This is a genomic window from Rathayibacter sp. AY1F2, assembly GCF_002930885.1.
Lineage (GTDB): Bacteria > Actinomycetota > Actinomycetes > Actinomycetales > Microbacteriaceae > Rathayibacter.
The window spans coordinates 1-56,788 of the sequence record NZ_PSVG01000008.1; the positions used below are offsets into that span (position 1 = coordinate 1).

The following is a 56,788-nucleotide window of genomic DNA, read 5'->3' on the forward strand; positions in this document are numbered from 1 at the left end:
GTACAGGGGGAACGCGACCACCCGCACCACCCCGCCGACGACGGCGTTGACGACGCCGAAGATCACCGCCACCAGCAGGTACGAGGAGGGCCCCGCAGCCGACGGCGGAGCCCCTGCCGCAGCCCGAGCCCACCGCGGTGCTCCCTCCGCGGACCTGCGCCGACGACCCCCGCCTCTGCACTCCTGCGCCCGAGCCGACCATCGGCGGGCCCCTCACCTGAGCCCCGGCTCGCGGCCCGCCCCGCCTGCGGGGATAGTGGAGGCATGAGCAGACTCCTCCTCGGCCTCCTGACCAACGCCGTCGCGATCTGGCTCACGACCCTGGTCGTGGCGGGCGTGCGCGTGGACCCGTACGAGGAGGGCCCCGCAGCGGCGGTCCTCACGTACCTGCTGGTGGCGGTGATCTTCGGCGTCGTCAACGCCGTCGTCGGCGGGGTGGTGCGGGTGGTCGCGTTCCCCCTGTACGTGCTGACGCTCGGCCTGGTCTCGTTCCTCGTCAACGGCCTCCTGCTGCTGCTGACCGCCTGGATCAGCGGCCTCTTCGGCTTCGGCCTCGTCGTGGACGGCTTCTGGTGGGGCGTGCTCGGCGCCCTCGTGCTCGCCCTGGTGAACTGGTTCATCGGCCTCCTCCTGCGCCCCTTCCTCCGCCGCCGTCAGGGCTGACACCGCGGGCTCGGCAGTCAGCATCGGCCACGCCGCCGCCGCCCGGGAGGCGTCGCGCGCCATCGGTGGACGACGGCCGCGATCGGCCTGCTGTGGAGGAGCCGCGGTGCGCCATGATGGGCGGGTGACCCCCGACTCCCCTGCGCCCTCGGCCTTCGCCGTGTGCTTCGTCTGCACCGGCAACATCTGCCGGTCGCCGATGGCCGAGGTGGTGCTGCGCTCCCTGGCGGAGCAGGCGGGGCTCGGCTCCGCGATCGAGATCAGCTCGGCCGGCACCGGCGAGTGGCACCTCGGCGAGCACGCCGACAGCCGCGCCCTCGCGACGCTGGAACGGCACGGCTTCGACGGGGGCCGCCACCGCGCCCAGCTCTTCGACCCGTCCCGCTTCTCCGAGTTCGACCTGGTCGTCGCGCTCGACCACGGGCACGAGCGCGCGCTGCGCTCCTGGGCGCGCACCGAGGTCGACCGGCAGAAGATCCGCCGCCTGCTCGACTTCGAGCCCGGCCTCTCCCCGCAGGGCGACGTCCCCGACCCCTACTATTCCGATGCGGCGGCGTTCGACTCGGTGCTCGCGCTCATCGAGCGCGCCTGCCGGGCCCTCTTCGCCCAGATCGAACCAGGACTGCGCGGCAACCGCTCGGTCCGCCCCGACTCCACCGACGCGCGCGCCGCCCTCGCGCAGGACACCTGAGAACCGGAAGGCACCACCGCATGACCTCGCTCCCCACCCAGCCGCTGAGCCCCCTCGACGGTCGCTACAGCGGTGCCGTCTCGTCGCTCGGCGAGTACCTCTCGGAGGCGGGGCTGAACCGCGCGCGGGTGCACGTCGAGGTCGAGTGGCTGCTGGCGCTGACCGACCGCCGCCTCTTCGGCTCCGAGCCCGTCGACGCGGCGACCGCCGAGGAGCTGCGCCGCCGCGCCCGCGACTTCGGCCAGCCCGAGATCGACGAGCTGGCGACCCTCGAGGCCCGCACCCGCCACGACGTGAAGGCCGTGGAGTACCTCGTCCGCCAGTGGCTCGAGGAGCTGGGACTGCAGCGCATCGCCGAGCTCACCCACTTCGCCGCCACCAGCGAGGACATCAACAACCTCTCCTACGCGATCGTGGTCCGCCAGGCCGTCGGCGAGATCTGGCTGCCGAAGCTGCGCTCGGTCGTCGCGTCGCTCCGGGAGCTGGCCGTCCGCTACCGCGACGAGTCGATGCTCAGCCGCACCCACGGCCAGCCCGCGACCCCGACCACGATGGGCAAGGAGTTCGCGGTCTACGCGTACCGGCTCGAGCGGGTCGTCGCGCAGATCGAGGCGACGGAGTACCTGGGCAAGTTCAGCGGAGCGACGGGCACGTTCGCCGCGCACCTCGCCGCCGACCCCGGCACCGACTGGCCCGCCCTCGCGGAGGAGTTCGTCACCTCCCTCGGCCTCGTCTTCAACCCGCTGACCACCCAGATCGAGTCGCACGACTGGCAGGCCGAGCTCTACGGCAGGGCCGCGCACGCGAACCGCATCCTGCACAACATCTGCACCGACGTCTGGACCTACATCTCGCTCGGCTACTTCCGGCAGATCCCCCAGGCCGGGGCGACCGGCTCGTCCACGATGCCGCACAAGATCAACCCGATCCGCTTCGAGAACGCCGAGGCGAACCTCGAGCTCTCCAGCGCCCTGCTCGACTCGCTCGCGCAGACCCTGGTCACCTCGCGCCTCCAGCGCGACCTCACCGACTCGACCACGCAGCGCAACATCGGCGTCGCGTTCGGCCACTCCCTCCTCGCCCTCGACAACATCGCCCGCGGCCTGCTCGAGATCGACCTCGACCCGACCGCCCTCGCCGCCGACCTCGACGGCAACTGGGAGGTGCTGGCCGAGGCGATCCAGACGGTGATCCGCGCGGAGGTGGCGGCCGGCCGCTCCTCGATCACCGACCCGTACGCGCTGCTGAAGGACCTGACCCGCGGCAAGCGCCTCGGTGCCGACGACCTCGCCGTCTTCGTGCAGGGTCTCGACATCGGCGACGCGGCGAAGGAGCGCCTGCTGGCGCTGACGCCGGGCGGCTACACGGGCCTCGCCTCGTCGCTGGTCGACCGCCTGAGCTGATCCGCCGGGCAGCGAGCGCGCGGGTGCCGCCGTCCTCGAGAGCGAGCACTCCGACTCCTGCGTGCTCGCGGCGGCGCGGTCGACGGCGGCGCGATGTCGGGGGTCGCACCTAGCGTCGGCGGCATGTCAGCGTGCGCGATCGGAGGGTGCGCCTCCTCGGCCGAGACGGGCGCCCCCCTCGCGCTCTGCGCGGCGCACCTCGGGCTCGCGCACGACTGGGTCGCCCGCGAGGACGGCGTGATCGACGTCCTGCCCTCGCCGTGCGCGGCGTGCGGGTCCCGCCTGGGCGTCCGGCTCCCCTCCGCCTGGCTCTGCGCCGCCTGCGAGTGGCGGCTCGGCGACGCTCCCGACGGCGAGCTGCCGCCGCCCCGGGTCGACGTCGTCTACTACATCCGCTTCGGCGAGCGGATCAAGATCGGCACCAGCGGCAATCCCCGGCAGCGCCTCCACCGGCTCCGGCACGAGGAGCTCCTCGCGTTCGAGCGCGGCGGGCGAGCACTCGAGCAGCATCGGCACGCCCAGTTCGCCGACGAGCGCCTGGAGCGCACCGAGTGGTTCGCGCGCAGCCCCGTGCTCGACGCCCACATCGAGACCGTGCGCGCCGGGGAGCCCGACCCCTGGGCCCTGCACCGCCGCTGGCGCAGCGAGGCGCTGGCCCTGCGGCTCTGACGCGTCGGCTGCGAGCCGGCGGCGACGACTCGACCGCTCCGACTCGCCGGTTCCCACGCGACGGTTCCCGCTCGCCGGCACTGCGTCCGCGGGTCCCGTTCCGCGGAGCCGGACACCTGCACGGAGCGACGGGGAGGGAGCGACGGGGGCGGGTCCCGGAGGACCGTCCCGCAGCCGCCGCGCGACGCGCTCAGCGCCCCCAGGCGTCGACGAGCAGCGGACCGCGGATATCGCGGAGCCGGTCGACCAGACGGTCCGCTAGCGCGGCCGTGACTCCCGTGGCGACCAGGTCGTGTGGGCCGAGCGGCAGCAGCTTCCCCGTGCGGATGCGCACCACCTCCCATCCGGCGGAGCGGAGCGCGCGGTCCTTCCGCCGGTCGGCCTCCTCGCGGTGCCCGACGTGCTCGAGTCCGTGACGGCCGGTGGAGTCGTACTCGATCGCGACGCGCAGCTCGCCGAGCGGCTCGTCTTCGATCCGGCGCACACGGCGGTGCGTCTCGCGCGGCCGGAGCGGCGGCAGCTGGAGGGGTGGATCGAGCGGACGGAGGAGTCGACGACGCGGCGGGCGCGGATCCGCTCGGGTCGGCGGGTGACGCGGACCCGCGGCCGGTGGGCGACGCGGGCGTCGGGAGCCCCCGCGCGATCACGGCGGGCGGCGCCAGGAGGACGAAGGAGCCGTCGCCGGGGGCGGACGTCGGCGCGAGCACCTCGGCGAGCCGACCGCCGATCATCGGCGCGGCCCGGGGCAGGCGCGGCGAGGCGAGCTCGGCGCAGTCGGGGCACCAGGAGGAGCGGCGCCGCTCCCGGCCGGGACGGTGGCGCTGCTCCTCGGGGGTGGCGACGAAGACATGCCCGGCGTCGCAGAGCCAGCACAGGTACACGTCGGCCGCGGGCGGGATCTGGCTGAGCACGATGCCCTCGTTGTACTCGGGCCGGTACTGCCGCACCAGGACGGGGTAGGACGCCCAGGCCTCCCGGTAGGTGCCGACCGCGTAGGGGACGTCGGCGCCGCGCGAGAACCGCCGCCTCTGCCACCACCGCCCGATCGCCTCCGCCACCCTCCGCACGCTACGCGCGACCACCGACGCGGAAGCGGCGCCCGCGTGCGCAGGCGGGATCTCGAGACGCCCTCCGGGCTGCTCCATCAGCATGCGCGGCGGAAGGGACTATCCGCCCGCGCGGCGTGCTCCCGGTCGACTGGGAGCGGCGGAGCCGTCCCTCGCCTAGTGTGCGGAGTCCTGCTCGTCGATGTCCGCGATCTCGGCCTCGTCGGGCTTGAAGGTCAGCGAGAACATGGCGATCGCGACGAGCACGACGATGAAGGCGACGCCGAACGAGATGAGCGCGACGACCGGCTCGCGGGTCGAGAGCATGACGACCAGGCCGACGAAGGCCGCCATCACCGCGGAGAAGCCGATGAGCTCGAGCGGGCGCAGGCGGTCCTTGCGGGTCGGCTGGAATGTGCGGGGCGTGAACTCGCCGGGGTCGCGCGCCGGGGCGGAGTCGGCCGCCGAGGCGCGGTCGGCGGGAGAGGCGGGGTCGGGCTGCTGGCCTTCGGCGGTCATCGGTCTCCTCCGGAGGTCGGTGTCGTGGGGGCGACGGGATCGTGTCCGGTGGCTGCGTCGGCGCCGGCGGCCCATTTGAGCGAGAACGCCGCGATGGCGAGGAAGACGGCGACCATCACGGCGTAGGCGCCGAGGAGGCCGACGGTGACGACGGGGTGGGGCGGGAGGAGTCCGAAGGCGGCGCCGAGGAGCATCGTGCCGACGCCGACGATCACGGAGTCGCGGGCGGCGAGGCCCTGACCGCGGCGGCCGCTCGAGAACTCGAGGAAGCCGGAGAGCAGCGCCCAGCCGGCGACGAGGGCGACGAAGGAGAGCAGGTTGGCGACCGGCAGTGCGACGAGCGCCGCGACTCCGGCGACCAGGGTGAGCACCGCGGAGCCGACGGCGAGCGGGCGGGCCCGGCCGCTCCAGCTGCGGAGCCCGAGGGCGAGCGAGACGGCGCCGGTCGCGATCGCGAAGCCGCCGAAGACGGCGAGGCCGAAGGCGGGCCCGTGGTCGGGCGAGAAGGTGACGACGCAGCCGGCGACCGCCGCGATCACGGCGCGCGCGAGGGGCAGGGTCCACAGGCGGCGGTCGGAGTCGGCGGCGATGGCCACGGTCGAGCCTCTCTGGGATGGAGGGAGAAGGCGTCCGGGAGCGGACGGCTGGGCGCGCGACGGCACGGCGACGCGGACTCCAGCGATTTTACGCTCCCGCGGCTCCGCCCAGGCCCGGAGCGGGGCCGGGGGCGCGATCCGGGGCGAAGTCGCAGGCGGCTCAGCCGAGCCAGACCTCCTCCACCCGCGGGAAAACGGCGTCGGCGGAGAAGCGCTCACGGAAGCGCGCCCCGGCCTTCTCGACGACCTCGGCCCGGGCGTCCTCGTCGGTGATGAGCTCGGTCAGCGCGGCGGCGAGGCCCTCCACGTCTCCGGGCGCGACCACGCGGCCGCAGCCGTCGCCGAGGACCTCGGGGATGCCGCCGACCGCGGTCGAGACGACGGCCGCGTCGCGGGCGAGCGCCTCGAGGATGAAGATCGGCATCGCCTCGTCGCGCGAGGGCAGGACGGCGATGGACGCCTCGTCGAGCAGGGCGAGCAGGCGGGCGTTCTCGAGCGAGCCGAGGAACTCGATCCCCGGGACGCCGCGGTCGACGACCTCCGGCTCGCGGATCGGACCGGCGACCAGCAGGCGCCAGCCCTCCTTGCCCTCGACCTGCGCCCACGCCTTCTGCAGCACGTCGACGCCCTTGCGGTGGCTGACGACGCCGCCGAAGACGACGGTGCGGGTCTTCTCGCGCGGGGTGCCCTGCTCGAGCGCGTTGGGTACGAGGTGCACGCGCTCGGCGGGGACGTAGCGGCGGCAGATCGCCGAGGTCTCCTCCGAGAGCGAGATGATCTCGTCCGCGCTGCGCAGCACGTCCTTCACCAGGCGCGGGTGCGCGGCGGTGAAGGCGGCGAACTCGCTGCCGTGCAGGTGGGCGACCGTGCGCAGGCCCAGGCGGTGCGCGAGGCGGAGGAGGGACCCCTCGCGGAGGAACGAGCCGCGCTCCGAGAGGTGGACGACGATCACGGCGCCGGGCTCCCGGCGCGCGATCGCGACGATGCGGGCGGCGGCGCCGGCGGCCAGGCGGGCCGCGGCGACGTGCTCGCCCGGAGCGGTGCGGGAGGAGATCACCCGGACGTCCGAGCGCTCGAACGGCCAGCGCAGGTACCCGTTGACGACCTGCGTCATGCCTCCGGGGACCTCTCCGCTGCGGCCGACGTGGTACACCCGCGTCTTCGGGCCGGCAGGGGCTGCCGCGGCGGCCGGGCGGCTGCGGGGCGGCACGGCGAGCAGCGCCTGGATGTCGTCGCGGACGCCGCGGAGGCGTCCGCGGGCGACGAGCAGCTTCTCGAGCAGCTCGCTCCGGCGGGCGACCACGGCGGAGAAGGTCTCGACGCCGGCGGCCGGGGTCGTCCGGGACATGTCGACCGTGACGTCGTGGATCCCGATGGTCTCGAAGTGGCGCGAGGCCTTCGTCGATCCGTCCATCTGCAGGCTCACCGGGGCCGCGCCCTCGGTGAACGCCATGATGATCACGTGCAGGCGGTCGCTCATCGCGACGCGGGCCGTGCGGTAGAGCTCGCGCAGCAGGATCTCGTGCTCGTCGTGGGTGTGCGCCGGATCCCAGCCGAGGATGTCCGCGTCGAGGTCGGCGGCGAGACGGCGGGAGCGCTCGGCGTCGACGGCGACCTGCGTGACCACGACGATGTCGAGGTCCTCGCGCTCGGCGAAGCCCTTGATCGCGGCCAGCCACTCCTGCTCGGGATAGGGGCGGGCGTCCACCTCGTGGTCCTCGCGGAGGGAGAGGACCAGCACACGCCGCTCCTCGTCGGGCTGCGCGGCGAACGCGGTCAGCTCCGCGTCGCTCGAGCCCTCGCCGTAGCCGAGGTCGGGCATGGCGGCGCCGACGCGCATGTAGCCGGCGGTCTTGTCGTCGCGCCAGCGGGTGTAGCTCGAGAGCGCCATCGAGGGCCACATGATCGCGCGGGGCAGCGGGGCGAAGTTGCGGGTGCCCACGCCGGCGCGGATCACGCGGCCGCCGCCGAGGCGCACCAGGGCGATGCCCGGGAGCATCACGAGGTGCTCCTTCATCCCGATCAGGGTCAGCTGGATCTCTCCCGGCTTGAACACCGAGTTCGCCCGGCCGGCGAGGGCCTCGCGAGCGAGCGCCGCGTACCAGCGCAGGAGCGAGCGGTACACCGTGTCGTCCGGGCCCAGGCGCAGGCCGTCGTCGTAGCCCCACGGCGAGTGGCCCACGTAGACGTGGAGCGGACCCGACTCGCGGAGCCAGTCGAGGAGCTGGCGACGCAGGATGATGTCGCCGATGTTCTCGTACTGGCCGCGGCCGACGGCGAAGATCGATCGGGCAGGTGTCACGGGCGGGCCTTTCGGAGGGGTTCGCGTGGGGGTGACCGGTGCGGAGCGGGGAGCGTCGCGGGTCTCCCCGGTCGATCCTCCTGCCGCGCTGCCGTCGTGGGCCGGGCCGGCCGGGCTCCGCAGGAGCGGGCCCGGGGCCGATGGCGCCCCGGGCAGACTAGCGCAGGCGGGCTCGGCGGCTCGAGGAGGAGTGCTCGCGTCAACAGCCGTTGGTGACCAGGAAGGCCTTGAGGAACGCGCCGGTCTGGTAGACGTACTGGTTCACCAGGTAGTCCAGGCCCATCGGCTCGCCCGAGGGCACCATCGAGAGCTCGCCGGAGTAGCAGCGCTCGATGATCATCTCGGCGCGCACGAGGTGGGAGGCGTTGGTGATCACGATGACGTGGTCCCAGCCGTACTGCTCGGCCATGTCGCGCAGCTGCCGGGCCTCTCCCTGGGTCGTGAGCGGGTCGGCGGAGTAGCAGAGGACGTCGCCGCCGGGCTCGTTGCACTTCTTGTACTTCTTGGCCTCGTAGGGAGCGTTCATCTCGCCGGGGCCGACCGAGAGCACCATCGTGTCCGTCGCCCCGGAGGTGATGATCCGGCGGGCGAACTCGACTCGTGCCCTCGTGGAGGGGCCCAGCACGAAGACCGCGTCCGCCTGCTCAGGGATCGGGTCGATCGGGGGCGTGACGTAGAGCGGGATCCCGGCGCCGAAGAGGGCGAGCACCACGAGGGGGACGAGCAGGAGCCGTCCGATCACGGTGCGAGCGCGGACCCGGGGGCATCTCGGGCGCTCCCGGGACGGCGGGGTGGACGGGCGGTCGCCGGTCGCGGTCGTGGCCGTGTCCATCGCGTCCTCCCTCTCGTCGGGACCGCCGCTCGCCCGCGGCGGGTGATCCGCGACGCGGGTGCGACGGCGATCACCAGTGGAGAGCCCATCATCGCAGTGTTTCGGCGAGGGGTCGGCCCGGTGAACGCCCGGTCAATTCTCTCGCCCAGCGGCCCGGCCCGGGGCCGTGTCCAGAGTCGCCGGGTAGGGTCGCCGTTCCTCGACCGAGCAGCACTCCCCCTCGTCCATTCCGCGGACGGGCATTCCCGGAGTCCCCTCCCGATCCGACATCCGCCCTCCGATCCGTCGTCGACAGCGCGTGTGACCGTTCCGTATACACGCATGCGCGGCGGTCCGCCAGTCCTTCAGCGGAATCGCTGATACAAGCCCGACCACCACGCCCGAATGGGGTACTACAACCTGAATCCGTCTCATCCAGCCATCAGTCGCAAGGCCCGTCTATAGCGTCGGGAGGACCAGCACCACCCCCTTGAGCAGCCCCATCGAACCGCCCCCGACGCCCCCTCGAAGACCCGGAGCCGATCGTGAATCCTCAGACGACGCCAGACCCGACCCGCCCTCGCCGACGACGCGCACGCCTCTCCCTCACCACCGCTCTGATCGCCGCTCTCGGCATCCTGGTCGCCCCCCTCACGGCGCCCGCCGCCTCCGCGGCCACTCTCGACCCGGGCGCCGGGCAGAGCACGCGGATCCAGGAGACGAACTCCTCGCTGACCTACAGCGGCTCGTGGCGCACGATGACGGGCGGCGACAGCGGCGGCGGGATCAAGTTCCTCAACAGCACCGGCTCCGTCTCGTTCAGCTTCCGCGGCACCGGCTTCAGCTGGGTCAGCCGCACCACCGCCTCCGCCGGCATCGCCACCGTCACGGTCGACGGCGCGAGCACCTCGGTCGACCGGTACACGAAGACCACGGCGTACCAGGTCCCGGTGTTCACGAAGAAGGACCTCGCCGACACCGTCCACACGGTCAAGATCGCCTGGAGCGGCACGGCCAACAGCTCCGCGAGCGACAAGAACCTGGTCATCGACGCGTTCGACATCACCCGCGCGACTCCCGCCACCGAGGAGCCGACCGACGAGACCGGCGGCGGCGAGGACGACGGCCCCGTGCTCGACCCCTCCGGAGCGACCAGCCTCCTCGTGCAGGAGACCGACCCCGCGCTGCAGTACACCGGCTCGTGGAGATCGATGGCCGGCGGCGACAGCGGCGGCGGGATGAAGTACCTGACCTCCGCCGGCTCGGTGAAGTTCACGTTCGTCGGCACGTCGTGGCGCTGGATCAGCCGGAAGACCTCCTCCTCCGGCATCGCCGCGGTCTCGGTCGACGGCGGACCCGTCACCAAGGTCGACCGCTACAGCTCGACCGCGCAGTACCAGGTGCCGGTCTACGAGACGACCGACCTCGCCGAGGGCACGCACACCGTGACCATCTCCTACACGGGGACGAAGAACTCCAAGTCGACCGACAAGAACCTGATCATCGACGCGTTCGTCCTCGCCGAGGACGGCCTCGCGACCGACGCCGTGGAGCTCTCCCCCCTGACCGACGGCTACACCGTCGCCTGGGACGCGCCCTTCAGCTCGCGGGTCGTCTCGTACGACGTGCACCGCTCGAACGAGGACGGCTCCGGCGACACGGTCGTCGGCACCGTCGCCGACCCGGTGCGCCAGTACCGCGACGAGACCGCCGAGGCGGGACGCGCCTACACGTACACCGTCACGGCGACCGACGACGCCGGCCGCGACTCGCGGCTGAAGGAGTCGGCCACCACCTCGGCCGACATCCTCGCCTCCCGCGCCTCGCTGCTCGCGGCCTTCGACTGCCCCGCCGCCACCAAGACGGTGTCGACCTCGGCGCAGCTCGTCACGGCCCTGACCAACCCCTCCTCCGGCGACGTCATCCGCCTGGCCGACGGCGTCTACACCGGCAAGTTCGCCCTCCGCGGCACCGCCGCCCAGCCCGGGTCGATCTGGATCTGCGGCTCGCCCAACGCGGTCCTCACCTCCGGATCCACCTCGAGCGGCACCGCGCTCATCCTGAACACGGTGAGCGACGTGCACCTCGTGGGCTTCTCGGTCCGCAGCTCCTTCCAGGGCATCCAGGTGCTCGCCAGCAAGGGCGTCCAGATGGCCGGCCTGACGGTGAGCGAGATCGGCTACGAGGCGGTCCACTTCCGCAGCCAGACCACCGACTCCCTGATCGTCGGCAGCACCATCCGCCGCACCGGCCTCGTCTCCGCCAAGTACGGCGAGGGCGTCTACGTCGGCACCTCCGACCGCAACTGGTGCGAGTACAACAGCTGCAACCCTGACCGCACGGCCCGCATCGCGGTCGTGGACAACGCGATCAGCGACACCGGCGCCGAGCCGATCGAGGCCAAGGAGGGCACCCTCGACGGCGACATCATCGGGAACACGGTCCTCGGCGGATCGCGGCTCGCCTCGGACGTCGTCTCGCTGATCCTGGTCTCGGGCAACAGCTGGCTGGCCGCGGGCAACTCCGCCGCGGGCACCACCACCTACGGCTACCAGGTGATCACCCGCGCCGACGGCTCGGGCAACGACAACACCATCAGCGGCAACCTCGCGCTGAAGACCAGCAACGCGGTGGTCTACCTCCACCAGCCGTCCAACTGGTCCACCAGCGGCAACACGCTGAGCTGCTCCAACTCCGGGAAGGACCTGATCGGGAACGTGGCCTGCACGCCGTGACCTGACCCGCTCCCCGCGCGCAGAACCGCCGCCGTCGTCCCCTCGACGGCGGCGGTTCTGCGTGTGCCCGCCTCCCGCCGACCAGGCGCGGACGGCCGGGGTCGCGCCCGACTACCGCGGACTCGCGAGGGCGCGGGCGGGCGCTCGTGCGCCCGTGGGCCGCGGGAGGGGGCCGAGAGGACGGGGACGGGATCAGAGCCCGGCTGACGCGCCCGCGCCTCTCCAGCACGCAGAAGTGGGCGGAGTCGCGCGCGAGTACCGCGACTTCTGCGGGCTCGCGGGGTCAGCTGGCTCCCGGAGCCGGTGAGGCATTCGGTCCGGCCACGGCGGGCACTGGAGAGGCCGGAGGTCCGGAGGGGCCGGCCGGGCCCCGGAGAGCCCGCACGGGCCCGCCCCGGAGAGTCCGCGGCCCCAGCACGAGGACGCCGCCTCCTCTCGAGTCCGCGGAAGTCGGCGTGCTCGCGTGCAACTGCCGCGACTCGTGCGGACTCGCGGGGTGAGCGCGCTCGCGGGGGACGGAGAAGGGCCTGGTCCGGCCGCGGTGGGCGCCGGAGAGACTGGGAGGGCGGACGGACCGGCCAGGCCTCGCAGAGCCCGCACGGGCCCGCCCCGGACAAGCGGCGCAGTCCCCGGACGCGGAAGAGCGCACCGCGGCCGGGGCCGGGGTGCGCTCTTCCGCAGCGTGCGAGGACGCGATCAGACGATCGCGGGGGCCTTCTGCAGCTTGTGGCGGGCCAGGACGACCGCGCCGACCACGGGGGTGCCGGCGGTCTCGATCCAGTGCACGTCGGCGGCGGCCTGGGGCGAGTCGACCTTGCCCTCGATCAGGACGAGGACGGCTCCGTCGGCAACGCCGCGGAAGGTCGGCGACTGCTCGGTCGCGCCGAGGGTGCCGGTGACGATCAGGACGATGTCGTAGACCTTCTCGAGCTCCTCGACCAGCGCGCGGAGGGCGTCGGTCGGCATCGGCGTGCCGGCCTGGGCGCCGCCCGCGGGGAGCAGGTCGACGCGGTCGGTCGAGCGCTTGATGATCGCGTCGTCGAGCGAGGCGGCTCCGGCGAGCACCTCGCGCAGGCCCGGGCGTCCGCCCGAGGCGGAAGCGAGAGCCGAGCCCTCGGCGGTGCCGTCCACGATCACGACGGACGAGCCGAGCACGGCCAGCGCCTTGGCGAGCAGCACCGCGCTGGCGGTGTGCGGGGTCTTCTCGGACGCCGGGGCGATCGCGAAGGAGGAGTACGAGCGGGTGCGCGCGATGGCGGAGAGCTCGAACGCCACGGCCGAGTAGCGGGCCGGGATCTCGGTCGAGTTCAGCATCTCGTCGAGCTTGGTGGCCTTGACCGGGACGATGCCCAGCAGCGGCCGGTCGATCGCGGAGCGGACGTCGTCGCCGCTGCGGAGGCGGCGGTCGAGGGCGGTCATCACGATCGCCACTCCCACGCCGACCACGGCGCCGCCGAGGATGCCGAGCGCGAGCAGGACGAGGATGCCACCGGTGACCGGCAGCTCCGGCGGGAGCGCCTGGCTGAGCACCTGGAGCTGGATCTGCGGGACGGCGACGCCGTTCGTGGTGGTCGTCGGGTCGGCCCCCTTCACGGCCGCGTCGAGCTGGGCGGCGACCGCGTTGGCGATGACCGCGGCCTGCTCGGGCGAGGGGTCGGTGGCCGAGATCGTGATGACCACGGACTCCGGCTCGGCGAGGACGGTCACGCGCTTGGCGAAGTCCTCGATGGGCTCGTCGATGCCGAGGCCGTCGATGACGCCCTGCAGGACGGTGTCCGAGGTGCCGAGGGCGACGGAGGTGACCGTGGCCTGGGAGGCGGCGCTGTTGGCCGCGACCCGGTCCGCGGTCGAGAGGACTCCGGACGAGGAGACCGCGACGTACACGCGTGCGTCCGCCTTGTACTGCGGGAGGAGGACGGCGTTGAGTACCAGGGCCGCCACGGCGCCGAGCAGAGCGAAGGCGACGATGTAGACCCACCTCCGGCCGATGCCGGCGAACAGTCCGTTCAAGGTCATGGTGTGTGGTGTCCCTTTCGTCGACTGCACCGGAGTGCAGGGGGTCTGACTGTAGCGTCGTGATGTGTCGTCCGCGTTGCGCGGACCCGGCCGCGAGGTTTCGCGCGGGAGCGGTGGATCAGAGGTGGGCCTGCAGGAAGGCGAGGATCGCCTTCTTGTTGTTCGGGGTGTTGTTCTGGAGCCCGTGGTGGCCGGAGCCGTCCACGCCGACCTCGGACGCCACTCCGGCGTCCTGCAGGGCGACCTGCATCGCGTCGGCCTGCTCGACCGGGACGAGCTCGTCCTCGGAGGTCAGCCAGATCTGCGGGGCGTCCGTGGAGTCGACCGAGGTGATCGGCGACGCGGGGATGCTCTGCGGGCAGGTCGTCGAGTCGATCTCGTCGCAGTCCAGGTAGGAGAGGATCTGCTCCTTCGCCTCGGGCACCGGCGTGCCCAGCGACATCCCGGTCTCGGTCATGTCGGCGACCGCCGAGAAGGCGACGACCGTCTTGACCCGCGAGCCCTCGGTGAGGGAGCCCTCGCCGAGCGTGCCCATGGTCGCTCCGATGATCGCTCCGGCGGAGCTGCCCATCACGCCGATGCGGGCGGGGTCGAGGCCGAAGCGCGTGACCTGCGCGGGCTCGCGCAGCCACTCCACGGCGGCCTGCGCGTCCTCGATCTGGCCGGGGTACCGGCTGTCCTGGAGGAGGCGGTAGTCGACGGAGACCGAGACGAAGCCGCGCTCGGCGTAGTACTCGCAGAGCTCGGTCATCCCGCCCTCGTCGCGGGCGCCGTCGACGAACCCTCCGCCGTGCAGCATCAGCAGCGCGGGGCGGTCGGTGCCGCCCGCGGTGGGGAGGCAGGCGTCGGCCTTCAGCGAGACGCCGTCGACCGAGCGGTACTCGATCGCCTTCTCCGTCGTGAAGCCGTCGGGCGTGCGGACGGGCTCGGGCTGCGAGGAGCAGCCGGCCAGCCCGAGGGCGACGGCCACGACGGCCGCCAGGACTCCGGCTCTGCGTGCTCGTGTCGTCTTCACTCGTGGGACTCCGCTCTCTTCTTCTCGTAACTGGGGGAGGTGCCGGGCTCATCGGCCGGGACCGCGACGGGATCGGAGACGACTCCGGGGCCGCGCGCAGGGACGGGCACGGGCTTGCGCCGCTTGCCGGGGCCGCCGAGGGCGGCCGGGGGGACGTAGATCCACTTGACCTTCGAGAGGTAGCGGGTCACGAAGAGCGAGAGGACGACCGCGAGCACCATCACGACCAGCAGCAGCGGCACCTCGAAGCCGCCGATCTCGGAGCGGTCCTCGGGGAGGATCACCCGCAGGATCGTGATGGCGATCACGATGAAGTAGAGGTGCAGCAGGTAGATGTGCAGGCTGCGCTCGCCGCAGATCGTGAAGAAGTTCAGGAATCGCACTCGGGAGAGGGCCCGCGACACGAGGATGCCCATCGCGACGGCGGCCATCTGGCCGGCGAGGGCGAGGAACGGCACCCAGCGGATCGGGAAGAGGAAGAGCACCGCGCTCAGCACGACGAAGACCGGAGTGACGTAGAGGAACGCGCGGCTCCCCTTCTGCTCGACGAAGTCGATGATCCTCTTCGAGTAGAGCGTGCCCACCAGGAAGAAGACGAACAGGGCGCCGATGCGGTTCCAGCCCACGTTGGTCGTGTTGAGGAGACCCGTGGTGAACATCGTCCCCATCACCGCGGCGAGGGCGACCTGCACGCGGTGGTCGACCTTGCGCAGGAGCCACGCGCCGAGCGTGAAGAGCACGAGGCCGTAGATGAACCAGTAGCTGCTGCTGGGCCAGAAGAACAGCAGGAGCAGGTTGAGCGGGTCGGTCGCGGGGAGCTCGCCGAGTCCGCCGTTCGCGAGCGGCACGACCAGGTAGAAGGCCATGCGGATCACGGACCAGACCACGTAGAGCCAGAGCAGCGGGTACAGCCTGCGGCGCCAGAGGTCGCCGAAGCTCCAGGTGCGGATGCGCGAGCCGAAGAGACCGGACACCAGGAAGAAGAGGGGCATCGGGAACAGCTCGAACACGACCTTGATGCGGCCGAGAGTGTTCTCGACCCCGATGTCACCGAGGTACAACGACGTGTGGTAGTACACGACCATCAGGATGGCGGCACCCTTGGCGAAGTCCACCCATTCGCGTCGGGCCCCGCCCGCAGGCTTCAGCAGCTTCATTCTCTCCCCCTTGTGCCCGGTCGTACCGCTCGTGAATTCCATCCGAGGTGAACAAGGCTCAGAGAAGGACGCAGGCTCGGTCGCAGAATGCGACCGAGGATCAAGACTAAGGGTGTATCGTCCGCGCCGCACATTCGACGGAATAGTGACGAGGACTCGATTGCCGGGAAGCGCACTCCGGCCTCTCCGCTCACCATGGAGACGACGGTCACCGGCGTCCGTTCCCGGCGCTCATCGCCGCTCGGTAGAGCGCGGGCGCCGCGGCGGCGAGCCCGAAGAGGACGGAGCGCTTGAGGTCGCGCCGGCGCACGAGCGCGACCAGGTGCCGGAGTCCCGCCTCGTCGTGCGCGGCCCGCCAGAGCCGGTCCGCCTCCTCGGGGCTGTGCGCGCCCGAGGTGGCGTCCTTGAAGCGGGAGAGCAGGGAGAAGCGCGCGCGGTAGTAGGAGTAGTCCTGCGAGTCGAGGATGCGCGGGTCGAGCCCGCGGGCCGTCCGCTCGATCACGGCGGCGAGCCCGGCGAGCGAGTCGGCGCGCTTCGCGCCCGAGCGGATGATCGAGCCGGAGCGGAGGCGGTACTCGTAGACGGAGTCGGGGACGACGACGACCTCGTCGGCCGCGGCGAGCAGCTGCGCGACCTGCGCCTGGTCCGAGTGCTGGCGGATCCGCGTGAACTCGATGCCGTCGAACAGCTCGCGGCGGAACAGCTTGTTCCAGAGGTGCCCGGTCAGCTCCCCGACCAGGAGCGCGGTGAAGGCGCCCCGGCCCGAGAGCGCGAGCGGGCCGCGCAGGGAGCCGACGGGCGTGGATCCGGTGGCGTCGACCGCGACCGCCTGGGCGACCACCACGTCGGCGCGGCCCGCCTCCCCCGCCGAGAGCATGGCCTCGACCGCGGTCTCCGGCCACTCGTCGTCGGCGTCGACCAGCCAGACCCACTCGCCGGCGGCCTCGCCGACGGCGCGCTCGCGAGCGGCGGCGACGCCCTGGTTCTCGTCCTGGCGGAGGTAGCGGATCCGCTCGTGCTCCTCGGCGAACGCGCGGCCGATCGCCTCGGTCCCGTCGGTCGAGGCGTCGTCGACCACGAGGATCTCGAGCTCGGCGTGGGTCTGCCGCAGCAGGCGCTCCAGGGCGGAGGCGAGGTGCGCCTCCTCCTGGTGCGCCGGGACCACCACCGAGACGAGGGTCACTTCTGCCCCACGACCCGGCGGAGCACCGTCTCGAGGTCGCGGCCGCTGGACTCCAGCGAGAAGCGGTCGAGCCAGCGGTCGATGCCGGTGATCTCGAGCTCGCTCGCGCGGATCAGCGCGTCGGCGAGGTCGGAGGCGGAGGGGGTGAGCGCGAGCTCGCCGGTCAGGCCGGGGACGATCGCGTCCGCGACTCCGAGCGCCCCGGACACGGCGACCGAGGGGACGCCGGCGGCGGCCGCCTCGACCAGCACGTTGCCGAAGCCCTCGCGCAGCGACGGGAGCAGCACGACGGCGTTCTCGTCGAAGTGGTGGAACCAGTCCTCGACCCAGCCCATGTCCTGGAAGTCCACGCCGCGCGCGGTCGCCTCCGCCTTCATGCTGCCGAGCAGCGGGCCGCCGCCGAAGGAGACGACCTTCGCGGGGATGCCGCGGCGCTCCAGCTCCTCGGCCGCGAGGATCGCGAGCTCGGGGCGCTTCTGGACGACGAGGCGGCAGGGCAGCACGATCTGCAGGCCCGCCGCAGTGCCGGGGGTGCGCGAGACCTGGCGGGAGCGGTCGACCTTGGCGGTCGCCGGGTTCGGCACGACGGTGCAGCGCTCGCCCGAGACGCCGAAGCCGGCGACGAGCTCGCCCGCGACGGGGTGCGAGATCGCGATGACGTGGTCGGCGCGGCGGTAGAGCGTCTTGGCGAGCCCGAGCTGCACCTTCTGGGTCCTCGAGAAGCCCGGGATGCCGAGCGAGACGAGGTTGCGCTCGCTCACGATGGTCTTCGGGCGGTCCGCCTTCGCGGTCATCTCGGCCGAGGCCAGGAGCACGATGTTCGGGTAGCCCTGCAGGGCGACCGCGACGTCGGGGGTGCGGCGGCGGAACAGCTCCTTGAGCATCCGCGCCTTGCCGACGTGGCCCTTGCCCTCGCCGATGCGGTGCAGCACCGCGCCCTCGGGGAGGTACTCGTCGGTGCCCTTCACCGAGGTGGTGACGACGTCGACGTGGTGGCCCTGCTCGAGGAGCCAGCCCATCCAGGTGCGGGCGACGAACTCGGCCCCGCCGCCGTGCAGCGACGTGACGACGAACATGATCCGCATGCGCGGTCCCTTCTCCTGCGCCGCGCTCATCGCACGACCTCCGCGCCGAGGCCGCGGGTGTTGAGCGCCGAGAGGCGGCGCACCTCGGGCATGGCCGCGTCGATGGTGGCGCGCACGCCGCCGTCGCCCGGCTCCGCGAGGATGCGGTCGATCACCGGGAGGACGCGGTCGGCGAAGCCGGGGACCGGCTCGACGCACAGCTGCGGCAGGCCGATGAGGCGCATGATGCCCTCGACCTTGCCCTGGGTGGCGAGGGTGATCGCGGGGACGCCGAGCGAGAGCGACATGATCGCGAGGTGCATCCGCCCGGTGACGGTCAGCAGGGCGTCCTCGGCGAGGCCGCGGATCTCGGCGGGCATGAGCACGCGGTCGACGACGGTGACGCCCTCGGTTCCCACGCGCTCGGCGACCGCGCGGACGGCCACCTTGTCGTCGCCGATGGGGCGGGAGACGTGCGGGAGGAGCACGACGTGAACGCCGGCCGCGCGCAGGCGGTCGACGATGCGCTCGTACTCCGGCACCTGGTCGACCATGCCGGCGACGAGGGCGCTCGCGTTCACGAGCGCGAAGGGGACGCCCTCGGGCAGTCCCAGATCCTCGCGGAAGCTGCGGTCGCGGGTGCGCGCCGAGAAGACGATGTCGGTGACCTCCTCGACGCGCTGCACGCCGATGCTCCGGGCGCGCTCCGCCGAAAGCGGGTCGCGGAGCATCGGGACGACGCCGGCGCGGGAGGCGGCGATCAGGGAGCGGCGGGCGGCGAGGCGGGCCGCCGCGTTCCAGGAGAAGCCGAGGACGCGCGTGGGCACCCCTGCCTCGGCGGCGGCCTGCGCGAGCAGGGAGCGGCGGACCGAGCCGCGGAGGCTGTACTTGCCGTCCATCATGTCAGCGCCGACGACCGAGACCGAGCGGGCGCGGCGGATCAGCGCGGCGTAGGCGCGGAGATCGGCGGCGTGCGCGTCGCCCACTCCGTAGACCAGGTGCGGGAGCTCGACGACCTCGACCCGGTCGGCCTGCTCCTCGGGGATCACGACGTCGCCGGCGTAGCGCTGGACGACCACGACGGGGCCGGTGGTGTTCTCGAGGAACGCCTCCAGCATGGCCTGGTCGCCGATGTTGCCGCTGCCGGGAGCGGCGATCACGAGGTGAGACTCGGGCTCGGGTCGGAGGTCCGCGAGGGCGGCGCGGAGCACCGCCGCGTCGCGTCGGGCGGGCAGGCGGGTCGTCGTGACGAAGTCCTTCTTCCAGGACTTGACGACGCCGAGCTTGAGTTTCATCGATCTCTTTCGGTGGGAGGAACGGCGGCGGGAGGCCGCTCGGAGTCGGGGATGCCGGCCGTGACGGCTCCGTCGACCAGCGCGCTGTCGCCGGTGGGGCTGATGGCGTCGACCGTGGCCGGGGCCGGAGCGGCGGCCGGGCGGCTGCGGCGGAAGTGGCGGCGCAGGTCGGCGAGGCTGAGGATCTGGCGGCGGAACGCGGGGAGGATCAGCATCCAGAGCCCGACCCCGACCAGGACGGCGGCGCCGCCCAGGAGGAGGCGGAGGACGGGCTGGTCGGCGGCGATCCAGACGGTGGAGAAGTAGGCGCCCACCGTGATCGAGCCGAACGTGATGCCGCTGCGGAGGCCGTTGGTGAACATCTCGCGGACGGGGGCATCGGAGGTGCGGCCGATCCAGATCAGCGCGGTCGGCCAGGTGAGGGCCAGCGAGCCGGCGTACGCGACCGCGACGCCCGTCACTCCCCAGTTGGAGCCGAGCAGGATCAGGACGACCATCAGCGGGCGGGTCGCCAGGCTGTACCAGACGCTCTGGCGCACGAGACCCTTGGCGAGGAACACCCAGTTGGAGCAGTACGCCGTGGCCTGGAAGAACCCGGCCACGAGCAGGATCTGGAAGATCGGGACCGAGGCGAGCCAGCGCTCCCCCACCAGGATCCGGATGACCGAGTCGGACTGGGAGCCGAGGACGGCGAGCACGAGGCCCATCGCCGTCAGCATCGCCGACTGGCCGAAGAGGATGAACGTGCGGAACCGCTCGCGCTCGTCCTGCAGCTTGGACAGCACGGGCAGTGCCACGCGCTGCACCGGAGAGTTCAACTGCTGCAGCGGCAGCATCATCAGCTGGAACGCGCGGTTGTAGAGGCCGAGGTCGACCGGGCCGAAGCGCGCGCCGATGATGACGGAGTCGACGTTCTTGCTCACGTAGGTCAGCGCCTGGGTCGCGAAGACCCCGCCTCCGTAGCGGAGGAAGTGGCCCATCGCCTCGCCGCGGCGGTAGCGGCCGGGACGCCAGCCCGTGATGAAGACCAGCATCAGCACGCTGATGAGCGGCTGCACGATCTGGCTCCCGGCCAGCGCCCAGTAGCCGGCGCCGCCGAGCGCCATCAGCACGCCGACCACGAGGCCCAGCACCTGGGCGACGATGTCGACCAGGGTGATCTTCACGAAGCGGAGGTGACGGGCGAGGTCGGCGCGGAACTGCGTCGAGATTCCGTTGAGGAGGAACGTCGAGGAGAGCACGACGGTCAGCAGCTGGAGCCGGTCGTCGCCGTAGAGGGCGGCGATCGGCCAGGAGGCCGCGATGACCACCAGGGTGAGGGTGAGGCCGATGCCCGAGTTCATCCAGAACAGGTTGCTCTTCTGGCCCGGCGTGATCTCCTTCGCCTGGATGGCGGCGGAGGAGAGGCCGAAGTCGCGGAAGATCTCGCCGATGCCGATGATCGCCGTGACCATCGCGAGCAGGCCGTAGTCGGCCGGCGAGAGCAGGCGCGCGAGGATGACGATGCCGCCCAGCTGGACGGCGATGCGGATCGCCTGCCCGCCGATGGTGACGGCGGCGCCGCGGCTCGCCGAGCGGCTGAGGCTCGGTGACGGCTTCTGCGTGGTCCCGGTCATCGGGTCGAGCCCTTCTTGGTGGCGATCGCGCCCTCGTAGGCCTTCTTGAGCTGGAGTCCGAGCACGTCCCAGTCCCGACCGGAGAGGGCGGGGAGCCCCTCCGGCGGCCGGGTGCGCGTGCGCTCGAGAGCGGCGGTGATCAGCTCGGGGGTGAGCTCGCCGTCGTACTCGATCACCCAGTCGCTGCCGACCTCCTCGGCCAGGGCCGTGTTGGTGGGCGTGCGAGGCACCAGGATCGGCCGGCCGAGCGACAGGGCGACCAGGATCGAGCCGGAGTTGTGCATCTCGCGGTAGGGAAGGACGATCAGCTCGGCCCGGCCGATCTCGTCGACCATCTCGGCGTCGTCGACCCGGCGGAGCGTGGTGCGCACCCGGGTGTCGCGGGCGGCCCGCTCCTCGACCAGCTCGCGCTGGCCCGTGCTGGGGCTGCCGACGACGTGCAGGGAGAGGGAGTCGTCCTCCACGCCGCGGAACACGTCCATCAGCTCGACGACGCCCTTGTACGGGCGGATGATGCCGAAGTAGAGGACGCGGCCGTGCTCGCGCTCGGGCAGCGGGTGCTGCGCGAACTGGTCGCGGTAGTGGCCGTGCAGCACGGTGACGGCGGGCGCCCGGCCGGGAGCGACGGTCGTCGGGTTCAGGCGGACGAACAGGTCGGTCGCGCGGTCGACCCGGGCCAGCGAGCGGCGCTCGGCGGCGGGACCGAGCTCGTGCGGGTGCAGGTTGTGCACCGTCCGCACGAGCGGGATGCGCTGGAGCGCGAGGCGCACCAGCAGCACGTCGAGGGCGCGGCGGCGGAGGAAGCGGTGCAGCGGGCTGCGGCCGCGGATCATCAGCTCGGGCCAGTGCACGTGCAGCACGTCGTAGTCGGCGAGCAGGGCGCTGCGCCAGGAGAAGAACAGCAGCTCGACGCCGGGCGCCAGGCCGTCGACGATCGAGTCGACGTACTGCGTGGTCGAGTCCGGCGGCGCGAGCGACTGCTGGACGACGAGCGCGGCCGGCGACGAGTCGTTCCTGCGGGCGAGGCGGCTCATCGCTCGCCCCGCATCCCGACGGCCATCGGCGCGTCGAAGATCCTCGCCCCGAGGGGCTGGCGCATCCGGATGCCCTTCGAGAAGTCGGGGACGTGCACCGGGTTGAGGCAGATGATGACGAGGAATCCCAGGAGCAGGTGGCTGGGGCGGACCGCGTCGATGGCGTTGTAGCCGGCGAGGCAGACCATGAAGCCGAGCAGGCCCGCCGCAGGACCGACGTCGCGACGGCTGAGCGTGGCGCCGAACATCGCGGCCACCATGATCACGAAGAGCAGCAGGCCGGGGATGCCGACGCTGATCAGCAGCTGCAGGAACGAGTTCTCGATGACGACGTCCGAGAACCGCCTGCCGCTGATGCCGGACGTCGCCGCTCCGGAGCCGAGCCAGTGCGTGAGCTCGGCCGCCTTCAGCGACACGGTCACCGCGAGGTCGCGGGCGCCGGCCGAGATGGAGGCGTCGAGGTTGTTGTTGCGGGCGGTGACGGGCTCGAAGTTCAGGACTCCGACACCCGCGACGAGCCCGGCGATCAGGATCGAGCCGGGCCGGAGCAGCGAGCGGTTCGGGTTGAGGAAGCCCACGGCGACGAGCGCGACGACGACCGCGACGGCGATGGCCGCCATCGGTCCGCGCGAGACGGTCGCGACGACGCCGCCCGAGGCCAGGATGCCCAGCAGCAGGTCCGACTTGCGGGAGCCCTGGAGCCAGGAGCCGAACGCGAGACCGGCGCCCACCGTGAGGAAGGTGCCGGCGAGCAGCGGGTGGCCGAAGGTGATCTCGGCGCGGTAGAGCGACCAGTGCTGGTCCTGCTCGTAGCCGAGGGCGCCGTAGACGGCACCGAGGATCGGGGAGCTCTGCGCGACCAGCTCGAGGGCGGCGTAGAGGGCGAGCAGCCCCGAGAGGATCACCCACGTCTTGCGCAGCAGCACGGCCTCGCGCTGGGCGTCGAAGACGAGCATCGGCACGCCCACGCAGATCGCGAAGCTGAACATCCACGAGACGCCCTCGGTCGCGTAGGAGCTGCGCACCGTCGCCAGGGCCGACCAGAGCATGAGGGCGATGAACGCGAGGATCACCACGGCCCGCCACGGGGAGAGCACGAGCTCGCGGGTCCACGCCTTGACGGGGGCGCGCCACAGCTCGGGAGCGAGCCCGCGCCGGATCGCCCAGATCACGAGGATGACGGCCCAGAGCGTCATGCGGAACGTCAGGGTCGAGGGGGTCAGCGGCGTCGGGACGAGCGCGAAGAACGCGAGCGCCATCGCCGGCAGCCAGTGCGCGGGGACCCGCAGCAGCACGTAGGCTCCGACGATGCCGCCGACTCCGGCGGCGATCACCAGGAGGCCGGTGCCCGGCTCCCGGGTCGAGAAGATGTACCCCATCCCGAGGACGATCACCAGGGCGACCGAGAAGAGCGCGCCGACGAGGAGTCGTCGCGGGAGGATGTCGATCACGTCAGGGAGTCCTTCTGGCGTCGGAGCGGAGTGGTGGAGGAGGGGGCGGGCGGTGCGGCACTCACGGGAGTGGTCCCGTCGGCCTCGATGAGGATCGCGATGCCCTCGCGAGCCGCCTCTCGGCGGCTGGGACGCCTGCGATGCCGTGCCCTCCTCCTCCACTGCTCGACCCTGGCGCCGACCCCCGGGGAGGAGGGGTCGCGTCGGTCCTGCCGCGGATCAGGCGGGGCCCTCCTGGAGCCAGCGGCGGAAGGTCCCGACCGAGTCCTTGTTGGTGAAGTCCGGGACGACATGGCCGCCCTCGTAGCCGGCGCTGTTGTGGTAGGCGATCGTCGCCTCCTTGGCGACGGGGAGCGCGAGGCGGCGGAGGCGTCCGCCGTGCAGCTCGGCAGGAGCGAGCTGGTCGGCCGTGCCGGCGCTGACGCGCAGACGCATGCCCTGCCAGGCGGACTGCGGCAGCCGGGCGGGGTTGGTCGCGCGCATCAGCGCCCGGTCTCCGCCGTACACCGCGAGGACGCGGTTCGGCTGGCTGTCGTCGCGCGCCGCGAGGTCCTCGACGTCGAAGACGCTGCTGGCGTGGTAGGCCCCGTAGATGTTCGGCACCATCTTCTTCGCGTAGGCCCAGCACATCATCGCGCCGCCGCCGGAGTTCGAGCGGAGGAAGCTCCCGCGGACGTTCCAGAGGCTCTGCACCCAGGCTGTGGCGGCCGTCTGCACGGCGAGCGCCGTGGGGTTGGTGTAGTTGCTCGGGCCGCCGAAGTCCGGGCAGATGCTGACGAAGCCCAGGTCGACGAGCGGATCGGCCGAGTAGAAGTAGGCCTTGTCGAGCGCCCTGAAGCTGCTGCCGCTGGCGTGGTAGAACCAGGCGACCGGCACCGAAGAGCCTGATTTCGGCTTCGCCGAGTGCGGGACGAAGAGGCGGGTGGAGTCGCTGCCGATCTTCACATCGATGATCTCGTAGGGCTTGTTGCCGCTCTTCGAGAACTTGGTGTCGAGGCGCGAGACCTCGCCCGGGAGCCTCGGGATCACGCTGTAGTTCGGCGCGGCGAGCGCCGGGGTCGCTACGAGAGCGGAGGCGGTCGCGGCGGCTCCGACAGCGGAGGCGGCGAGCAGGAGGCGGCGCGAGAGGCCGCGCGGGGTGTCAGTCATATCGAGAATCCTTCGGAGCTTTCGCCATCAGTGTCGAGTCGGCCGACCATTCCGAATTCGACGCACATGAAGTGACGTCCGGCCCCCCAACCCATTCGAGAGTGTACGGGCCGCGGATGACGCGTGGATGTCGTTCTCATCACGTCTGGTCGCTCGGGCGGGGATCAGCGGGAGGAGGGGAAGAGTCGGCGGGAGAGGCCCGAGGACTTCTCGGCCGTCTCGTGCACCACGAAGGGCACGGCGGAATCGGCGGAGACGACCCGCCTCGCCGCGGCGAGTTCGAGCGTCTCGCGGGAGAGGCCCTCGATGTCGACGGTGACCGCGAGGCCGGAGTCGGCCAGGCGCGTGGCGATCTGCACCTGGTGGTCGTCGACGTGCTCGCCGAACGAGGCGCGGCGCGGAACCAGGATCGGCACCCGGCCCTGCTCGATGGCGCTGAGCGCGGTGCCCACTCCCCCGTGCGCGATGACGACGTCGGCCGCCTTCATCGCGGCGTTGAGCTCGTCGTGCGGCACGGAGTGGCGGCCGTCGATCCCGAGCCCGGAGACGTCGTTCGCTCCGGTCTGCCAGAGCACCTCCACGCCCTCGAGCAGCGGCGCGAGCGCGGCGAAGAAGCGGGGGAACGGGTAGCCGTCCTGCGTGCCGACCGAGACCACGGCGCGGCGGATCGGCTGCGGGACGACGTCCTCGACGCGGTAGGTGTCGAAGATCGAGCCGCCGAAGCTCCAGCGGTCGTCGGCCCAGGAGCGGTACTGGGTGTAGGTCGAGACGGCGGGGACCCGGGCGAGGATCCGACCGGTCATCGACGGGCCGAGCACGCGGGCGGCGCTCTCGATGTAGTGCGCGGGGATGCCGCGCGAGGCCGCGAGCGGCAGGAAGGAGAGGGCGGGGCTGGCGCCGGTGCTGAAGACGGCGTCGAAGGACCCGCGGGCCAGCAGGGAGCGGCCGATCATCGCGTTGCGGAGCACCGGCACCACGGCGCGGGGCGGCGGATCGGCGAGGTGGGTCACGCGCCGGTCGGCGAGGAGGGTGCGGCTGAGGGCGCTGTCGACGGTCGCCCAGTGCTGCTCCTCCGGGTCGACTCCGAGGAGCCCCGAGAGGGCGAACATCTCCTTGAGATGTCCGCCGCCGGAGCAGACGAAGAGATACGAAGCCATACGCGCCTTCACTGGTGATGATCGAGATAACAGGCGTGTGGATGATCGATCGTCCGCCGAGAACGACCCCCCGGTCCCTGGTGCAGAAGTCGCCCGATCATAGCAGGGAGGGTCCCCGAGGGGCACTTCTCTGAGAGAACTGTTCACCTCGCCGGAAAGCGATAGCGGCTCATTCGACAGGCGATATCCGCTCACTTCTCCGGAGGGTGGAAAGCGATATTCGCTCGACTCGGGGATGACCGGGAACGTCGCTCGGCACCCCGATAGCGGACCGGCCGATTCCCGTCGATCACCTGCACCGCACGGGCCGCGCGCGTAGCGTCGGACCACCGGCGCAGAGGCCGGTCGACCCAGGAGGAGCGCCATGAGCGACAACGAGCAGAACAGCCCCGTGATGGACGGAGCCGAGGACGCCAGCAACGACGAGAAGCTCGGCGGCCTGATCGACCAGGTCGAGCACGACCACGGAGCCGAGGGCGCCGGCGCGATGGCCGAAGCGCTCCGCGACCGCGCCGACGAGACCGACACCGAGATCACCGAGGAGTCGGACGCGTCCGGCCCGGTCGAGGACAGCGGCACCGCCCAGGTCTGAGCGACGGGGCCCGGAGGACGACTCCGGGCCCCGATCCCTGATCGCTGGGGAGAGCGGTGGGCCCTCCGGATCGCTCGTCAGAGCGGCCCGGCGAGCGCCGCCCGATGTGCACCGGAGCGGCCCGATGAGCGCCGCCCCACCCCCAAAGCCCTGTTTGACGGTGCGGGAGCCGCCGGTCACCATGGCCGCATGTCCTCTCTCGACGAGCTGCGCGCCACCGCGCATCCGATCCGCCTCCGCCTGCTGTCCCTGGTGACGGGAGCGGCGATGAGCGCCGCGGAGGCCGCCCGCGAGCTGCAGCTGTCGCAGGCGACGGCGAGCTACCACTTCCGCGTGCTGGAGCGCGCCGGGCTCGTGGCCGTCGTCGAGACCGTGCGCCTGCGGGGCGGCGAGGCGAAGAGGTACCGGCACGAGGCCTCCGGAAGGCCCTTCGACGTGACCGCGTCAGTGGACGCCGGGCCGGAGGAGGAGCGGGACCTGCACCTCGAGGCCCTGATCGAGGAGCTCCGGCGGCGCTCGTCGAGCCGGGCGGACGGTCCTCAGCTCTCGACGGACGCGGAGCTCTGGGTCGACCCCGAGGTCTGGCGGCGGGTGGTGCGGCACGTCGGGGAGGCGTCCGCGCTGCTGCACGCGGCGGCCCGGCCGCCGAGGACGCCCGGGACCGCGCCGGTGTCGATGACGACCGCCATGTTCCCGCTCCGCCGGCCGTGACCCGCGACGGGCGCGGGCCGATGGCGCACGGTCCTCTCGCGCACGGCCCCTTCCGCTGGCTCCTCGCCGCCCGCACGACCGGCGTCCTCGGCAACGCCGTCGCTCCGATCGCCCTGGCCTTCGCCGTGCTGGACCTGACGGGCTCGCCGACGGACCTCGGACTCGTCGTCGCCGCGCGCTCCCTCGCCAACGTCGCCGTCCTGCTGCTCGGCGGCGTCCTCGCCGACCGGCTCCCCCGCTCCGTGATCCTCGTCGGCACCTCGCTCGCGGCGGCGGCCACTCAGGCCGCGGTCGCCGTGACGGTGATCACGGGGACGGCGACCGTCCTGGCCCTGGTCGTGCTCAGCGTGCTCAACGGCGCCGTCGCGGCGATGAGCCTGCCCGCCGCGGCCGCCCTCGTCCCCGAGACGGTGCCGGTCGGCGAGCTCCGCCCGGCCAACGCCCTGCTCCGCCTGGGCCTGAACGCCGGGAGCATCGTCGGCGCCTCGGGCGGGGCCGCGCTCGTCGCACTGGTGGGTCCCGGGTGGGGGCTGGCGGTCGACGCCGCGGGCTTCGCCCTGGCCGCCGTCCTCTACTCCCGTGTGCGGCTGCCGCGGACGGTCCGCTCGGGCCCGGGCGCCTCCGTCCTCGCCGACCTCCGCGAAGGGTGGCGGGAGTTCACGAGCCGGCGCTGGGTGTGGATCGTCGTGGCGCAGTTCACCGCCGTCAACGCCGCGTTCGTCGGCGCGACCACGGTCCTCGGCCCGGTCGTCGCCGACCGGTCCTTCGGCCGAGCGGCATGGGGACTCGTGATCGCCGCGCAGACCGTCGGCCTGGTGATCGGGGCCGTGATCGCGCTGCGCTGGCGGCCCCGCCGGGCGCTCGGGGCGGGCGTCGCCCTCATGGCGGTGACGGCCGTCCCGGTCGCCGCCCTCGGGATCCTCCCGGCGCTCCCCGCCCTCCTCCTCGCCTTCGCCCTCGGCGGAGTCGCGCTCGAGATCTTCGCCATCGCCTGGGACCAGTCGCTGCAGACCCACGTCCCCCGCGAGGCGCTCGCCCGGGTCTACTCCTACGACATGGTCGGCTCCTTCCTCGCCGTGCCGCTCGGGGAGGCGCTCGTGGGCCCGCTCGCCGACCTCGTCGGGCTCGACCGCACCCTGCTCGGCTGCGCCGCGGTCGTCCTCGTCGCCTCGCTCCTCGCGGCCTCCAGCAGGAGCGTCCGCGGGGTGGGCACGGACCGTCCGCGGCCGCAGACGCTCTAGCGCGTCACGGGAGGCGCGGGTGCGCAGGAAGGGGCGCACCACCCGGAGCCCGGGGGAAGGCAGCTCCAGGACGCCGTCCCAGGTGGCGGGGACGTCGGGGAAGCCGTGCACGAGCACGAGCGGAGTGCCGTCCTCCGGTCCCTCGTCGAGGTAGTGGACGTCGGTGAAGCGCGTGGACAGGACGCGCGCACCCGTCCCCTCCTGCTCCGGCCCGTCCGAACGGGAGTGCCGCGGCCCGCTCACGGGCGGTAGAGGGAGTCGACGGGGACCTCGCGGCTCGAGCCGTCCCGGGTGGTGATCGTGACCGTGCCGGCGGGCCCGGCGGCGAGACCGTCGGACGAGGGCCACCAGGCGGTCCAGGAGCCGCCCTCGAGGGTCGCGACGACCGGCTCGACGCCGGCCTCGTTCAGCACCACCGATTCCACGTCCGCGCCCGCGAAGCCGACCGCGTAGATCAGAGCGGCGTCCCCCTCTCCGAAGGTGCCGGCCGAGCTGAGCTGGACGGCGTCCGCGGCGAGGGGGCCGGCCGGTGCGGCGTCCGCCACCTCCCACATCCCCGCGCCGTTCCCGGCGCTGAGGCAGTAGTAGAGGGAGTCGTCGAAGCGGTAGATCATCGAGGCGGCGTCGCCGCGCGCGTCGAGGTGCGAGACCTCCGCCGGCCCGGCCTCGCCGTTGGGGCTCTGCAGGTTCGTCGCACACCACTGCGTCGCCGACTGCCCGAGCTCGGAGCTCGGCAGGAGGCGCTCGGGGATCGCGGTCCAGGAGGCGAGCACCGCGCGGTTCAGCCCGACGGAGCCGGTGCCGGGGATGAGACCCGGGACCACGACGATCACCGCGGCTGCGGCTGCGGCGGCCAGGAGCACGGTCGCCGCGCCGGCGACGGCCCAGTCGCGGGGGCGGAAGAAACGGGGAGCGGCCGCGTCCTCGCTGACCAGGATCTCGCCGAGGAGCGCGTCCCGACGTGCGGCCTCGGCAGCGGAGAGAGGGGTGCGGGGCTCGGCGTCGTGCGCGCGGAGCAGGTCGAGGAGCTGGTCGGTCATGAGAGGGTCCGTTCTGCCGTGCCGGAGAGGAGCGTGGAGTCGAGGGGGGCGAGCAGCGCCGCCAGCCGCCGCTTCGCGCGGGTGAGCCGCATCGCGTAGGCGGCCCGGGAGCAGCCGAGCACCTGCGCCGCCTCGGCCTGCGGGAGGTCCTCCCACACGTGGAGGGCCAGAGCCTCCTGCTCGGCGAGGGGCAGCCGCTTCCACGCGCTCTCCAGGTCGAGGCGGTCGCCGACCGACGGGTCGGCCTGCTCCTCCGGGGCGAGGGTCCCGATCCGCACGGCCAGCGCCTGCCGGCGGTTCTCGCCGCGGGCGGCGTTGAGGATCGCGTGCCGGGCGGTGCCGAACAGCCAGGGCCGCACGTTCTCCGGCAGGTCCTGCCGGCGACGCCAGGCGGCGAGGAAGGTCTCGCCGACGATGTCGTCGACCGTCGCGGCGGGAGCGCGGCGGCGGACGAAGCGGAGCAGGTCGTCGAAGTGGGCGCGGTACAGCTCGGAGAAGTCGTCTCGGGAGCGGATGCTCATGGTTCCCCTTTCGCGGAGTCACAGGTACATGTCCGGCTGCGGCGGCGATGCAACATCCGTGTCGGCGGGAGTCCCGCTGGGGCGGTGGCCGCGGCGTCCTGCGCGGCGCTCCGTGTCCGGGCAGGATCCACCGCGCGGGGGAGGTCCTGCGAGCGGCAGGCGGCGATCCGCATCGACCGCACGCCGGAGAGGAGGGGCCCTCGGCGGGTGGCGGGCTGTCGGAGGGAGCAGCGGACGCGCGGTCATCCCCGAGGCGCACCGGACGCGACTCCCGGACGACGCACCGGACTCCTCCGGCCCGGGACTCTGGCAGAACGCCGCCGAGCCTCTGCTCCCGGCGCCCGTCCCGCCCAAGGAGACCTTCGTGAACCGCGCCCTCGCCCTCGCCGCCGCCTCAGCCCTCGTCGTCGTCGACGTCGTCCAGCGCGCCGCTGACGCCCGATGACCGGCTCCGGGAAGCCGGCCGGCGATCAGGCTCCGCTCCGCCTCGCGCTCGTGCACGTCGACTTCTGGTCGGCCGTGAAGCTCTCGTTCCTGCTCGGCCTCGCGCTCGCGATACTCGGCCTCGTCGCCGTCCTGGTCGCCCATCCGCTGCTCGTGCACTCGGACCTCTTCACTCAGGCCGACACGCTCCTCGGGCAGGTCGTCGGCGATCAGATCGACCTCGACGCGATCCTCTCGCTGCCGAACGTGCTGGGCTTCGCGCTCGTCGGAGCCGTGCTGAACACCGTCGTCGCCACCGCCCTGGGCGGGGTGGGGGCGCTGCTCTTCGGATCCGCCGCCGCCCTCGCGGGCGGGCTCCCGGTCGGCCTCGCTCGGCAGTGAGGGGCTCCGCTCCGACTAGGCCGCGAGCCCTCCCTCGGGAACCGGGGACGGACGGTCGTCACCGAGGAGCGGCGCCTGCTCGGGCTCAGCGGCGACGACCATGTCGCGCCCGGACGCGGGGGTGAGGAGCTCGCGCAGCCAAAGGCGATTCACGGCGTGCAGACGGGGATGATCGAAGCGGTATTCCAGCACCGCGTTCGGCTGCACGAGGATCGCGTGCGAGCGCGGCTCCGACTCCTGCAGCGTCCTCCAGGTCAAGCGGAACGGCTGCCCCTGCTCCATCCGCGCGCGCACGGCGATCCGCACGTTCGCGAGCGTCCGGTCCTCGAACTCGATCCGGCGCCGCCAGGCGCCGAAGATCAGCACTCCCACGGGGGCTCTCCTCATCGTGTCGGTCGAGCAGCCCGCAGAACGGCGGGGGCGGCGGGCGCGAGGCTCGCAGGGCCGGACCGCCATCGGACGGTCCTGTCGTGGGGACCGGAGTAGAGGTGGGTCCGAGGCTGGTCCCTTCCCGGAGGTGTGCGGACGGAGTGCGCTCCCGCGTCAGTCGGCGAAGATCGCGCCGACCGGCTCGCGCTTCTCGGCCTGGAAGCGGTCCTCGGCGCGGCCGAGAGCCCAGTAGGCCGAGAGCGAGAGCGCCCGGCGCTCCACGCCCCACTCGTCCTGCAGGAGGGCCCGCAGCTGCTTCATCGCGGTGCGCTCGCCGTGCGCGAAGACCTCGAGCACGCCCTCGGGCCTCGGCTCGGCCCGGACGGCCGCGACCAGCGCCCGGCCGGCCTCGAGACCGCCGCGGTGCAGCCAGCGCACCTCCACTCCGGCCGGAGCGGGAAGCGCGAGCTCGTCGGCGGCCGAGTCCACCTCGATCAGGACCAGGCCGCGCGCGTGCGCGGACATCCCCTCGAGGGCGGAGGCGATCGCCGGCAGAGCGGAGTCGTCGCCGAGCAGCAGGTGCACGGCCTCGGGGTCGGCGCTCGGCGACCAGGCGCCACCGGGCGCGGAGAGCGCGATCCGGTCGCCGGGAGCCGCGGCGAGCGCCCACGGTCCCGCCACCCCTTCGTCGCCATGCACGACGAAGTCGACGGCGATCGAGCGCCGCTCGAGGTCGACCGAGCGGACGGTGTAGGTGCGGCGCACGGGCAGCTGCTCGGGGGCGACGCTCGCCCGGAGCGCGTCGAGGTCGAAGGGCGGCTGGAGGTCGGAGCCGCGCGGCGGGAGCAGGAGCTTCACGTAGCGGTCGGTCGCGGCGAGGCGCTCGGGGTCGGACTCGGCGAGGAACGCGTCGAGCCCGTCGCCGCCGAGGTGCACGCGGACCAGGTGACCGGTGAGGCGCTCGGTCCGCAGCACGGTGAGCACGTGCTGGCTGCGGGCGCGGCGCGGGCGGTCGGGGGACGGGGCGGCGTCGGTCATCCGCCCAGCATGCCCGGTCGTGCTCGGTGCGGGCCGAGTGCAGGCCGCTCGCGGGCGGGCGCCGAGGGGTCACGATCGGTCGCTTCGGGAGGGAGGAAGGAGCCGTTCGTGACGCATCGGAGCAGGCCGATGCGAGGCCGGGACGTCGCGGCGGTGCCGAGCGCGAGGCGGCGGCGCGGGCGCGCGTACGGACGAGTGGGCGCCGAGGGGTCACGAACGGTTGCTTCGGGAGGACGGAAGGAGCCGTTCGCGACGCATCGGAGCAGGCCGGGACGTCGCGGCGGCGCCGAGCGCGAGGCGGCGGCGCGGGCGCGCGTACGGACGAACGGGCGCCGAGGGGTCGCGAACGGTCGCTTCGGGAGGACGGAAGGAGCCGTTCGTGCCGCATCGGAGCAGGCCGAGGGCACGGACGGGGCATTGCGGCGGGGATCCGCGCGAGGCGGCGGCGCGGGCGGGCGCTGATCCGTCGCTCACGGCCTGCGGAGGAGCGCAGGACGGGCCGTCCGCGACGGATCGGAGCGGGCCGGGCGCGACTGGGCGCCGCCCGCGGAGCGAGCGCGGGCCTGCCGGAGGGCGCCGGGCGTCGATCCGTCACGAACGGCCCGTGCGGGAGGACGGAACGGGCCGTCAGCGACGGATCGGAGCGGGCGGCCGGAGGCCGGGCCGACGGAGCGGAGCGGACAGCAGCGCCCGTCGGCGGAGCGGGCGGCGCCGCGGCCGGTCAGCGACGGCTGGGAGCGGGCGGCCGGAGGCCCCGGCCGACGGAGGGGAGCGGACAGCAGCGCACGTCGGCGGAGCGGGTGGCGCCCCGGCCGACGGCCCGGCGGGCGGCCGGTGGCGCGAGGTGCGCTCGCGCGGGGCGCGGCGGCGGGGGCGCGCCTACTCTCGCGGGATGACTGCGACGGCTCCGCGACTCCGGCACGACCGACTGGTCGCCCCCGACGTGCTGCGCGGAGTGGCGGTGGCTGCCATGCTCGTCGCGCACGCGATGCCGCTCGTGCCGAGCGCGCGCACGGGAGTGGTCGGGTTCCTGGCGTGGAACGTCAACGATCTCGCGTCGCCGCTGTTCGCGCTGGTGATGGGGATGTCGGCGGCCCTGGTGCTCGCGCGGCCCGGTGCCTCGCCCGGGCGGGTGCTGCTGCGGAACGCGATCCGCGGCGCGGTGCTCGTGGCGCTCGGCGTCTGGCTCGAGACCTGGGGCAGCTGGATCGCGATCGTGCTGCAGTACCTCGGCGTCGTGCTCGTGCTCGGCACGCCGCTGCTGCTCCTCCGCTCCCGGACGATCGCCGCGCTGGCCGCTGTGCTCGCGCTCGCCGCCGGGCCCGTGAACGCCGCGGTCGCCGCCGCCGCATCCGGCTCTCCGCTCGCCCTCTGGCTCTTCAGCGGGCCGAGCTACCGCGCGACCAACCTGCTCCCCTTCTTCCTCCTCGGAGCCCTGCTGCTGCGGCACGGCGCGCAGCGGGACCGGCTGCTGCCGGTGCTCGCGGCGGTCGCGGTCGTCGCGTATCCGGTGCGGCCGCTGGTCGCGCTCCTGCTCGGCGTGGAGTCGCCCTCCGGCAGCCTCCCGGACACCCTGCACGACCTCGGGCTCGTGCTCCTGGCCTACGTCGCGGTGGTGCTGTCGACCACGTCGCGCTCCCCCGCTGTCCAGCGGCTGCTGGTGCCGCTCCGGGCGATCGGCACGCTCGCGCTCTCGGTCTACGTGCTGCAGGTGGCTCTCGTCGCGGCGCTCGCGCGGGCGGGCCTCGGCTACTCCGCCGACACTCCGCTCGCCGCTCTCGCCCTCGTGCTCGGGCTGTGCGCGGCCGCCGTGCTGTGGTGGCGGTTCCTCGGTGCGGGCCCCGTCGAGCGGCTGACGGCGCGGCTCACCGGGCTCGTGCCGCGCTGAGCCGCCCGGCCGCCCGGCTGGGTCCGCGGCGAGGACCTGAGCCCGCTGCGGTCCGCGGCGAGCTCGCCTGAGCTCGCGTCGGACCGCGGCGAGTTCGCCTGAGCTCGCGAGGTCCGCGGCGACCTCGGCTGAGCCCCCGACGCCCGACGGCCCGTACACGGGCGCAGGCCGCCGGGCGTCCCCTCCCTCAGCGCGCGAGCGCCGACGCCTCCTTCGCGAGGGCCGGGCCGTGCGCCGCGAGCACCAGGTCGCGCACCGCGGTGGCCGGGAGCGACGCGGCTCCGGCCGGCAGCAGGTCCGCGTCCGAGGCCAGCACGAGCGGAGTGTCCGACGACGAGGACGGCAGCCTCCCGTGCGTGCCGCGCACGAGCGACGCGTCCAGGGGCACCAGGTTCATCGCGTAGCGCAGCCCCAGTGCCTTCTTGGCCAGGTTGCCCGCCGCCTTCGCCTTCACCAGCGGGTCGGCCGGATCGAAGAAGAGCTCGGCCGGGTCGTAGCCGGGCTTGCGGTGGATGTCGACGCCGCGGGCGAAGTCGGGCGCGCGGTCGTCGTCGAGCCAGTAGTAGTAGGTGAACCACGCCCCCGGCCGGGCGACCACGACGAACTCGCCCGAGCGCTCGTGGTCGAGGCCGTAGCGGGCCTGCGCCTCCCGGTCGAGCACCTCGTCGACGCCGTCGAGCCCCTCGAGGATCGAGCGCACCCGCGGCAGGTCCGCCGCGTCCTGCACGTAGACGTGCGCGACCTGGTGGTCGGCGACGGCGAACGCGCGCGACGTCCACGGGTCCAGCTGCTCGCGGCCGTCCTGCACGTAGACCTCGAGCAGGCCCTCGCGGCGGAGCGCCCGGTTCACGTCGACCGGAGTGTCGGCGTCGGCGATCCCGTACTCGGCGACCACGATCACCGACGCGCCCAGCGCCTCCGCGTCGTCGAGCAGCGGAGCGAGCACCACGTCGAGCTCCGACGCGGCCCGGCGCGCCTCGGGCGAGTCCGGTCCGAAGCGCTGGAGGTCGTAGTCGAGGTGCGGCAGGTACGCCGTGGTCAGCTCGGGCGGGCCGGAGCCGTCGCCCGCCAGCACATGCCGGGTCGCGTCGACCATCCACTGGGTCGAGCGGAGCGACGCGGTCGGCCCCCAGTACTGGAACAGCGGGAAGGCGCCGAAGCGCGAGACCAGCTCGTCGTGCAGCGCCGGCGGGCGCACGTACGCGTCCGGCGACTTGCGGCCGTCGGCGTGGTAGATCGGGCGCGGAGTGACGGTGACGTCGGTCGTCGCCCCCATCGCGTACCACCAGCCGATGTTGGCCGCGCGGTACGGCTCCCCGCTCAGCCGGCGCGCGGTCTCCCAGACCTTCTCCCCCGTGACCAGGCGGTTGTGCTGGCGCCACAGGTGCACCTCGCCGAGGTCGCGGAAGTACCAGCCGTTGCCGACGATCCCGTGCTGCGCGGGCATCGAGCCGGTGAGCATGGTCGACTGCACGCTGCAGGTGACCGCGGGCAGGACCGTGTCCAGCGGCAGGCGCCCGCCCGCGCGGGCCAGCCGCGAGAGGCGGGGCATGTCGGCGAGCGCCGTCGAGGTCAGCCCGACCACGTCGAGCAGCAGCACGGGCCTCACAGCGCCGCCGCCTGCGGGAGGAGGGGCGCCAGCAGCGCCTCTCGGGAGGCGGGCGTGAGCAGGTGCGCGGCCGCCCAGGCGAGCTCGGCGCCGATGCCCGTCGAGAGGTCGCTCGGGGCGTCGGCGAGCACCGACCAGGTGTAGGTCTCGACGTCGAGGTGGATCTCGTCGTACGGCCAGGCGGCGTCGACCGCCGAGACCGCCTCCGCCAGGACGGCCGTGGTCGCCGAGAGCGGCGCCTCCGGCCGGTGGTGCAGCGGCACGTGGAAGTGCACGCGCCACGGGCCGGTGCCGGGGAGCGTGTCCAGCGCCTCGGGCAGGTCGTCGACGCGGAGCACTCCGTCGATCCCGTTCTCGCGGGTCTGGTGCAGGTAGCGCTTCTCGACGAACGGGGTGAGCGCGGCGCGGCCCGAGGGGTCCTCCAGGTGGAGCGCGGCCGAGGCCTGCACCTTGACCACGCGCAGGCCCGCGTCGCGGATGCGGCGGACGGCCGAGGCCGGGTCGGCGAAGGAGACGGCGAGGTGGCAGGTGTCGAGGCACACGCCCACGTACGCCGGGTCGACCACTCCGATGCGCGGGTGCAGCCAGTCGACGACGTCGTCCACGGTGTCGAGGATGCAGCCGGGCTCGGGCTCGATCGCCAGGCGGATCGCGTGGCCCGTGGAGCGGCGCAGGTCGCGCAGCTCCTCGACGAGCCGGGCGAGGTTCCGGCAGGCGGCCTCGTCCTGCTCCCGCCCCCAGCCCTCGCGCCAGCCCAGCGGCAGCGTCGAGATGCTGCCGTCGGCGCCGGCGGGCAGCAGGTCGGCCAGGATCCGCGCGCAGTCGATCGTGTACTGCAGGCGCTCCGGCGTGGTCCAGTCGGGGCGGTAGACGTCGAGCTTCACGACCTCGGCGTGGAACGCGGCGTACGGGAACGCGTTGAGCGTGCGCACCTCCAGGCCGTTGCGCTGCAGGGCCGCGCGGAGGACGGCGCGGTCCTCGGCGCTGGCGACCAGGCGGGCCGCGAGGTCACGCGGGATCCACAGGCCGACTCCGACCAGGGCGAGCCCGGCGGCCACGCGCGCGGGTCCGGCGTAGACGTCGAGCTGGCGGACGACTCCGGCCAGGTCCTCGGCGGGATGGACGTTGGTGCAGTAGGAGAGGTGCATCACACGACCTCCGCCACGCGCGGCGCGCCCCGGAGCACGGAGTTGCCCTCGAAGGTGCGGCCGGCCGACTCCTGCACGTCGAAGCCCGCGACGGGCGAGAGGTCCAGGCGTCCGCTCTGCCCGTAGAACTCGACCGGGTTCTGCCAGAGCAGCCGGTCCACGTCGCCCGCGCTGAAGCCGGCGACGAGGAGGAGGCGGCCGGTCTTCGCGGTCGTGAGCGGGTCGGAGCGGCCCCAGTCGGCTGCGGAGTTGACCAGCACGCGGTCCAGCCCGATCCGCTCGACCAGCGTCACCAGGCGGGTCTCGTCCATCTTCGTGTCGGGGTAGATGGAGAAGCCCATCCAGCAGCCGGAGTCGCGGACCGCGTCGACGGTGACCTCGTTGAGGTGGTCGACGAGGACCCGCCCGGGCTCGAGCCCCGAGTCGGCGACGACCTCGAGGGTGCGGCGGGTGCCCGACTCCTTGTCGCGGTGCGGCGTGTGCACCATCGCGGGGAGGCCGTGCTCGCCGGCGAGCTCGAGCTGCTGGCGGAAGACCTGGTCCTCCTCGGGGGTGAGCGAGTCGTAGCCGGTCTCGCCGACCGCGACGACGCCGTCCTTGGCGAGGTAGCGGTCGAGCTCGGGCAGGACCGCCCGGCAGCGCGGGTCGTTCGCCTCCTTCGGGTTGAGCCCGATGGTGCAGTGGTGGCGGATGCCGAACTGCGCGGCGCGGAAGCGCTCCCAGCCGATCAGGGCGTCGAAGTAGTCCGTGAACGAGCCGACGTTCGTGCGCGGCTGGCCGAGCCAGAAGGAGGGTTCGACGACCGCGCGGACGCCGGCGTCGAACATCGCCTGGTAGTCGTCGGTGGTGCGGGAGGTCATGTGGATGTGCGGGTCGAAGATGCGCATCGTCGCGCCTTTCTCATCGGTGGTGGTGCCCCGCGGTCGGGGCGGCGTTCGGGGGCGGTCAGCTCGGCAGGAGCACCGCCAGATCGTCCGGGAGCGGGCGCCCGGCCGCGCGGCGCTCGTCGGCGAAGCGGCCGGCCATCGCGCGCAGCTCGGCGTCGCTGCGCTCCTCCAGCCCGGCGACCGCCGCGAGCGGGACGCCGAGGAAGACGAGCTTGAGCACCCCGTGCCGCCAGGCGTGCGCGTCGAGGTGGCGGCGGGCGAAGGAGCCCATCGCCGCGGCGACGAGCCGGGTGTCGTTGGCGCGCAGGGCGTCGGCGGTCAGCTCGAGGCCGGCGAGGGTCGTCGCCGGTCCCGGGTCGCCGAGGGCGTTCAGCCCGGCCAGCACTCCGCGGCGCTCGGCGCCGTCCCCGCCCCGGTAGAGGCGGAGGAGGAGAGCGGCCAGGTCATCGTCGCCGAGCGCCTGCGCGGCGGCCTGCACCAGGGCGGCGCGGGCCGCGTCGTCGTGCGTGCCGTGGACGAGGCCGTGCGGGTCCTCGGCGGGCCGGAGCGGCTCGCGTCCGGCCTCGCGGCCCGCGGCGGGGAAGAAGCGCTCGATCCGCGACGGGCGCTCGAGGACGGCGGAGCGGGCGGCCGCGGTCCACGGGTGCTCGGCGTGCGAGGAGGCGCCGCCGAGCGCCTCCTCCATCGCCGCGAGGCTCGCCACGGCCAGGCGGGGCGCGTCGTGCGAGTGCCGGGGCAGCTCGACGGCGGCGATCCCGCGGTAGCCGATCTCGGCGAGGGTCGCGAAGGCGGCCGCGAGGTCGAGCGATCCGGTGCCGAGCTCGAGGTGCTCGTGCCGCTCCGGGAGCATGTCGTCGACCTGCACGTTCAGCAGCAGGTCCCCGGCGCTGCGGAGGGCTCCGACCACGCCGTCCGGCTCCACCACGACGCAGTGGCCGAGGTCGACCGTCAGCCCGACCGACTCCGGGTCGCCGAGCTCGCGGCGCAGCAGCAGCGCGTCGGCCACCGTCTCCACCAGCATCCCCGGCTCGGGCTCGACGGCCAGCCGCACGCCGTGGCGCTCGGCCGTCGCGACGACGCCGCGCATCCGCTCGACGAGCAGCCGCCAGGCCGCGGCCGCATCGACGCCCGCCGGCACGACCCCCGACCAGAGGGAGACGGCGTCGGCGCCCAGCAGCGCGGCGATCTCGATCGCGCGCTCGAGGAAGCGGACCCGGGGGCCGGCCTCCTCGTCGACCAGCGTGGGGCGGTGCTTCGCGAACGGGTCGAGCAGGTACCGCGCGCCCGTCTCGACGACCACGCGCAGGCCCAGCTCGTCGAGCCGCGACCGGAGCGCCAGCGTCCGCTCGCGCCAGTCGGCTGCGAAGGGATCGAGGTGCGGGTGCCCGAGGGTGAGCGCGACGGCGCGGTACCCCGCGGCGTGGATCACCGTGAGCGCGTCGTCGAGGGTGTGGTCGGCGAAGCCGTTGGTGCCGTAGCCGAGGACGGGTCCGGTGGCGCTCATGTGATGTCCGCCGTCCGCGGGCGGCGGAGCAGGAGGGAGCCGAGCGCGTCGAGCGCGAGCAGCGCCGCCCCCAGCTCGGGACGCTTCAGACCGGCGAGCGCGGCCTGCAGCGGGATCATCCCGGTGATGCCCGCGCGGGTGGCCGTCCGCGCGGCCGCGGCCGTCGGCGTCCGCACGGCCTGCAGCTGCGCGGTGAGCACGAGCAGGAGCCAGCGCCCGAGGCCCGCGGCGACGACCGCGGCGGGGGCGGCCCGGCGCTCGGCCAGAGCGCCGGCCGCGGTGGACAGCGCGATCGCCGCGGTGCCGGCCGAGACCGCTCCCGCCGCGACCGGGGTGGTGCCGTGCACCTCGCCGCGCGAGAGCACGGTGACGCCGAGCGTGTGCGCGGCCACGGCGGCGGAGGCGGGGGCCGCCGCGCGCACGCCGTCGACGCCCGCGCCGAGCAGCACGTCGAGACCGCGGCAGGCCGCCATCACGACCGGGCCCAGCGGAGTCGGCTTCGCGAGCAGGTCGTACGACCAGATCCCGGCCGCGAGCGGCAGCGAGAGCGCGAGCGAGCGCCGCCCGTCCACGACGGCCGCCACGACGATCCCCGCCGCGGTCAGCGCGGCCGCCGTGCCCAGCGCCGCCGAGCGCTGGATGCGCCCCGAGGGGATCGGCCGCTCGGGCCGCTCCCGGGCGTCGAGCTCGGCGTCCGCGTAGTCGTTGAGCGCCATGCCCGCCGAGTAGAGCAGCGCCGAGGACAGCGGGAGCGCGACCGTGCGCGCTCCCATTCCGCGGCCCGCCCACGCTCCGCCCGCGACGGTGTCGCCGATCACGGTGAGCGCGGCCTTCGCGCGGACGAGCTCGAGGTAGTCGCGCAGCTCAGCCATCGCTCCGCGTCCCGCTCGTCACCGGGGTGCGGCGCTCGGCGACGAGCGCGCCGGTGCGGGCGGACCAGGCCACCAGCTCCGCGGTCTGCTCGGCGAAGCCGTGCACGTCGCTGCCCCACGGGTCCTTGAAGAAGAAGCCGAGCTCGCCGACCGGGCCCGAGACGCCGGCCTCGTCCGCGAGCGCCAGCAGGCGGGCGAGGTCGAGGATCAGCGGCGCCGCGAGGGCCGAGTCGTACGCCGACCAGATCGTCTGCACCGTGATCCGCGAGCCGAGGAAGCCCTCCGCGTGCACGTGGTCCCAGGCGGTCTTGACGTCGCCGAGGTCCGGGACGTTGTCGATGTGGAGCGGAGTGACGACGTCGTCGCCGAGGAGGCTGCGGAGTCCGCGGTTCTTCGAGACGAGCTTCGAGCGCACCGCCTCCGGGTCGGCGAGGGTCTGCCCGTCGCCGCCGCCGAGGAGGTTCGCCCCCGCCCACGAGAGCACGCGCATCCCGCGCGCCGTGAACATCGGCGCGAGCACGCTGCGGAGCAGGGTCTCCCCCGTCTTGCCGTCCTGGCCGGCGATCGGGATCCCGGCCTCGGCGGCCCACTCCTCCAGGGCCGGCAGGGCCAGCGCGGTCGAGGGAGTGAAGCAGGCGTAGGCCGCGCCCGCGACGACGGCCGAGAGGGCGGCGATCGAGCTCGGCGGCAGGAGGCGCTCGCCCGGACGCGCCAGGGCGGCGCGCAGAGCGGCGAGGTCGTGGAACTCGGGACGGTCGGCCGGCAGCACCTCGGTCGAGGCGACGTCGATCACGACGACCCGGGCGAGGCCGTGGCGCTCGCGGAAGACGACGATGTCGGCGGCCCGGCGGTCGATCTCCTCCTGCTGCGACGCGGCGTCGGAGGGGGCGAGGCGGATCTCGGCGTCGGTCGCGTCGATCCGGTCGGCCACCTCGGCGACGACCGAGGTCGGGAACATGCCGCCGGCCGCGAGGCCCGTGGCCCTCTCGAGCAGCGGGGTCGGCGAGACGTCGTGGCCGCCGATGACGATGTCGGCGAACCCGGCGAGCGGGACGTCCTCGAAGGCGGGGGTCGCGGTGGCGCAGCCCGAGCTGGGCGCGGCTCCGGCGGCGATGGCGTGCAGGCCCACGGCGGCCGTGGTGGCGACGCTGCCCCGGGCCCCGATCAGCCAGAGGCCGATGCGCCCGCTCGATCGGGGGGCGCCTGTGGTGGTGGTGTCGGACGAGGTCATCGTTCTCTCCTGTCTGGAAGGGCTGGCTGAGCGGCGATCGTCGGGGCGCACCCGGGCGATCGGAGTGGGGAGGGGCCTCGGCCGGGCGCGCGTCGCGCCTCCGGCCGGCCGTGTTGCGCAGGAACCGCACGCAGGGCCCGCCGAGATTGCGCGACCGTGCGTCGACTGGTTTCCTCAGGTGTGCTGTCCCCCGAACCCGTCCTCCGGGCCGAGAGAAGGAGCTGAGCGTGGCCGAGCGCGCGGGTACCGCGACCGGCGACATGCTGAGGCTGTTCGCCGACGGTCGGCCGCGCACCCGCGCCGAGCTGGTCGAGGAGACGGGTCTCGCGCGGACCGCAGTGATGACGCGCCTGGAGCAGTTCTTCGAGCTCGGACTGATCGCGCACCTCGACCGCGCTCCGTCGACCGGGGGCCGCCCGTCCGCGCGCCTCGTCTTCGACCCGGCCGTCCGCTCGCTCCTGGCCATCGACCTGGGCGCGGCGCACTCGACCATCGCGCTGACCGACTTCGACGGCCGCATCATCGCCGAGCGCCGCGAGGAGCTCGACATCGCGCAGGGCCCCGTGGCGGTGCTCGGGCACGCGCTCGACGTCTGCGACGGGATCCTCGCCGCGGCCGGGGTCGACCGCACCGCCCTCGCGGGCATCGGGGTCGGCGTGCCCGGCCCGGTGGAGCACGCGAGCGGCCGCCCGGTGCGCCCGCCGATCATGCCCGGCTGGGACGGCTTCGACATCCCCGCCTTCGTGCGCCGGCGCTACGACACCACGGTGCTCGTCGACAACGACGTGAACCTGCTGGCGCTCGGCGAGCGGGCCTCGCGGTTCCCGCACGCCCTCGACCTGATGTTCGTGAAGGTCGGCACCGGCATCGGCGCGGGCATCGTCTCGTCCGGGCTGCTCCAGCGCGGAGCCCTCGGCTCCGCCGGTGATCTCGGCCACGTCCAGGTGCCGCGCACGGCCCCGGCCGCGGCGGGCGGTCAGGAGGGGGACCTCGAGGCGGTCGCGGGCGGCTCCGCTCTGGCCGCCGGGCTCGCCCGGGCGGGCCGCGACGTGCAGTCGGTGCGCGAGCTGATCGACCTGCTGAAGGCGCGCGATCCCGAGGCCGTGGAGGCGGCGCGGATCGCGGGCCTCCAGCTCGGCGAGGTGCTGGCCACCTGCGTGAGCCTGCTGAACCCCTCCGTCATCGTGCTGGGCGGCGCGGTCGCCCTCGCCAGCCCGGAGATCCTGACGGCCGTGCGCTCGGTGATCGACGAGCGCTCCCTCCCCCTCGCGACGCAGCGGCTCGACGTGGTGACCGCCGAGCTGGGCGGCAGCGGGGGCGTGCGCGGTGCCGCGCTGATGCTGCGCGGGCACCTGCTCAGCCCCGCCGTGGTGGACGGCTTCCTCGAGCAGCTGCGCGCCGAGGGGCGGGCGGTCCGCTAGAGCGGCGGCCGCGCGCCCGGAGACGGCGGGCCGCGCCGGCGCGATCCCCCGCGGACCGCGTCGGCCGCACCCGGTCAGGAGCGGACCTCCGCGCGGTCGGCGTCCTCCGGCTGGGCGCCGAGAGCGGCGGCGACGGCGGCGTCGATGCGCGCCTGCTCCCCCGCGGCCCGGCGGCGGCGGCGGACGACGGTCAGCACGATGAGCCCGATGAGCAGGGCGAGGAGGAGCACGGCGCTCCACGGCACGGCCGCGGCCGAGGTCTCGGCGGTGGCGACCGGCACGTCGGGGACGACGACGGCGGAGTCGGCCTGCGCGGCCTGGTCGGCGGTGACGACGGTGCCCGAGAGCGCGGCGCGGGCGGTCGCGACGAAGAGCGGCCAGACTCCGGCGACGGTCACGGTGCGCGAGACGGAGGTTCCGGGGAGGAGCTCGGGCAGCGGCTCCGGGTCGGTCGCGGACACCGGCGCGAGGCCGAAGAGGCCGGCGACGCTGATCTCGGCGCCTGGCGCGATACGGGTGTTGCCCGCGTTGGTCACGGTGTAGTCGACGGTCGCGGAGCCGGGGGCGAAGGGGTTCCAGCCGCCCTGGTACGAGACGGCGAGGCCGTCGATCGACAGGCGCGGGGCGAGCTCGCCGCCGACGCGGAGGTACATGCGCGAGCCCAGGCGCCGGTCGACCGAGACTCCGGTTTTGCCCTGCACCAGGATCGAGGAGACGACGCCCGCGGCGTAGTCGCCCGGGGTCACGTCGTCGGGGACGACGACCTCGAACGGGACCTGCACGCTCTCGCCGGCGGGCACGGTGACCTCGGGCTCGGGGAACGCGATCCAGCTGCCGAGCTGCGTCGAGGGCTCCGCGGCGGGGAGCAGGTCGAGCTGGCCGGCCTCGGTGATGAAGCCGTCGGAGCCGTAGACGCGGAACGTCTGCTCCTCGTCGTCGTAGTTGGAGACGATCAGGGCGTCGCTGAGGCGGCCGCCGGGATCGAGGGCGTACGCGTAGTTCGGCCGCTCGCTGCCCTGCTCGGTGTCGGCGGGGCGCACCCCCCAGGTGACCGGCGTGGAGGCGGGGTCCGCCTCCTGGGCACCCGCCTGAGCCGAGAGGCCGCCGGCTGCGAGGAGCGTCATCAGCAGCAGGGCGGCGGTGGTGCGGGAGGTGCGTGGCATGAGCGACATCGATCAGGCTTCCGTTGCAAGGGGGGATGCCTCCCCGCGGGACGCCGCTCCGGTACGCGGCACGCCGAGCGGGGCGGACCGGAGTGGCGTCTCGCGGGGAGACGGGGGGAGGGTGGGGCGGCCCGGAGGCCGCTCCACCGGTGCTAGCCGAGCGCGGTGAGCGTCAGCGTCGCGGTGTAGGTGCCGGTTCCGACCGAGAGCGGGAGCTTCAGGTCGAGGTCGGCGCCCAGGACCGAGGATCCGGTCGGGTGCTGCGCCGCGGCGGAGCCGAGGACGCGGGGCGTGGCGAGGCCGTTGCCCGAGTCGAACCCGGAGGGGACGGCTGCGCCGGCGACGGCACCGCCCGTGTTCTCCAGGACCTCGGGGGTCCAGCCGAGGTGCTTGCCCGAGAACGTCTTCTCGCCGGAGCGGAAGTCGCTCAGCTGGCCGGTGACCGACCAGGCCGGGCCGTTGAGGCGGGTGTCGGTCACGCGGACCGGCACGAGCTCACCGGAGGCGGCGAAGTGGTCGCCCTGCTCCTCGGCGACGCCGAGGTTCACCAGGTTGCTGGTGCCCTCGAGCGTCCAGGTCAGCTCGCCCTTGTTGGCCTCGGGGACGATGACGGCCACGGCCTGGTCGCCGGCCGCCGCAGCGCCCGCCGCCGTTCCCGTGAAGGTGCCGTCGACTCCGGCGGCGGTGTTACCCGCGCCGAAGTTGACCGCCGGCGCGTTGTCGGCGAGCGCGATGCGCCCGCCGACCGTCGAGCCCGCGAGCTGGACGTTGCCGGAGTTGCCCGAGAGCGTGAGGTTCCCGCCCACCGTGTTGCCGAGGGCCGAGGCCGAGCCGTCCTCGTTCGCGCCCAGGAGGACGCCGCGCGAGGAGCCGGTGACGGCGAGCGAGCCGCCGACGATGGCGCCCTGCACGTTCACGCCGAAGTCGCTGCCGGCGAAGGTGGCGTCGCCGCCGACACTGGTGCGGTCGACGTCGACGTAGTTCGCCGCGTCGGTGCTGACCGAGCCGTCGACCGAGAGGTCGCTGAACTCGACGTCGATCCCGCCGGCCTCGACCATGCCGCCGACCGTGAGGTCGCGCAGGTAGAGGAAGCCGTTGCGGCTGCCGTCCGAGAACGACACGACGTCTCCGCCGACGCTGGTGCCGTCGATCGAGATGCCGTACGCGTCGGTGCCGATGACGTCGCCGCCGATGGTCGCCGAGGTGGCGTCCAGCCAGGCGTCGTCGCCGACGATGACGTTGCCGGTGACGGTCACGTTGCCGAGCACGCAGGTCTGGCCCGCGCCGACGTTGAGGTCTCCGGTGATCGTCTGGTTCCCGAGCTCGGTGGTGCAGTCCGTCGTCGCCGCGAAGGCGGACGGTGCGGCGACCATCGCGAGGGAGGCGGCCGCGAGGACCGCCGTGGGCGTCTTCCACTTCATGGGGGTTCTCCTCGGTGCGCTCGTGCGCGTCGTGCTGGTGGTGGTGCTGTCGGTGCGGCGCGCGCGGCGCGGGGTGCGCTCAGCCACGGAGCGCAGCGATCGCGGAGTAGCTGCGGGAAGCGGCCTCGAGGGAGTTCCCCGTGCTCGGCGGCGTCGCCAGCGTGGGAGCGGTGTCCTGCTCCCAGACGCCGAAGCGCTGGCCGCGGTCGCGCAGCTCCGAGAGGAACGCCTGGTAGGGCAGGTTGCCCGCGCCGAACTCGACGATGTCGTAGCCGTTGGTGTTGGCGTTGTTCGTCTTGCCGTCCTTGAGGTGCAGGATCGGGTAGCGGCGCGGGTTGCGCTTGATGTAGTCGAGCGGCTCGAAGCCCGGGTAGAGCTTCTTGCCGACGTACGCCCAGTAGACGTCCATCTCGAGGTACACGTGACGCGGGTCGGTGTTGTCGTAGAAGAGGTCGTACAGGCGGGTCTTGGGGTCGTCCGTGGCGAACCCGAACTCACCGGCGTGGTTGTGCTGGTAGAGCTTCATGCCCGCGGCCGAGACCTGCTGGCCCCACTTGTTCCACTCCTCCGCCGCGGCGAGGTAGCCCGCCTTGGTGTTGACGTTGGTGGGCGCGTTGCCGGTGCCGAGGTGCGGCGTGCCGAGGATCTGCGCGATCTCGATCTGCTTGCCCAGCTCCGAGCGGAGGAGGTTGGTGCCGACGTGCGAGCCGACGGCGCGGAGGCCGTTGTCGTCGAGCAGCTGGCGGATCTGCTGCGGGGTGATCGCTCCGACGTTGCCCTGGGTGTACCCGGCGAACTCGATCTCGCTGTAGCCGATGCGGCCGAGCTCCTCGAAGACGGCCCGGAAGCCGAGCGACGAGACCTTGTCGCGGACGCTGAAGAGCTGGATGCCGATGCGGTTGATCGGGACCAGGCGCGTGGATCCGGACGAGGGCGCGGGGGCGGCCGTGGCGGGCGCCGCGAGGGCTCCCGCTCCGACGCCGACCGCGACGGTCGATGCGGCCAGGGCCGTCATCAGCGAGCGCCGGCTCATCGGCTTGGCCGTGATGGATGCGTGGTGGTGGTGCATCATTTCTCCTTCGAAATGGCAGATGGTGCAGGGGGTGGGGGGCCGGCCGGCCCGGTCGAGCCGGCCGGCCCCTGCGCGGGGGCTACTGCTGGACGGTGAGGTTCAGCAGCGCCGACGCGGCGTTGGTGTCCGCCGTGGCGGTGTGGGTGACGGTCAGCTTGTAGCTGCCCGCCGCGAGCTTCGGGAGCGTCACCACGACGTGCCCGTTCTCGTCGAGGGTCCCGGTGAGCATCGCGACGGTGGAGAGGTTCCTCTTCACCATCACGCTCACCTGACCGGTGCCGGCGACACCCGTCGAGGACTTCGCGTCGACCGTGACCTGCGCGCTGGCGCCCGGCTTGACCGGGTTGGGCGAGACGGTCGCGGTGAGCTCCGAGGCGGCCTTCGAGACGATCAGGCGGGCGGTGCCCTCCGAGGCCTTGAAGGTGGCGTCCGAGCCGTACGCCGCACGGAGGGTGTGGGTGCCGGCGCCGAGGGTCTTCGGCAGGGCGAAGGTCGCCTTGCCGTCCTTCAGCGTCGCGCGGCCCAGCTCGGTGGCGCCCTCGTAGAGGACGACCTCTCCGCCGGGGTTCCCACCCTGACCGGTGACCGTGACGGTCGCCTCGCCGGGTGCCCCGAAGGTCACGCGGGGAGCCGAGAGCGCCACAGTGGTGGTCGACGCGGCGGTCGGGGCGTTCGCCGCGGCCAGGTCGATCGTGAACTTCACCGTGCCGACCGCCGAGACGTTGCCGCCGGTGTCGGTGGCGCGGTACTGGATCGTCCGGGCGCCGTTCGTGGTGAACGGGACCGTGTACGCGCCGTTGACGGCGCGGACCGTGGTCCACGTCGTGCCGTTGTCGGCGGAGTACTGGACGGTGGAGAGCGCTCCGTTGTCCGTGGCGGTGAGGCCGAGGGTCACGGGCTTGTTGTAGACGCCGCCGACGCCCGCAGGCGCTGCCGGGTCGAGGGTCGCCGCGACGGTCGGAGCCGTCTTGTCACCGGCGCCGACACCCTGGAAGGTGAGGGAGTCGAGCGACAGGCCGCTGGGCGAGGTCACGTAGAGCGAGCCGGTGCCGCGGGGGACGTTGGTGCCGAAGGGGACGAGGACGTCCTTCCAGCCGGCTCCCGCGGGGATGGTCGCCGTTCCGAAGGGCGCTGCGTCGGCAGCGTTCCAGCGGAGGTCGACGGTGCCCTCACCGGTGGCGCGGACCACGACGCCGGTCAGGTTGGCGAAGTTCACCGGGTCCCAGCGCAGGAAGGATCCCGCACCGAGTCCGCTGACGGCGTTGCCGCCGCTGGCGGTGGTGTCCGCGTAGGGCAGGACGCCCTCACGGGCGGCGTGCTCCGCCTCCTGCGTCTTCGGGTTCAGCCGCAGCGTCGCCTCGGCCGCAGCCGGGGGCAGGCCGTTGAAGCCGCCGTCCGTGTAGGTCACGACGACGGTGCCGTACAGCAGCGCGCCGGGGCCGTGCTCGGGCGAGTCCTTGGACGTCGGGAACGCTCCCTTGGCACCGGTGCCGGTGACCTCGGGGTGGGCGTGCTCGTCGTGGCCGAGGCCGTAGGTCCAGCCCACGCGGCTGCTGACGATCTGGTCGCCGTCCTCAGCGTCCTTGCCGGTCACCTGGTAGGGGATCGCGTCGCCCCAGCTGAAGAACGAGCCGTTGCCGGGCGTCTGGATCTGGATCTGCGGCGCCTGGTTGCCGACCGAGATGACCCGCGAGGTCAGGCTGAACTTGCCCTTGGCGTCGGTGACGCGCAGACGGGCCGTGAACTGTCCGAGCTCGGTGTAGGTCTTCTTGACGGTCACTCCGGTGGCGTCGAAGGTGCCGTCGCCGTCGAAGTCCCAGTCGTAGGTGAGCGCGTCGCCCTCGGGGTCGGTCGATCCCTTGGCGTCGAACGTGACCTCGAGCGGGGTCTGCGAGGCGGACAGGGGGGTCGCGGTGAAGCGGGCCTGCGGCGCCTTGTTGCCCTCGGCGTAGTCGATCCGGTACAGGCCCGCGTCGGGGTTGGCGCGGAAGAATCCGTCGCCGTACTCGATCACGTACATCGACCCGTCGGGGCCGAACTCCATGTCCATCGGGTTGTCGTGGATCGGCTGCGCGGCCTGGCTGAGCGCCGCGTTGGGGAGGAAGTCCTCGATGTGCGTGACCGCCCGGTCCTCATCGAGCGTGAACGCCGCGATGTAGTCCTGCGAGAACTCGCCGAAGAAGGTCTTCTTGTCCCAGTACTCCGGGAACTTCGACGTCGAGGTGTTGTCCGCGTCGAAGTGGTACACCGGTCCGCCCATGGGGCCCTGGCCGGTGCTGGTCCCGAAGTTGACGAGCTCGTCGAACGGCTGGTCGCCGGGGTTGTCGCCGTAGTAGACGGTCGCCGCCTTGGCGTCCGGGATGTCGACGAGGCCGGTGTTCCAGCGCGAGTTGTTCTTCAGGTTCTCCGGGTCGAAGAAGCCGCGGGGCGTCGACGTCTCGAAGTTCCACTCGTTGTACGGCGCGTTCGGTCCGTGGACGTAGGGCCAGCCGGAGTTGTGCGGCTCGTCCAGTCCGGTCGCGTTCCACTCGACGAGGCCCATCGGGCCGCGGACGCCGTCGGCCGCAGCGGCCTTCGTGGCGTCGGGGCCGTAGTCGCCCCAGGAGAGGGTGTTCGTCTCGGCGTCGACGTCGATCTTGAACGGGTTGCGGACGCCCATCACGAAGATCTCGGGGCGGGTCTTCTCGGTTCCCACCGGGAAGAGGTTGCCGTCGGGGATCGTGTACGAGCCGTCCTCCTGCACGGTGATCCGGAGGATCTTGCCGCGGAGGTCGTTCGTGTTGCCGGCGCCGCGACGCGAGTCGAAGCCCGGGTTCATGCGGGGCGCGTCGTTGTTCGGCGCGAAGCCCGCTGCACCCGGAGCGCTCGCCGGCGTGTTGTCGCCGGTGGAGAGGTACAGGTTGCCGTCGGCGTCCCAGTCGAAGTCGGCACCCACGTGGCAGCACTGCCCGCGCTGGGTCTCGATGTCGATGATCTTCTGCTCGCTCGCGAGGTCGAGGCCCGAGCCGGTCCACTTGAACCGGGAGAGGCGGTTGATGCCCTTCCACTGGTCCCAGTAGCTGTCGGTCGCGCCCTCGGGCAGCATGTTCGGGGCCGCGCCGGTCGGGGTGTTCCCGGGGGGCGCGTAGACGAGGTAGACCCACTTGTTCTCGGCGAAGTCGGGGTCGATGCCGACGGACTGCAGCCCGTCCTCCGAGTTCTGGTACACGGGGATCGTGTTGACGACACGGGTGGTGCCGGTCTTGGGGTCGGTGTGGCGGATCTCGCCGTTCCGAGCGGTGTGGAGGACCGACTTGTCCGGGAGGACGGCCAGGTCGAGGGGCTCGCCGACGTTCTTCGTCAGCAGGACCTTCTCGTAATTGCTCCAGTCGAGAGCGGATGCTCCGCCCTCGGAACCGTGGTCCACTCCGTCGTGGGCCGAGGCGGGCAGGCCGAGGGCGGTGAGTCCGGAGACCGTCACCATCCCGGCGATGCCGAGTGCGAGAAGACGCCTGATGCTTCTTCTCGAGGATCGCTTACCATTCATGCGTGATGTGATTCCTTCAATGAGGTGTTCATCGCAGAGGCCGGGTCCGTCGCTGTCCGCACGACTGAGCGGATCCGGTCTCCTCCTGTCCGGCCCTGGGGCCGGTGTCTTGCACTCCTCCTCCTCTCGCGGATGCCGGTGGCGCTGCGCTGCGGGTCGTCAGTGATCCCGGGGCGGCGCCGAGGTGGGGGTCGGCGCGGGATGGTTCCCGCGCCGACCCGGGCTGGTGGGGCCGATCAGGACTCGAAGGCCGAGGGCAGGTACTCGGAGACGTTGTCCTTGGTGACGACCGGCGCGAAGAGCTGGATCTGGCGCGGGACGCCGAGCGAGCTGGTGTCGGCCATCGACTTGTTCTGCTCGACGAGGCGGGCGAGCTTGATGCCGTCCGCGGCCTGGGTCGAGGGGTAGACGACCGTGGCCTTGACGACGGAGTCGTCGGCCTCGATCGCGCGCATCACGTTGGCCGATCCGGCGCCGCCGACGAAGAGGAACTCGTCGCGTCCGGCGGTGTCGATCGCCGCGAGGACGCCGACGCCCTGGTCGTCGTCGTGGTTCCAGATGGCGTCGATCTTCGGCGCGGCCTGGAGGAGGTTGGCCGCGGCCTGCTCTCCGCCCTGGACGGTGAAGTCGGCGGCGACGCGGTTGTCCACGTCGAGTCCGCAGCCCTCGAGCGCGTCCGAGAAGCCCTGGCTGCGCTCCTGGGTCAGCGGGAGGGAGTCGATGCCGGCGATCTCGGCGACGACGGCGTCGGGGTTGTCGCCGAGCTCCTCGCAGATGTAGGTGCCGGCGCTGACGCCCATGCCGTAGTTGTCGCCGAGGATGGTCGACCGGGCGGCGAAGGGGCTGGAGAACTCGCGGTCCACGTTGATGACGGTGATGCCCGCCTCCATCGCCTGTGTGGCGACCTGCGTGAGCGCCGCTCCGTCGATCGGCAGGAGCACGATCGCGTCGACGCCGTCGTTGATGAAGGTCTCGACCTGGCTGATCTGGAGGTTGACGTCGTTGGTGCCCTCCGCGGTGCGGAGCTCCACGTCGTCGTACTTCTCGGCCTCGGCGATGGCGGCGCGGCTGACCGCGCCCATCCAGCCGTGGTCGGCGGCGGGAGCGGTGAAGCCGATGACGACGTTGTCGCCGGAGGCGTCGTTGTCCGAGGCGGCCACGGCGGCGGCGGTCCCGCCGGAGGCGGCGTTGCCGGTCTCGACCGGGGCGTTCGAGATGCAGCCGGTGAGCATCAGCGCGACGGCGCCGAAGGCGACGCCGGCCGAGCCGAGTCGGGCGGTGCGGGAGAGGCGGCTGCGGGTGAAGGGGCGTGCGGGCATGGAAGTGATCTCCTTCGATCGATCCGAGGGGTCCGAGGGCACACGTGTCCTGCGGAGAGGTGACCTGAGTGGTCGGGTGGGTTGCTGTGTGTGGAGGAGCGGGGCCGGAGCCCCGGGGTCAGGACTTCCTGCCGCGGGCGGCGAACCGCTGCTGCAGCAGGACGGCGGCGACGATGATCGCGCCCTTCGCGACGGCCTGAGTCGAGGTCGACATGTTGTTCTGCGTGAACACGTTGGTCAGGGTCGTGAAGATGAGGACGCCGAACACGGTGCCGACGATGGTGCCGCGGCCGCCGGCCAGCAGCGTGCCTCCGACGACGACCGCCGCGATGGCGTCGAGCTCGTAGAGGAGGCCGTTGGTCGAGCTGCCGGCGGTGGTGCGGGCGAGCATCATGACGGCGGCGATGCCGGCGGTGAGCCCGGCGAGGCCGTAGACGTACATGGTGTGGCGGCGGACCTTGATGCCGGCGAGGCGGGCCGCCTCCGGGTTGCCGCCGACCGCGATGGTGCGGCGGCCGAAGGTGGTGCGGTTGAGCAGGATCCAGCCGGCGACGGCGACGACCACGAAGATCAGCACGAGCACCGGGATGCCGAGCACGTCGGCGCGGAAGAAGTCGAGGAACGGCGTGACCGTGACGACCTGCGTCTGGCGGTTCGAGATCAGCTCGGCGAAGCCGCGGGCGGCGACGAGCATCGCCAGGGTCGCCATGAAGGCGACGACCCGGCCGTAGGCGATCAGCGCGCCGTTGATCAGGCCGCAGACGAGGCCGACGACGACCGCGGTGAGCACGATCACCAGCCAGGAGGTGTTGGCCGCGTAGTACTGGGTCGAGACCGTGCTCGCCCAGACCGTCGCGAGCCCCATCACGGAGCCGACCGAGAGGTCGATGCCGCCGGAGGTGATGACGAAGGTCATGCCGATGCTCAGCACGCCGATGACGGCGGCGAGGCGGAGGATCGTGAGCACGTTGTCGACGCTGGCGAAGCGCTCCCCCGCGGTCGCGAATCCGACGATGCAGAGGATCACCAGCGCGAGCAGCAGCCCGACGTTGCGGCCGAGGGAGCCCTGCATGAGGCGGGCGATCCCGGAGCGGGAGTCCTTCGAGGGCACGCCCCCGGAGGAGCCTCCCGTCGCGGCCGACGCGTGACGGGCGGCGTCCTCCTGCGGACCGCCGATCGACGGCGACGCGGTGTCGAGCTGTCCGCTCACGCTGCACTTCCTTCCATGACGAGATCGAGCACGCGGTGCTCGTCGATCGAATCGGCCGGGCCCTCGTGGACCACGGCGCCGTCGGAGATCACGAGCACTCGGTCGGAGAGTCCGAGGACCTCGCCGATCTCGCTGGAGACCACGAGCACGGCGGCGCCGTTGGTCGCGAGGTCCCTGATCAGGGTGTAGATCTCGGCCCGTGCGCCGACGTCGACCCCGCGGGTCGGCTCGTCGAGCAGCAGGACGCGGCAGCCGCGCACGAGCCAGCGGGCGAGGAGCGCCTTCTGCTGGTTGCCTCCGGAGAGGGTGCGGGCGTCGCGGTCGACCCCGGAGGGCCGCAGGTCGAGGGAGACCGCCTGCTCGGCCGCCGCCGCGCGCTCGGAGCGCTCGTCGAGGAAGCCGCGCTTGGCGAAGCGGTCGAAGGTCGAGAGGGTGATGTTGCGGTAGACCGGCTCGTCCAGGAGCAGGCCCTGGCTCTTGCGCTCCTCCGGGCAGAGGCCGATGCCGGCGTCGACCGCCGAGGTGACGGATCCGGCGCGCAGGCGCTTGCCCGCCACGCTGACCGTCCCGGTGCTGGCGCGGCGCGCCCCGTAGATGGTCTCGAGGATCTCGGAGCGGCCGGAGCCGACCAGCCCCGCGAGGCCGACGACCTCGCCGGCGCGGATCTCGAGGGAGACGTCCGAGAAGGAGCCCTGCAGGCCCAGCTTCTCGACCTTCAGCAGCGTCTCGGCTTCGACGTCGAGCTCCTGGCGGTCCGGGAAGACGTACTCGACGGCGCGGCCGGTCATCAGGGTGATGAGCTTCGAGGTGGGGGTGTCGGCGACCGCGAGGTTCTGCGCGACGGTGGCGCCGTCCTTGATCACGGTGATCCGGTCGCCGATGGCGCGGATCTCGTCGAGGCGGTGCGAGATGTACACGATGGCGACGCCGGAGGCGGTGAGCTGGCGCACCACGTGGAAGAGGTTCTCCACCTCCTCGGAGTCGAGCACCGCGGAGGGCTCGTCCATGATGATGACCCGCGCGTCGTGCGAGAGGGCACGGGCCATCTGCACGATCTGCTTGCCGGCGGCGGAGAGCGTGCCGACCTCGCGGTTCGGCGAGATCTCGGAGTGGCCGAGGCGCTCCATCAGCTCGCGGGTGATCCTCGTGGCCTTCGCCCGGGCGGTGAAGCCGCCGCGGGAGAGCTCGTGGCCGAGGAAGATGTTCTCGGCGACGGAGAGGCCGTCGACGACGTCGAGCTCCTGGTACATCGTCGCGATGCCCAGGGCGAGGGCCGCCGTCGGGGACGGGATCGTGACGACGTTCCCGTCGACGAGGATCTCGCCCTCGGTGGGCTGGTGGGCCCCGGCGAGGGTCTTGATGAGGGTGGACTTGCCGGCGCCGTTCTGGCCGAGGAGGCAGTGCACCTCACCGGGTCGGACATCGAGGTCGACGCCGTCGAGAGCACGGGCGCCGGGGAAGACCTTCACGATGCCGCGCATCTGCAGAAGCAGCTGCTGAGACTCGTCGGAGGTGCGGGGAAGAGGCTGTGCAGCAGTGCTGCGGGGGTCTGCGGTGACCATGCGGATGAAGCTACTTCCACTTACGTCGCGGGTCAAGCAAAAGTTCTGAACCGATTCGAAGGCGATTCGAGTGATCGCCCAGTCGCCCCAAGGGCTTCCTGCTACCGCGTCAGGGCTGGGATCCGCGGGATTACGCGACATCTGACGGCGGCGGTTGAGACATTCCGTCCGCGATAGAGCGCTCTCCGAACCCTATGAACGCGCTCATGTCCGTGCAGCCCGGGCGCGTCGCCCCGGAGGCGGCCTCGCCGAGCGCGGTAGCGCCCGCGCCCCGACCCGTGGCAGGGTCGTACGGCCGACGAAAGGACGACGATGTCGAACGACCGAGCCCTGCGCGTCGCGATGGTGGGGACCGCCTTCATGGGCCGCACCCACTCGCACGCCTGGCGCACCGCCTCCCGCTTCTTCCCCCTCCCCCTCCGCCCCGAGCTCGCCGTGCTCGTGGGGAGCAACCCCGACTCGACCGCCGAGCGCGCCGAGCGGCTGGGCTGGAGCGAGGCCTCCACCGACTGGCGGGCCGTCATCGCCCGCGACGACATCGACCTCGTCGACATCTGCACGCCGGGCGACACCCACGCCGAGATCGCCATCGCGGCCCTCGAGGCCGGCAAGCACGTGCTGTGCGAGAAGCCCCTCGCCAACTCCGTCGAGGAGGCGGAGCGGATGGTCGCCGCGGCCGCCGCCTCCGGCAAGGTGGCGATGTGCGGCTTCAGCTACCGCCGCACCCCGGCCCTCGCCCTCGCGAAGCGCTTCATCGAGGAGGGCCGCCTCGGCGACATCCGCCACGTGCGCGCCCAGTACCTGCAGGACTGGCTGTCCGACTCCGAGGCGCCGCTGACCTGGCGCCTGCAGAAGGAGCGCGCCGGCTCGGGCGCCCTCGGCGACATCGGCGCGCACAGCATCGACACCGCCCAGTGGCTGACCGGCCGCGGCATCACCTCGGTCTCGGCGACGCTGCGCACCTTCACCACCGAGCGCCCCGTGCTCAGCGAGCAGGTCGGCCTCGGCGGCCGCGCCGGTGCCGACGCCCCGCGCGGCGCCGTGACCGTCGACGACGCCGCGGCCTTCACCGCCTCCTTCGAGGGCGGCGCCCTGGGCGTCTTCGAGGCGACCCGCGTCGCGACCGGCCGCCGCAACGCCAACCGGATCGAGGTGAACGGCGAGCTCGGCTCGATCGCGTTCGACTTCGAGCGGATGAACGAGCTCGAGTACTACGACGCCCGCGACCCCGAGGAGGCGCAGGGCTTCCGGCGCATCCAGGTCACCGAGCCGGCGCACCCGTACATGGCGGCCTGGTGGCCGACCGGGCACGGCATCGGCTACGAGCACCTCTTCACGCACCAGGTCGTCGACCTCGTCGAGGCGATCGCCGGAGGCACGGCGGTCACGCCCACATTCGCCGACGCCCTCGACGTGCAGCGCGTCCTCGACGCGGTCGCCACCAGCGCGGGCGCGTCGTCCGTCTCCACGCCGGTCGCCCGCTGACCCGACCGTCCCCTCCCCGCGAGATGCCGCTCCGGTGCGCCTCCCCCGGCGTGTCGCGTGCCGAAGCGGCGTCTCACGGAAGGGGGCGGCGGGCGCGGGGAGTCACAGTCGGCGCCGTGCGCCGATCCTGCGCAATAATGCGCCTATGAGCAAGAAGATTGACGCTGCGCATCGCGCACTGGTAGAGGCCCTCGACAAGCACGCCCGACTCGTCTCGGACAAGGAGTCGAAGCCGCGGAAGGTCGAACGGGCCGGAGCCGAGCTCCGCGCCGCGACGAAGGCGTACGCCGCGCTCGTGTCCGCGCGCACCGGCGCCGCGAGCCCCTTCGCCGATCTGGCCGACCCCCGCCTGGACAAGCCGACCATCGCGTCGCTCCGGGCCGAGCGCGACGCGATCGCGAAGCGGATCGCCAAGCACGAGGCGTCGGCGGGCGAGGACGGCGCGCTCGCGAGTTGAGCGGCCGCCACGGCGCGCTCAGGCGGTGAGCGCGCGCCTCCGCTGCCTCCGAGTCGCCGTGTTACGCGCGGGTTCCGCGCGGGTCCGACCGCCTTCGTATGGTGATCCCCGGGATCCGCGCAGTCGCGGCGCCGAGCGACCGGAGGCCGGTCGCAGCGCCGGCGGTGACCAGCACCGCCTGGTCGGCGCCGAGTGGCCGGATCCTCTCCACGGAAGGATCCCCACAGCCATGACCCTGCGCACCCGACTCCTCGCGACCTCCGCGATCGCCGCCTCCGCCGCCCTCCTCCTCGCCGGCTGCTCCGGCGCGGGCGGCGGCGACGACACCGTCCGCATCGGCGTGGTCGGCGCGAGCGACCCCTACTGGGCCACCTACGAGAAGGCCGCCGCCGACGCCGGGATCGACGTCGAGATCGTCGACTTCAGCGACTACAACCAGCCCAACCCCGCCCTCACCGAGGGCGAGATCGACCTCAACCAGTTCCAGCACATCGCCTACCTGGCGCAGTACAACACCTCGGCCGACGCCGACCTCGTGCCGATCGGCGCGACCGCGATCTACCCGCTCGGCCTCTACTCCTCGCAGTACGACGACGTCGCGGACATCCCCGCCGGCTCCACCGTCGCGATCCCCAACGACGAGACCAACCAGGCGCGCGCGCTGCTGGTGCTGCAGTCGGCCGGGCTCGTCGAGCTGAAGGACGGCGGCGGAGTGCTCTCGAACGTCGACGACGTCGAGTCCTCCTCGAAGGTGGAGGTCACCGCGCTGGAGGCCTCCCTCACCCCGACGTCGCTCCCGGACGTGGCCGCCGCGATCATCAACAACGACTTCATCGAGAACGCGGGCCTGAAGGCCTCGGACGCGATCGCCCAGGACGACCCGAGCGACCCCGCCTCCCTGCTCTACACGAACATCTTCGCCGCCCGGGCCGACGACGCCGAGAACGAGACCTACACGAAGCTCGTCTCGATCTACCAGGACAGCCAGGACGTGCTCGACGGCGTCTCGGAGCAGTCCGGCGGCACCGCGGTCTTCCTGAAGACCCCGGCCTCCGAGCTGGAGACCTCGCTCGAGTCCGCCGAGACCGACATCTCCGCCGCCTC

47 protein-coding genes (1 of these 47 cut by a window edge) are annotated in these 56,788 nt (G+C 73.0%); 14 read left to right on the forward strand and 33 right to left on the reverse strand.

The features are described from left to right. Positions 1-264: 264 nt before the first annotated feature. The 4 genes from C5C54_RS08160 to C5C54_RS08175 all read left to right on the forward strand — a co-directional run bounded on the left by C5C54_RS08160 (position 265) and on the right by C5C54_RS08175 (position 3,426). On the forward strand, positions 265-663 hold the full coding sequence (locus C5C54_RS08160) for a phage holin family protein (RefSeq protein WP_104226630.1): 399 nt from the start codon (positions 265-267) through the stop codon (positions 661-663). Between the two features lie 124 nt (positions 664-787). Continuing rightward, entirely contained in the window at positions 788-1,354 is a 567-nt protein-coding gene (locus tag C5C54_RS08165) for a low molecular weight protein-tyrosine-phosphatase (RefSeq protein ID WP_181127863.1), read from the forward strand. 20 nt (positions 1,355-1,374) lie between these two features. Further along, positions 1,375-2,757: an adenylosuccinate lyase gene (gene purB, locus C5C54_RS08170; RefSeq protein ID WP_104225198.1), complete on the forward strand. Its 1,383-nt coding sequence runs from the start codon at positions 1,375-1,377 to the stop codon at positions 2,755-2,757. Positions 2,758-2,880: 123 nt separating this feature from the next. Next, positions 2,881-3,426: a GIY-YIG nuclease family protein gene (locus C5C54_RS08175; protein ID WP_104288118.1), complete on the forward strand. Its 546-nt coding sequence runs from the start codon at positions 2,881-2,883 to the stop codon at positions 3,424-3,426. Positions 3,427-3,616: 190 nt separating this feature from the next. Here the strand turns inward: C5C54_RS08175 and C5C54_RS18445 are convergent, their stop codons facing one another. The 5 genes from C5C54_RS18445 to C5C54_RS08200 form a co-directional block, all read right to left on the reverse strand. Beyond that, entirely contained in the window at positions 3,617-3,910 is a 294-nt protein-coding gene (locus tag C5C54_RS18445; protein WP_308470738.1) for a hypothetical protein, read from the reverse strand. Positions 3,911-4,649: 739 nt separating this feature from the next. After that, the gene (locus C5C54_RS18300; RefSeq protein ID WP_258059918.1) at positions 4,650-4,991 is read right to left on the reverse strand and encodes a hypothetical protein; all 342 of its coding nucleotides are present in this window, start codon (positions 4,989-4,991) and stop codon (positions 4,650-4,652) included. Next, complete coding sequence (locus C5C54_RS08190; RefSeq protein ID WP_104226627.1) at positions 4,988-5,587, reverse strand: DUF308 domain-containing protein; 600 nt, start codon at positions 5,585-5,587, stop codon at positions 4,988-4,990. The genes C5C54_RS18300 and C5C54_RS08190 overlap by 4 nt, the downstream gene beginning before the upstream one ends. A gap of 160 nt (positions 5,588-5,747) precedes the next feature. Further along, positions 5,748-7,889 carry a glycosyltransferase family 4 protein gene (locus tag C5C54_RS08195; RefSeq protein WP_104288119.1) on the reverse strand — a complete coding sequence of 714 codons (2,142 nt, stop codon included), beginning with the start codon at positions 7,887-7,889 and terminating at the stop codon, positions 5,748-5,750. Positions 7,890-8,088: 199 nt separating this feature from the next. Next, positions 8,089-8,721 (reverse strand): YdcF family protein, encoded by a 633-nt coding sequence (locus C5C54_RS08200; protein ID WP_104247644.1) that lies wholly within the window; start codon positions 8,719-8,721, stop codon positions 8,089-8,091. A 524-nt stretch (positions 8,722-9,245) separates the two neighbouring features. On the opposite strand from C5C54_RS08200, the gene C5C54_RS08205 reads away from it, so the two are divergent. Next, positions 9,246-11,435 carry a hypothetical protein gene (locus C5C54_RS08205; protein WP_104226624.1) on the forward strand — a complete coding sequence of 730 codons (2,190 nt, stop codon included), beginning with the start codon at positions 9,246-9,248 and terminating at the stop codon, positions 11,433-11,435. Positions 11,436-12,131: 696 nt separating this feature from the next. Here the strand turns inward: C5C54_RS08205 and C5C54_RS08210 are convergent. From C5C54_RS08210 to C5C54_RS08260, 11 genes are all read right to left on the reverse strand, one after another. Further along, complete coding sequence (locus C5C54_RS08210) at positions 12,132-13,451, reverse strand: Wzz/FepE/Etk N-terminal domain-containing protein (RefSeq protein ID WP_104255871.1); 1,320 nt, start codon at positions 13,449-13,451, stop codon at positions 12,132-12,134. A 118-nt stretch (positions 13,452-13,569) separates the two neighbouring features. After that, on the reverse strand, positions 13,570-14,466 hold the full coding sequence (locus tag C5C54_RS08215; protein WP_104247646.1) for an alpha/beta hydrolase: 897 nt from the start codon (positions 14,464-14,466) through the stop codon (positions 13,570-13,572). Further along, positions 14,463-15,623 carry an acyltransferase family protein gene (locus tag C5C54_RS08220; protein WP_181027202.1) on the reverse strand — a complete coding sequence of 387 codons (1,161 nt, stop codon included), beginning with the start codon at positions 15,621-15,623 and terminating at the stop codon, positions 14,463-14,465. Before C5C54_RS08220 ends, C5C54_RS08215 begins: the two co-directional genes overlap by 4 nt. Positions 15,624-15,831: 208 nt before the next feature. Continuing rightward, entirely contained in the window at positions 15,832-16,806 is a 975-nt protein-coding gene (locus tag C5C54_RS08225; protein ID WP_104269488.1) for a glycosyltransferase family 2 protein, read from the reverse strand. Continuing rightward, a complete protein-coding gene (locus tag C5C54_RS08230; protein WP_181067812.1) occupies positions 16,803-17,891 on the reverse strand; it encodes a glycosyltransferase in 1,089 nt (362 codons plus the stop codon). The genes C5C54_RS08225 and C5C54_RS08230 overlap by 4 nt, the downstream gene beginning before the upstream one ends. Positions 17,892-17,917: 26 nt before the next feature. Next, complete coding sequence (locus tag C5C54_RS08235; protein ID WP_104288120.1) at positions 17,918-19,165, reverse strand: polysaccharide pyruvyl transferase family protein; 1,248 nt, start codon at positions 19,163-19,165, stop codon at positions 17,918-17,920. Beyond that, a complete protein-coding gene (locus C5C54_RS08240) occupies positions 19,162-20,781 on the reverse strand; it encodes a lipopolysaccharide biosynthesis protein (protein WP_104288121.1) in 1,620 nt (539 codons plus the stop codon). Before C5C54_RS08240 ends, C5C54_RS08235 begins: the two co-directional genes overlap by 4 nt. Next, positions 20,778-21,815, reverse strand: coding sequence for a glycosyltransferase (locus tag C5C54_RS08245; RefSeq protein ID WP_104226616.1), 1,038 nt, complete (start codon positions 21,813-21,815; stop codon positions 20,778-20,780). The genes C5C54_RS08240 and C5C54_RS08245 overlap by 4 nt, the downstream gene beginning before the upstream one ends. Beyond that, positions 21,812-23,266 carry an O-antigen ligase gene (locus C5C54_RS08250; RefSeq protein WP_104260672.1) on the reverse strand — a complete coding sequence of 485 codons (1,455 nt, stop codon included), beginning with the start codon at positions 23,264-23,266 and terminating at the stop codon, positions 21,812-21,814. Before C5C54_RS08250 ends, C5C54_RS08245 begins: the two co-directional genes overlap by 4 nt. A 219-nt stretch (positions 23,267-23,485) precedes the next feature. Further along, positions 23,486-24,415 (reverse strand): S9 family peptidase, encoded by a 930-nt coding sequence (locus C5C54_RS08255; protein ID WP_104226614.1) that lies wholly within the window; start codon positions 24,413-24,415, stop codon positions 23,486-23,488. A 164-nt stretch (positions 24,416-24,579) separates the two neighbouring features. After that, positions 24,580-25,572 (reverse strand): glycosyltransferase, encoded by a 993-nt coding sequence (locus C5C54_RS08260; RefSeq protein ID WP_104260670.1) that lies wholly within the window; start codon positions 25,570-25,572, stop codon positions 24,580-24,582. Between the two features lie 364 nt (positions 25,573-25,936). Between C5C54_RS08260 and C5C54_RS08265 the strand changes: the two genes are divergently transcribed. The 3 genes from C5C54_RS08265 (at position 25,937) to C5C54_RS08275 (ending at position 28,116) form a co-directional block, all read left to right on the forward strand. Further along, entirely contained in the window at positions 25,937-26,164 is a 228-nt protein-coding gene (locus C5C54_RS08265) for a hypothetical protein (RefSeq protein ID WP_104288123.1), read from the forward strand. A 189-nt stretch (positions 26,165-26,353) separates the two neighbouring features. After that, complete coding sequence (locus tag C5C54_RS08270; RefSeq protein ID WP_104222473.1) at positions 26,354-26,875, forward strand: helix-turn-helix domain-containing protein; 522 nt, start codon at positions 26,354-26,356, stop codon at positions 26,873-26,875. Between the two features lie 20 nt (positions 26,876-26,895). After that, positions 26,896-28,116, forward strand: a complete 1,221-nt coding sequence (locus C5C54_RS08275; protein ID WP_104288173.1) for an MFS transporter — start codon at positions 26,896-26,898, stop codon at positions 28,114-28,116. Between the two features lie 239 nt (positions 28,117-28,355). On the opposite strand, the gene C5C54_RS08280 is transcribed toward C5C54_RS08275, so the two are convergent. Both C5C54_RS08280 and C5C54_RS08285 read right to left on the reverse strand, forming a co-directional pair. After that, positions 28,356-29,156 (reverse strand): hypothetical protein, encoded by an 801-nt coding sequence (locus tag C5C54_RS08280; RefSeq protein ID WP_104269485.1) that lies wholly within the window; start codon positions 29,154-29,156, stop codon positions 28,356-28,358. Further along, positions 29,153-29,677 carry an RNA polymerase sigma factor gene (locus tag C5C54_RS08285; protein ID WP_104263229.1) on the reverse strand — a complete coding sequence of 175 codons (525 nt, stop codon included), beginning with the start codon at positions 29,675-29,677 and terminating at the stop codon, positions 29,153-29,155. Before C5C54_RS08285 ends, C5C54_RS08280 begins: the two co-directional genes overlap by 4 nt. Before the next feature lie 441 nt (positions 29,678-30,118). On the opposite strand from C5C54_RS08285, the gene C5C54_RS08290 reads away from it, so the two are divergent. Beyond that, complete coding sequence (locus C5C54_RS08290; RefSeq protein ID WP_104269484.1) at positions 30,119-30,502, forward strand: DUF3566 domain-containing protein; 384 nt, start codon at positions 30,119-30,121, stop codon at positions 30,500-30,502. A 15-nt stretch (positions 30,503-30,517) separates the two neighbouring features. On the opposite strand, the gene C5C54_RS08295 is transcribed toward C5C54_RS08290, so the two are convergent. Then, positions 30,518-30,874 carry a hypothetical protein gene (locus C5C54_RS08295; protein WP_104226608.1) on the reverse strand — a complete coding sequence of 119 codons (357 nt, stop codon included), beginning with the start codon at positions 30,872-30,874 and terminating at the stop codon, positions 30,518-30,520. Between the two features lie 171 nt (positions 30,875-31,045). Then, a complete protein-coding gene (locus tag C5C54_RS08300) occupies positions 31,046-31,909 on the reverse strand; it encodes a siderophore-interacting protein (RefSeq protein WP_104267453.1) in 864 nt (287 codons plus the stop codon). Positions 31,910-32,801: 892 nt separating this feature from the next. Here C5C54_RS08300 and C5C54_RS08305 point away from each other — a divergent pair. Further along, positions 32,802-33,797: a DUF418 domain-containing protein gene (locus C5C54_RS08305; RefSeq protein ID WP_104263225.1), complete on the forward strand. Its 996-nt coding sequence runs from the start codon at positions 32,802-32,804 to the stop codon at positions 33,795-33,797. 187 nt (positions 33,798-33,984) lie between these two features. On the opposite strand, the gene C5C54_RS08310 is transcribed toward C5C54_RS08305, so the two are convergent. From C5C54_RS08310 to C5C54_RS08335, 6 genes are read right to left on the reverse strand one after another with little or no spacing between them, the layout of a single operon-like run. Continuing rightward, positions 33,985-35,406 (reverse strand): alkaline phosphatase family protein, encoded by a 1,422-nt coding sequence (locus tag C5C54_RS08310; protein WP_104260663.1) that lies wholly within the window; start codon positions 35,404-35,406, stop codon positions 33,985-33,987. Beyond that, positions 35,403-36,554, reverse strand: a complete 1,152-nt coding sequence (gene eboE, locus C5C54_RS08315) for a metabolite traffic protein EboE (RefSeq protein WP_104226604.1) — start codon at positions 36,552-36,554, stop codon at positions 35,403-35,405. The genes C5C54_RS08310 and eboE overlap by 4 nt, the downstream gene beginning before the upstream one ends. Continuing rightward, the gene (locus C5C54_RS08320) at positions 36,554-37,441 is read right to left on the reverse strand and encodes a TatD family hydrolase (RefSeq protein ID WP_104222466.1); all 888 of its coding nucleotides are present in this window, start codon (positions 37,439-37,441) and stop codon (positions 36,554-36,556) included. The genes eboE and C5C54_RS08320 overlap by 1 nt, the downstream gene beginning before the upstream one ends. Positions 37,442-37,499: 58 nt before the next feature. Continuing rightward, positions 37,500-38,945, reverse strand: a complete 1,446-nt coding sequence (locus C5C54_RS08325) for an EboA domain-containing protein (protein WP_104288124.1) — start codon at positions 38,943-38,945, stop codon at positions 37,500-37,502. Then, positions 38,942-39,817 (reverse strand): SCO3242 family prenyltransferase, encoded by an 876-nt coding sequence (locus C5C54_RS08330; RefSeq protein ID WP_219812172.1) that lies wholly within the window; start codon positions 39,815-39,817, stop codon positions 38,942-38,944. Before C5C54_RS08330 ends, C5C54_RS08325 begins: the two co-directional genes overlap by 4 nt. Further along, positions 39,810-41,048 carry an inositol-3-phosphate synthase gene (locus C5C54_RS08335; RefSeq protein ID WP_104288125.1) on the reverse strand — a complete coding sequence of 413 codons (1,239 nt, stop codon included), beginning with the start codon at positions 41,046-41,048 and terminating at the stop codon, positions 39,810-39,812. The genes C5C54_RS08330 and C5C54_RS08335 overlap by 8 nt, the downstream gene beginning before the upstream one ends. Before the next feature lie 227 nt (positions 41,049-41,275). Between C5C54_RS08335 and C5C54_RS08340 the strand changes: the two genes are divergently transcribed. Beyond that, entirely contained in the window at positions 41,276-42,469 is a 1,194-nt protein-coding gene (locus tag C5C54_RS08340) for an ROK family protein (RefSeq protein ID WP_258062157.1), read from the forward strand. 74 nt (positions 42,470-42,543) lie between these two features. Here C5C54_RS08340 and C5C54_RS08345 read toward each other — a convergent pair whose 3' ends face one another. From C5C54_RS08345 to C5C54_RS08375, 7 genes are all read right to left on the reverse strand, one after another. After that, positions 42,544-43,632 carry a hypothetical protein gene (locus tag C5C54_RS08345; protein ID WP_146078810.1) on the reverse strand — a complete coding sequence of 363 codons (1,089 nt, stop codon included), beginning with the start codon at positions 43,630-43,632 and terminating at the stop codon, positions 42,544-42,546. A gap of 152 nt (positions 43,633-43,784) precedes the next feature. After that, positions 43,785-45,053 (reverse strand): hypothetical protein, encoded by a 1,269-nt coding sequence (locus C5C54_RS08350; RefSeq protein WP_104226600.1) that lies wholly within the window; start codon positions 45,051-45,053, stop codon positions 43,785-43,787. Positions 45,054-45,132: 79 nt separating this feature from the next. Next, entirely contained in the window at positions 45,133-46,122 is a 990-nt protein-coding gene (locus C5C54_RS08355; RefSeq protein ID WP_219813837.1) for a sugar phosphate isomerase/epimerase, read from the reverse strand. A gap of 82 nt (positions 46,123-46,204) precedes the next feature. Then, positions 46,205-49,651: a PQQ-dependent sugar dehydrogenase gene (locus tag C5C54_RS08360; RefSeq protein ID WP_146078811.1), complete on the reverse strand. Its 3,447-nt coding sequence runs from the start codon at positions 49,649-49,651 to the stop codon at positions 46,205-46,207. Positions 49,652-49,887: 236 nt separating this feature from the next. Beyond that, complete coding sequence (locus C5C54_RS08365; protein WP_104222461.1) at positions 49,888-50,970, reverse strand: substrate-binding domain-containing protein; 1,083 nt, start codon at positions 50,968-50,970, stop codon at positions 49,888-49,890. Between the two features lie 118 nt (positions 50,971-51,088). Then, positions 51,089-52,042: an ABC transporter permease gene (locus tag C5C54_RS08370; protein ID WP_068256795.1), complete on the reverse strand. Its 954-nt coding sequence runs from the start codon at positions 52,040-52,042 to the stop codon at positions 51,089-51,091. A 134-nt stretch (positions 52,043-52,176) separates the two neighbouring features. Further along, positions 52,177-53,661: a sugar ABC transporter ATP-binding protein gene (locus C5C54_RS08375; protein ID WP_208543410.1), complete on the reverse strand. Its 1,485-nt coding sequence runs from the start codon at positions 53,659-53,661 to the stop codon at positions 52,177-52,179. Positions 53,662-54,054: 393 nt separating this feature from the next. On the opposite strand from C5C54_RS08375, the gene C5C54_RS08380 reads away from it, so the two are divergent. The 3 genes from C5C54_RS08380 to C5C54_RS08390 form a co-directional block, all read left to right on the forward strand. Further along, complete coding sequence (locus tag C5C54_RS08380; protein WP_104226598.1) at positions 54,055-55,227, forward strand: Gfo/Idh/MocA family protein; 1,173 nt, start codon at positions 54,055-54,057, stop codon at positions 55,225-55,227. Between the two features lie 145 nt (positions 55,228-55,372). Further along, positions 55,373-55,684: a hypothetical protein gene (locus tag C5C54_RS08385; RefSeq protein ID WP_104222458.1), complete on the forward strand. Its 312-nt coding sequence runs from the start codon at positions 55,373-55,375 to the stop codon at positions 55,682-55,684. A 229-nt stretch (positions 55,685-55,913) separates the two neighbouring features. Then, positions 55,914-56,788 carry the 5' portion of a MetQ/NlpA family ABC transporter substrate-binding protein gene (locus C5C54_RS08390; protein ID WP_104237943.1) on the forward strand. Its footprint extends 4 nt past the window's final position, so the window shows 875 of its 879 coding nt (coding positions 1-875); it begins with the start codon at positions 55,914-55,916; the stop codon falls past the right edge of the window.

Excerpts from the sequence above, each read along its gene's own strand:
- C5C54_RS08160 (WP_104226630.1), top strand. The coding sequence starts at position 265 with ATGAGCAGACTCCTCCTCGGCCTCCTGACCAACGCCGTCGCGATCTGG.
- purB (WP_104225198.1), top strand. The coding sequence starts at position 1,375 with ATGACCTCGCTCCCCACCCAGCCGCTGAGCCCCCTCGACGGTCGCTAC.
- C5C54_RS08175 (WP_104288118.1), top strand. The coding sequence starts at position 2,881 with ATGTCAGCGTGCGCGATCGGAGGGTGCGCCTCCTCGGCCGAGACGGGC.
- C5C54_RS18300 (WP_258059918.1), bottom strand. The coding sequence starts at position 4,991 with ATGACCGCCGAAGGCCAGCAGCCCGACCCCGCCTCTCCCGCCGACCGC.
- C5C54_RS08200 (WP_104247644.1), bottom strand. The coding sequence starts at position 8,721 with ATGGACACGGCCACGACCGCGACCGGCGACCGCCCGTCCACCCCGCCG.
- C5C54_RS08210 (WP_104255871.1), bottom strand. The coding sequence starts at position 13,451 with ATGACCTTGAACGGACTGTTCGCCGGCATCGGCCGGAGGTGGGTCTAC.
- C5C54_RS08220 (WP_181027202.1), bottom strand. The coding sequence starts at position 15,623 with ATGAAGCTGCTGAAGCCTGCGGGCGGGGCCCGACGCGAATGGGTGGAC.
- C5C54_RS08230 (WP_181067812.1), bottom strand. The coding sequence starts at position 17,891 with ATGCGGATCATGTTCGTCGTCACGTCGCTGCACGGCGGCGGGGCCGAG.
- C5C54_RS08235 (WP_104288120.1), bottom strand. The coding sequence starts at position 19,165 with ATGAAACTCAAGCTCGGCGTCGTCAAGTCCTGGAAGAAGGACTTCGTC.
- C5C54_RS08240 (WP_104288121.1), bottom strand. The coding sequence starts at position 20,781 with ATGACCGGGACCACGCAGAAGCCGTCACCGAGCCTCAGCCGCTCGGCG.
- C5C54_RS08245 (WP_104226616.1), bottom strand. The coding sequence starts at position 21,815 with ATGAGCCGCCTCGCCCGCAGGAACGACTCGTCGCCGGCCGCGCTCGTC.
- C5C54_RS08255 (WP_104226614.1), bottom strand. The coding sequence starts at position 24,415 with ATGACTGACACCCCGCGCGGCCTCTCGCGCCGCCTCCTGCTCGCCGCC.
- C5C54_RS08260 (WP_104260670.1), bottom strand. The coding sequence starts at position 25,572 with ATGGCTTCGTATCTCTTCGTCTGCTCCGGCGGCGGACATCTCAAGGAG.
- C5C54_RS08265 (WP_104288123.1), top strand. The coding sequence starts at position 25,937 with ATGAGCGACAACGAGCAGAACAGCCCCGTGATGGACGGAGCCGAGGAC.
- C5C54_RS08270 (WP_104222473.1), top strand. The coding sequence starts at position 26,354 with ATGTCCTCTCTCGACGAGCTGCGCGCCACCGCGCATCCGATCCGCCTC.
- C5C54_RS08275 (WP_104288173.1), top strand. The coding sequence starts at position 26,896 with ATGGCGCACGGTCCTCTCGCGCACGGCCCCTTCCGCTGGCTCCTCGCC.
- C5C54_RS08280 (WP_104269485.1), bottom strand. The coding sequence starts at position 29,156 with ATGACCGACCAGCTCCTCGACCTGCTCCGCGCGCACGACGCCGAGCCC.
- C5C54_RS08285 (WP_104263229.1), bottom strand. The coding sequence starts at position 29,677 with ATGAGCATCCGCTCCCGAGACGACTTCTCCGAGCTGTACCGCGCCCAC.
- C5C54_RS08290 (WP_104269484.1), top strand. The coding sequence starts at position 30,119 with ATGACCGGCTCCGGGAAGCCGGCCGGCGATCAGGCTCCGCTCCGCCTC.
- C5C54_RS08300 (WP_104267453.1), bottom strand. The coding sequence starts at position 31,909 with ATGACCGACGCCGCCCCGTCCCCCGACCGCCCGCGCCGCGCCCGCAGC.
- C5C54_RS08305 (WP_104263225.1), top strand. The coding sequence starts at position 32,802 with ATGACTGCGACGGCTCCGCGACTCCGGCACGACCGACTGGTCGCCCCC.
- eboE (WP_104226604.1), bottom strand. The coding sequence starts at position 36,554 with ATGCACCTCTCCTACTGCACCAACGTCCATCCCGCCGAGGACCTGGCC.
- C5C54_RS08320 (WP_104222466.1), bottom strand. The coding sequence starts at position 37,441 with ATGCGCATCTTCGACCCGCACATCCACATGACCTCCCGCACCACCGAC.
- C5C54_RS08325 (WP_104288124.1), bottom strand. The coding sequence starts at position 38,945 with ATGAGCGCCACCGGACCCGTCCTCGGCTACGGCACCAACGGCTTCGCC.
- C5C54_RS08330 (WP_219812172.1), bottom strand. The coding sequence starts at position 39,817 with ATGGCTGAGCTGCGCGACTACCTCGAGCTCGTCCGCGCGAAGGCCGCG.
- C5C54_RS08335 (WP_104288125.1), bottom strand. The coding sequence starts at position 41,048 with ATGACCTCGTCCGACACCACCACCACAGGCGCCCCCCGATCGAGCGGG.
- C5C54_RS08345 (WP_146078810.1), bottom strand. The coding sequence starts at position 43,632 with ATGCCACGCACCTCCCGCACCACCGCCGCCCTGCTGCTGATGACGCTC.
- C5C54_RS08350 (WP_104226600.1), bottom strand. The coding sequence starts at position 45,053 with ATGAAGTGGAAGACGCCCACGGCGGTCCTCGCGGCCGCCTCCCTCGCG.
- C5C54_RS08355 (WP_219813837.1), bottom strand. The coding sequence starts at position 46,122 with ATGCACCACCACCACGCATCCATCACGGCCAAGCCGATGAGCCGGCGC.
- C5C54_RS08360 (WP_146078811.1), bottom strand. The coding sequence starts at position 49,651 with ATGAATGGTAAGCGATCCTCGAGAAGAAGCATCAGGCGTCTTCTCGCA.
- C5C54_RS08365 (WP_104222461.1), bottom strand. The coding sequence starts at position 50,970 with ATGCCCGCACGCCCCTTCACCCGCAGCCGCCTCTCCCGCACCGCCCGA.
- C5C54_RS08370 (WP_068256795.1), bottom strand. The coding sequence starts at position 52,042 with ATGCAGGGCTCCCTCGGCCGCAACGTCGGGCTGCTGCTCGCGCTGGTG.
- C5C54_RS08375 (WP_208543410.1), bottom strand. The coding sequence starts at position 53,661 with ATGCGCGGCATCGTGAAGGTCTTCCCCGGCGCCCGTGCTCTCGACGGC.
- C5C54_RS08380 (WP_104226598.1), top strand. The coding sequence starts at position 54,055 with ATGTCGAACGACCGAGCCCTGCGCGTCGCGATGGTGGGGACCGCCTTC.
- C5C54_RS08385 (WP_104222458.1), top strand. The coding sequence starts at position 55,373 with ATGAGCAAGAAGATTGACGCTGCGCATCGCGCACTGGTAGAGGCCCTC.